Here is a 55194-nt window from a genome sequence, read left to right as displayed (position 1 = left end):
CCGAGCGGTGACCAGCCTGCTCGGCACCCGCACGGACCCGCCGCTGGGCGCCATGCCGCCGCCGGCGCCGCCCACCGATCCGCTGGCCTGGCAGCGCACCGTCGCGATCTGGGTCGCCGTCGTCGGCGGGCTGCTCGCCGGGGTCCTGCTGACGCTGCGGCCGATCCTGACCCGCGGCCGGCGACGCGGATGGCGCCCCGGCCGGCGGGACGTCCCGCAGGACGCCTGACCGGCCTCCTCGCGCCGCACGGCCGGGCCGGAAATACACGAGACAGGGCCGGAATACACGACGGCTCCGCCCGGCACGAGCCGGAGCGGAGCCGTCGTGGACCGGTCGGGGGTCAGCTGCCCCAGACCTTGGAGTTGCTCATCTCCGTGGTCATGTAGTTCTCCCGCGCGATGCCCACCGCGCCGCCGATCTCGTTCAGGACCTTGTTGATGTCCCGCACGGCGGCGTCCCACTGGGCCTGGTGCTGCTGGTAGGCGGCCCGGTCCTGGCCCTCCCACTCGAGCTTGGCCAGCATCGCCCGCAGCGTGTCCAGCTTCTCGTCGATGATCCGCGAGATGGCCTGCATCTGCTGGTTGCTGCTCTCCAGAACAGCGTAGTCAACCTTGATGCTCATCGATTCCTCCTCTGCCTGTCTTCGCGGATCACGGGTTGAGAGCAGCGTGGAACTTGTCCAGCATCTGCTGCTGCTCTTCGTCGTTGACCTGGTGCGTGGTGCCCGACTTGTCGAGCAGGTCCGCGATGTTGTCCATCGCGGTCAGCAGCTTGTTCGTGTCCTCGGTCCAGCGAGTCATCAGGCTCTGGAAGCCCGTGGACGCCTGGCCCTTCCAGGCCATCGCGAGGTCGTCGACCACGTTCCACAGCTTCTTGAGCTCACCGTCAACCTCGCTGCGCGTGGACCGCACGTCACTCGCGGCGGTGTGCAGAGTCGCTGCACTGACCTCGAACGCCATGCTTCACACCCTTCCGTCTTTTGTGGCGGCGGTTCCGCCGCGCCCTCCCCCGCGGCAAGGCGAACACACCCCACCGACGGACACTTCATCCGAACCGTAGCGGACGATGTCCAACCCGCGCAGCCCTGCCGGCCCATCGACGTACTCCGACAGCCCGGAATCGGCAAGGCGATCCGGCGCTGTCCGTACGAGTTGGACGGTCCGTCCCGAGGTCAGGGCCGCTCACGTGCGGCTTTGACGATCGTCGACACACCGAAGGCCAGCACCGCGACCAGCAGTACCACCACGATCCACAGCAGCGGCTTCTCGAACGCGCGCTCGAACGTCAGCACCAGCAGCGCCGCGCAGGCGCTCAGCGAGACCACCTCGGCGGCCCGCCGCAGCCGCGCCGAGCGGGTCAGCACGGCGAACAGCATCAGGAGCACGAAGACCGGGATGGTCAGCAGGACGTACAGGAACAGTACGAAGATCAGAGTGTCCATGCCCCGCTCCCGTCACCTGTAGAACGCGGAGTCCCGAACCCAGTCGATCTTGATGTCCTTGATGTCCGGGTCGGAGCCGGCGGGCGCCCAGCCGGGCCGGGAGTCCGCGGTGAACGTGAACCGGCTGTCCGTGTGGAACGCGGCCATCAGCGCGTGCAGCAACGCGCTGATCTCGCCGAAGACCAGGACCAGGATCGCGGCGGTGGCGGCCAGGCCGGCGATGCCGATGGCCTGGGCCAGCGCGGTGGTCGCGGGGAAGAACTGGAGCGCGATCGAGGCGATCACCGCGACCAGGATCGGCATGAGCGCCTGCGCCAGGCCGGACACCGCGTCGTTGTACGCGTCCCGGGCCGCGGTGAGCGTGTCGCGGTTGGCGGCGAACGCCTCGGCCAGCGAGTTGATCTCCGCGCCGAGCTTGCGCATGAACTGGTCGAACGCGTCCCGGTCGTCGAAGTCCCACTCCGACGCCTCCGGCGGGACCGCCGCCATCGCCGCGCCGAACTGGTCCGCGCCGAGCAGGCGGGCCGCCTCGTCCCACTTCTTGATGGACTCGTTCACCTGCTGGTTGTCGAAGGACTCCAGGTAGAGGATGGTGCCGATCAGCGCCGCCGAGGCGGCGATCCAGACCAGGTTGCCCCGGGCGATGGCCGCGGCCGACCGCACCGGCGCCGTGGTCTGGGCGACCGACACCGAGCCGGTCACCGTCCCCGAGGCGTTGGCGATGAGGATCTCCGGTGGCATCAGGCGTCCTTCCCCTGGCGGGCCCAGCCGGTCACTTGACCACCCAGGGCTGATCCGACTTCTCCCAGTTCTGCGCGCTCTGTTCGAGCTGCGCGGCGGCCTTGCGCAGATGCTCCGCGCCGGTGCGGACGTTGTCGAGGTGCCCGTCCACGGCCGCGTTGTGCCGCTCCACCGCCCCGGTGCCGAACCAGCTCAGCGCGCCGCCGGGCAGCTTGACCTCGGCCAGCAGCGCCTCGACGTTGCGCAGGTACTGGATCGGCCCGTCCGGGGCGTCGAGCATCCGGCTCGCCTTCCGGATCGCGTCGACGTCGACGGTGTTCGGCATCGTCGTCCCCTCTCGCTCAGCGCCGCAGATTGCGGGTCGGGTCGGACAGATCCACCCCGAACTGACGGAACCAGTCCTCCGGGGTCAGCGTGCCGTCCTGCGCCCGGCGGACCGTCTCGGAGTCGCCGAGCATCTCGCCCAGCATCTCCCGCTGCCGCTCCTCGAAGGCCGCGTACGCGGCGTCGATCGCGGCCTGCATCGACTCGGCCAGGGAGAAGCTGTCCAGCCGCATGGCCCGCGCGTTCAGCTCGATGCCGCCGACCTTCATGTCGCCGTCCACGGTCACCCGCACCAGCCCGTCCGGGCTCTCCCCGGTGACCCGCAGCTCCGCACGCTGCCGCTGGAGCTCGGCCAGCCGCCGCTGCTGCTCCTGCGCCTGCCGCAACAGGCCCTCCAGGGCTCCACCGATACCCGACGGGCTGCTCAACTCCGGCTCTCCCCGTAATCGCGACGATCGATCGGGCCGACGCTACCGGAAGTGACGCCCGCCGTCCGTCCCGTCAGACCGGTTCCGTCCAGGCGGTCTGGATCAGCTGCTGGCCGTCGCGGCGGCGCACCAGCGTGCCCCGGCCCGGCGGCTGCGGGGTCGGCCGCAGGTTGCCGAAGACCGCGCCCTCCTCCCGGCTGCCGGACATGAGCAGTCCCGGCGAGTCCAGCTCACGCAGACGCTGCAGCACCGGCTCGTACAGCGCCCGGGCCACACCACCGACCCGCCGCGTGACGATCAGGTGCAGGCCGATGTCCCGCGCCTGCGGCAGCAGCTCGTGCAGCGCGCTGAGCGGATTGCTGCCGCCGGAGGCGACCAGGTCGTAGTCGTCCACCAGGATGTAGAGGTCCGGCCCCTTCCACCAGCTCCGGTCGCGCAGCTGCGCGGTGGTCACGTCCGGGCCGGGCAGCCGGTTCTGCAACGCGCTGCGGATCGAGCCGAGACCCTGGCTGAACACCTGGTTCGACGGCGCGTAGTCGAGCAGGTGGTCCCCCTCGACCGCGCCGAGCAGGCCGCGCCGGTAGTCGGCGATGACCAGCCGCGCCTGGGCCGGGGTGTACCGCTCGGCGATCCCCCGGGCGATCAGCCGCAGCAGGTTCGTCTTGCCGCACTCGGCGTCGCCGAACACGGTCAGGTGCGGCTCGCTCGCCAGGTCCAGGTGGACCGGGGCGAGCGCCGACTCGTTGACGCCGATCGGGATGCCCGGGACGGACCGGTCGACCACCTTCGCCAGCTCGGTGACCGCCAGCTTGCGCGGCAGCAGCCGGACCTTCGGCGCCGGACGGCCCGGCCAGTTCGCCGCGACGTGCCCGGCCATCGCCACCGACGCCTCGGTCAGGTCCTCGATGTCGCGCTTGCCGTCGATCCGCGAGATCGCGGTCAGGAAGTGCAGCTTGTCCCGGGTCAGGCCGCGACCCGGCGCGCCGACCGGCACGTTCTGCGCGGCCCGCCGGTCGATCTCCGACTCTGACGGGTCACCGAGCCGCAGCTCCAGCTTGGTGCCGAGCAGGTCCCGCATGTTGATCCGGATCTCCGCCCAGCGCACCGCCGTGATCACCACGTGGACGCCGAAGCCGAGGCCCCGGTTGGCCAGGTTGGTGATGGTCTGCTCCAGCTCCTCGTACTCCTGGCGCAGCGTGTTCCAGCCGTCCACCACGAGGAAGACGTCACCGAACGGGTCGTCGGCGAACTCACCGGCCGCGCGGCGGCGCCGGTAGCTGGCCACCGAGTCGATGCCGTGCTGGGTGAACCGGTTCTCCCGCTCGTCGATCACCGCGACCACCTCGGCGACCGTCCGCCGGACCGCCTCGGTGTCCCGCCGCCCCGCCACGCCCGAGGTGTGCGGCAGCCCGTCCAGGCTGCGCAGCGCGCCACCACCGAAGTCGAGGCAGAAGAACTGCACCTCGCGCGGCGTGTGGGTGAGCGCCAGCGAGGCCAGCATCGAGCGCAACATCGTGCTCTTGCCGCTCAGCGACGCGCCGACGATCACCACGTTGCCGCCGGCCCCGGCCAGGTCGACCATCATCGGGTCGCGGCGCTGCTCGTACGGGCGGTCCACGATGCCGACCGGCACGGCGAGCCGGCCGCGGCCCGGCCAGTCGGCGGTGGTCAGGCCGTACGTCGGGTGCACGCTCAGCTTCGGCAGCAGCTCGGCCAGCCCGGACGGCTCGGCCAGCGGCGGCAGCCAGACCTGGTGTGCCGGCTTGCCGCGGCCCTTGAGCTGGTCGATCAGCACGTCCAGCATGGCCACCGCCTTGCCGTCACCCGACTGCTCCGGCTCCGGCGTGGCCTCCGCCGGACTCGGCAGCGCCGGCGCCGGTACGTAGTCGATGCCGTACGGGACGATCCGCCGCTGCACCTGCGCCCGGGTGGAGCGCTGCGCCTGCCCCGGCGCCTGGTACGGGCCGGACACGTACGCCGCACGGAACCGCAGCATCGTGGCGGTGTCGGTCTTCAGGTAACCGTGACCCGGCGCGCTGGGCAGCTCGTACGCGTCCGGCACGCCGAGCACGATCCGGCTCTCCACCGCCGAGAACGTGCGCAGACCGATCCGGTACGACAGGTGCGTGTCCAGGCCGCGCAGCTTGCCCTCCTCCAGCCGCTGCGAGGCGAGCAGCAGGTGCACGCCGAGCGACCGGCCGAGGCGGCCGATCATCACGAACAGGTCGATGAAGTCCGGCTTGGCGGCCAGCAGCTCGGAGAACTCGTCACAGATGATCAGCAGGCTCGGCATCGGCTCCAGCGGCTCACCGGCCGCCCGCGCCTTCTCGTAGTCGTAACGGGAGACGTAGTTGCCGGCCGCCCGCAGCACCTCCTGCCGGCGGTTCATCTCACCGGCCAGCGCGTCCCGCATGCGGTCCACCAGCGGCAGCTCGTCCGAGAGGTTGGTGATCACCGCGCTGGTGTGCGGCAGCGCGTCCAGCGAGGCGAACGTCGCACCGCCCTTGAAGTCGACCAGGACGAAGTTCAGCTCCTCCGAGGAGTGCGTCACGGCCAGCGCGGCGACCACCGTACGCAGCAGTTCGCTCTTGCCGGAGCCGGTCGCGCCGATCACCAGGCCGTGCGGGCCCATGCCCTCGTGCGCGGACTCCTTGAAGTCCAGCTCGACCACGTTGCCGTCCGGGCCCAGGCCGAGCGGGATGCGCAGCCGGTCGCGGTGGCTGCGCGGCCGCCAGGTCTGCCGGACGTCCACGGTGGCCGCGTCGCCGACACCGAGCAGGTCGGGCAGCTCCATGCTGCGGGCCAGCGGCTCCTCGGTGCTCGCGCCCTGCTGCTGGGAGAGCCGGAACGGGGCGATCTGCCGGGCCAGCCCCTCGGCGGCGGACAAGGACAGCCGGTCCGGGCTGCCGAGCCGGGACGTGGCGGTGCCGCGGACCAGGTCCAGGCCGGTGCCGTCGCCGGCGTCCAGGCAGAGCAGCCAGCGCCCGGCGTCGCGGGGCACCGTGCCGGACAGGTCGACCACTGTGGTGCCGAGCAGGCCCGGCCCGGTCAGCGCGCAGGTCGCCGAGACCTCGCCGCCGTCCAGCACCACCACCACGTGCGGCGCGGTGGTCAGCGGCTTCGCCTCCGGCGCGAACCGGGGCCGCCCGCCCAGTTCCTGGGCCAGCGCGGTCTCCGCCTCGTCCAGCGCGGCGAACACCATCCGGCGCGCGCCCGCCGCGTCGGTACGCCCCGGGTGCTGGGCGTGCGGCAGCCACTTCACCCAGTCCCAGACCGGCTGCCGGTCCGGCGCGGCCACGATGACGACCAGCAGGTCCTCCGGGGCGTGGAACGTGACGAGCTGCCCCAGCGCGGCCCGGGCCAGGTCGAGCACCGGCTCCCGGTCGCCGCGCAACGCGATCCGGCTGAACGCGCGCAGCGACAACGCGGTCGGCAGATCCGGCACGCTGGAGTGGGCCCGGACGAACCGGCGCAGCGCGATCGCGCTCATCGGCTCCAGGTCCTCCACCGGCTTGGTCTCCGGCGGCACGATCTCCACCGCCAGCCGCTGCGGGCCGAGCGCGATCCGCACCTCGCCGAAGTCGTCCTCGGTGATCCGCCGCTCCCACAGCCGGCGGGAGGCGGCGATCGACCAGAGCGCGTCCGGCTCCGGGTGCCGCCAGGTCATCGCGGCGCGCTGCTGCTCGGCGGCCCGGCGGGTGCGCTTGCGCATCTGCGCCAGGTAACGCATGTAGTCGCGCCGCTGCGCGTTCAGCTCGGCCTTGTCGTTGCCGCCGTTGCCGAGCGTGCCGATCGCCATGCCCAACATGGACACACCGAACAGGCCACCCGCGACGTACGTCATCATGCCGCCGCCGCGGCCGGCGTAGAGGAAGGCCATCGCGCCGACGCCGCAGAGCATCGGCAGGATCATCAGCACCTGCCCCATGCCCTTGGCCTTCGGCTCCGGCAGCTCGGGCGGGGACTCCAGCAGCACCTCGCCGCGCGGCAGCGCGGGCCCCGGTTGACGCGGAAGCCGGCGGAACACCACCGTACTCACGGCTCTCCCCTCCCCAGAAGCGGCCCTGATCGTGGTCTGCCACCGCCGGTGAGCGTCGGGTGGGCAACCTGTGCGACCGCCATCGTAGGTAATCTCCCGGAGGCGTCGTGGACCCGTGGGGGCGGCGCCGTGGGCCGAGCGGATCGTTTGCGAGCAACGAGGAGGCCACTGTGGCGACGAAGACGGCGACCGGTGGGCTGAGCCGGATCACCATCGTGGCGCCACGTACCAGGATGGATCTGGCGCTGCCGTCCGACGTGCCGCTCGCCGACCTGCTGCCCACGCTGCTGCGCTACGCGGGCGAGGACCTGGCCGACGAAGGTGTGCGGCACGGCGGCTGGGCCCTGTCCCGGCTCGGCGGCCAGCCGCTCGACGGTGGCCGTACCGCCGCGCAGCTCGGGGTCCGCGACGGCGAGGTGCTCTACTTCAACCCCCGTGCCGCGACCGCCCCGGAGATCGTCTTCGACGACGTGGTGGACGCGGTCGCCACCTCCACCACCCAGCGGGCGGGCGCCTGGCAGGTGGGCACCACGCGGGCGTTCGCGATCCTCCTGGCCGCCTCCGCGCTTGCCGGCGGCGCGGTGGCGGCGCTGTTCACCGGCCCGCCGCACCTGCCCGGCGCGGCGGCCGCCTTCGTGGTCGCGGTGGCGCTGCTGGTCGGCGCCGCGGTGCTGTCCCGGGCGGCCGGAGACAGTCGCACCGGCGCGGTGCTGGCCCTGGTCGGGATCGGCTACGCGGGCGTCGGCGGCCTGCTGGTGCTCGCCGGTGAGCGGACGCTCGGCGAGCTGGCCGCCCCGCACGTCCTGCTCGCCGGCACCGCCGTGGTGGTGTTCGGCGCGATCGCCGCGCTCGCCGTCGGCGACCGCCTGCCGCTGTTCCTCGGCGCGGTCGGCGTGGGGGCGGCGGTCGGGCTCGGCGCGGTGCTCAGCCTGGCCTTCGGCATCGGCGCGGCGGCGTCGGCGGCAGTGGTGGCGACAGTCGCCTTCGGCGCGCTGCCGGCGCTGCCGATGCTCGCCTACCGCCTCGCCCGGCTGCCGGTGCCGTCCATCCCCACCGGGCCGGACGACCTGAAGACCGACACCGAGTCGGTGGACGGGCCGTCGGTGCTGCGCAACAGCGAGCGCGCCGACGGTTTCCTCACCGGCCTGCTCTGGACCGTCTCGCTGCTGGTGCTCGGCGGCGAGGTGGTGCTGGCCGAGGACGGCCGCCTGCCGGCGGTCCTGCTCTGCCTGGTCCTGGCGCTGCTGTCGCTGCTGCGGGCGCGCCCGTTCCTCGGCCGCGGGCAGCGTACGCCGGTGCTGCTGTCCGGCAGCGTCGGCCTGGGACTGGTCGCCGCCGCCACGTTCGCCGCCGGCTCGCTGGCGGTCCGGCTCGGGCTGGTCCTCGGCGGCCTGGCCGTGGTGGCCGTGATCAGCCTGGTCTACGGCCTGACCGTGGCCGGCAAGCGGATCTCGCCGGTCTGGGGCCGGACCCTGGACATCGTCGAGATCCTGCTGATCATCGCGCTGGTGCCGCTCGCCGTGTGGGTGTGCGGGATGTACGGCTGGATCGTCAACCTTCGACCGTGACGGTCCCCATCGCGGTGCCGACCGGCGCGGTGGCGTAGACGCCGGGACCGTGCTGGCCGTCCAGCGGGCGGGCCGGCACACCCGCGCGCCCGGCCATGTCCCGGACCGCCTTCACCAGCGCCTCGGCGTGCCCGTCCATGGCCGCCACCCGCAGCAGCGGCGGAACCCGCCGGCCGCCCGGGAGCACCACAGCGGCGACCGTGTGCGACGGCGCCGAGGTGGCGGTGACCGCGTCCACGAGCGCGCCGAGCGAGCCGTTGGGGCGTACCCGCAGGGCCAGGCAGCGCTGCGTCCAGCCGCCCCCGCGCACGCTGGTCCACGTCTCCACCGGCGCCTCCGGCGCCAGGTCGAGCCCGGCGCCGGACACCACCGCCGCGTGCAGCTCGTCCCGCCCGAGCACGCGGTGGCCGAGACCGGCGGCGTTGAGCGCCTTGCCGAGCCGGCCCACCCCGGCCGCCACCGTCCGGTGCACGCCGCGCAGGCCGCCGCCCCGGCTCACCGTTTCGGCCCGCGCGTCGGCCACCGACAGTCGCAGCGCCACCCACACGGTCCGGTACGCCGACGGCGGCGCGCCGGGGGCCGGGTACCAGACCAGCGTGTGCGAGACGACCTGGGTCTGGGTGACCGGGCCGGAGAAGTCGGCGAGCACGGCGAGCGCGCGGTCCACCACGGCGGCCTCGATCGAGCCCGCGGGCGCGCCGGGCCGGCCGGTGAGCGCCAGCGCGGCGAACCAGCCCCGGTCGTCCTGCCCGATGCCGAGGCGGGTGCCGCGCTCGGTCAGCTCCACCACTGTCAGTTCCGGGGCGAGCGCGGCCAGCCGGGGGTCGCCGCCCGGCGTCGCGCCCCGGGCCCGGTCGCGGCGGCGGCGCAGCCGGCGGCGGAGCATCAGGTCCTCGTACCACCATCGGCCGCCCCGGCGCGCGAACGCGGCGACCACTGCCAGCAGCGCCAGCCCGCCCACCACCCCGAGCAGCCAGGGCGGGCCGGCGGTGGCGAACCAGACCGCCAGCGCGGCGCACTCCACCACGACGAGCTGCCCGACCACGACCGGGCCGAGCCGGCCCCGGCGGCGCTTGTCGGCCGGGGTGACCGGCCGGTCCACCGGTACGGCGGGGGCGGTGGCCGTACGACCGGGTGGCGCCTGCAGCTGCGTCATCGGTGAGCGTCCCTTCTGGACATCCTGGACATCCGCCGGCGGGGTGCGGCGTTCGGGCGGCGGACGGGGTCCGGCGCACCCCCGGTGGCCCCTTATCGTAGGGAAGCCCGCGACGCCGCTCGGCCCTGTCGTCGTTGGACCCACCCCGCCGGAGGTTAGTCATGCGGACCCGCCGCGATCAGGTCCAGGCGTACCGCTTCGTCACCCGCCGCATCGTCTCGGCGCTGCTGTCGGGCGACCCGGAGACCAACGACCTGCCGATGCGCCGCCTCGGCATGGCGGTGTTCGGCAGCGTGATCGCGGCCGCCGTGGTGCTCGGCGGGGTGGGCGCGTACGGGCAGCTCACCAGCAACTCGGCGCCGCTGGAGCCGAACACGCTGGTGATCGAGCGGGAGACCGGCGCGACGTACTACTTCGGCGAGGACCGGGTGCTGCGCCCGACGCTCAACTACGCCTCGGCGCGGCTGATCGTCAACGACGCGGCGGCGAAGCCCCGCACCATGTCCCAGGCGTCCATCAAGGACCGGCCGCGCGGCCGGCTGGTCGGCATCGTGGGCGCCCCCGACGACCTGCCGGACCGCAAGTCCCTGGTCGGGCTCCCCTGGTCGGTGTGCGACGTGCCCGACCCGAACGACACGCAGCGCTCCACCACGCACCTGGTGATCGACCGGACGCTGCCCGGCGGCACCGCGCTCACCGACCGGGCCGTCGTGGTGCGCACCGGCGACGCCCGCTACCTGCTCACCGGCGGCTCGCGGCTGCGTGTCGCCGGCGACGACCAGGCGCTGGTGGCGTTGAAGATGGCCGGCGTCACGAATCTCACCGTCGGGCAGCAGCTGCTGAACGCGGTGCCGGTGGGCCCGGTGCTGCGTAAGCCCACGATCGACGGGGACGGCGGCGCGAGCGGGCTCACGGTGGGCGGCCGGCCGGCCCGGATCGGCCAGGTCTACCAGGCGGCCGGCCAGTACTACGTGCTCACCCGGCAGGGCCTGGCCACGGTCCGGGAGGTGACCGCGCTGCTGCTGCTCGGCCGGGGTGGCGAGGTGGCGCAGATCACGCCGGACGAGGCGGGCCGGCTCCTCACCGACCAGCGGCTGGAGCCGGACGGCCTGCCCGCCCGGCTGCCGACGCCGCACGAGGTCCGCCCGGGGCGCACGGTGCTCTGCGCCACCTACCGGCCCGGCCCGCCCGGCCAGCCGCCGACCACCACGCTTGAGGTCTTCGACTCCCCGCCGGCCGAGCTGACCGAGGCGACCGCGATGCCGTCGCGGCAGGGCGGCCGGGACGCGGTACGCACCGCCGAGAACGTGCTGCTGCCCGGCGGCAAGGGCGTGCTGGCGCAGGCCACGGCCGGAGAGAGCGGCAAGCCGGCGGCCGGGTCGACGGTCTACCTGATCACCGCCCAGGGCATCCGCTTTCCGCTCGGCACCGCCGGGGGCGACGCGAAGAGCGCCCTCGGGTACGGCGACGTGACCCCGCTGGCCGTACCCGCCTCGCTGCTGGCGCTGGTGCCGACCGGCCCGACGCTGTCGCGCCAGGACGCGATGGCGTACTTCGATGCCTCGACCCCGGCGGCGCCCACCGCGACCCCCTCCACCGGCGGAGCCGCGGCCCAGGTCCAGGGCGGTTGACCGGCCCCGCCCGGGTCCGATGTGGATGGGGCCTGTCACGGGTCGCCCGGGTTGGCGCGTTTCGACTAACCTGAGTGCGGCGAAGGTTATCGACGATGACTACGGGGATGCAGCCATGACGGGGCGCACGACAGTAGACGTACTGTCCCTGGAGGACTTCCACCAGCGACTTGAGCGGCGCCTGGACGAGGCGGAGTCGGTGTTGCGCAAGCTGAACACCCAGATGCAGTGCCGCCCGCCCGCGCTCGGCACGTTCACCGACGCGACCGACAACGCACGTCGCTACTCCGAGACGCACCAGAGCTACGTCAACCACGTCGACCGGCTGCGCCGGGCGATCCTGGCCGCCCGCGAGGCGACCCACAAGATCATGACGAACTACAAGACCGCCGAGGCCCGCAACGCCGCCGCCGCGGCCGACATCGCCGCCGCCCTCTCGGGGCTGAACGAGGCGATGAAGCAGCCGAAGGAGGACCCGCGTGTCTGAGTACACCCGGCGCTACGAGCACGTCAGCCACGAGGAGCTCTACCAGGGCGTCAACGCCGGCGACCCGAAGCAGATCGAGGCGCTCAGCGCCCAGTGGACCTCCCTCAAGAGCACGCTCGACGACCTCGGCCGCGACCTCACCGCCGACCTGGAGGCGCTGTCCAAGAGCTGGACCGGCGACGCCGCGCGCGAGTTCACCAGGCGGCTGGACATGGTCGTGCGCTACTCCGGCAACCTCGCCGAGGGCATGACGGGCATCCGGCAGGGCCTCGACATGATGTCCAGCGAGCTGCGGGCCGCGCAGTCCAAGGCGGAGAGCCCGGAGAAGACCGACGACAACGACAAGCTGCTCTCCGGCGCCGGCAAGGGCTTCCTGCTCGGCGGCGCCCCCGGCGCGGTGATCGGCGGGATCGTCGGCCACCAGCAGGACAAGGCCGAGCAGGAGAAGGCGCACCAGCGGATGGTGCAGGTCGTGGCGAAGCTCGCCGAGGGCTACGACTTCTCGGCGTACGGCCGGATCGTCGTGCCGGACCCGCCCGAGGTCGAGCTGCCCGGCAACACCAGCAACGGCGACCCGACGCTGCAGAACGGCCCCTCGGTCAAGACGCCGTCGTCCGGCCCGAACCTGGGCAGTTTCGGCCCGGGAGCGAGCGCCACCGCCACCACGTCGGGCGTGCACCACACGGCGCCGACCAGCGGCACCCCCGGTGCGGGCGCCCCGGGCGCGGGCACACCGGGCGGCAACCCCGGCGCGGGCGCTCCGGGCTCGGTCACCACCGGCGGCACCGTCGACCCGGGCGGCACCTCGCTGGCCGGCGCCGGCCCGTTGACCGGCACCACCGGCGGCCCGACGATCGGCGGCGGCGCGGGCTTCGGCTCCGGCGGCGGCCCCGCCACGATGACGGCCGGCGGGGGCGGCGGCGGGCTCTACGGCGCCCCCGGCGTGCTCAGCACCGGGTCGCTCGCGGGCACCGGTCCCAACTCTGCGTCCTCGGCCCGGTTCGGCGGCGCGCCCGGCGCGGAGAACCGCGCGGCGGCCGGCACCGGCCGGCTCACCTCCGGTCGCGGCCTGGTGGTCGAGGCCGGGGGCAGGTCCGGCGAGCGGGCCGGCGGCACCGGGCGGCCCGCGATGGCCGGCCGTGGCGGCGTGCTCGGTGGTCGCGGCAGCCACGGCGACGACGAGTCCGACGGCCGGCTGACCTGGCTCACCGAGGACGAGATGGTCTGGGGCGACGGCGACGGCGCTCCGCCGCCGGTGCTCGGCGGCAACTGACAGCGGCATCGAGGCAGCGGTCCGTCCACAGCGACCCGTGGGACGGCTCACGTAACCAGCAAGATCTTTGAGCTGCGAAATCGTCCGCTGACCGATAGGTTGAATTGGTGCTGCCCGTAGCGTTCGCCCCGTCCACCTGGACGGCGACGCTGCGCCGGATCGCCCGCACGGCCGTGGCCGGCCTGGTGCTGATCGTCGGCCTCCAGGGCATCGCCGCCGCACCCGCCCATGCCGCCGTGACCGAGCAGTCCGTCGCGGTCACTGTCGCCTCCGCCGCCGCGCCGAGCGTGATCGCGTCTCCGGTTCCGGCCGAGGTCGGCCTGACGACGGTCGCGGCGGGCGGCACGACGGCCGACGGCGCGCCGCGGTCCACCTCCGGTCCCGCCGCCGACGCGGCCGGCACCGAATCCACAGCCGCCGGGCGGGTGCCCGGCGTCGAGGCCGTCGCCGTCGCCGACCCGGCTCGGGCAGCCATCGCCCGCCGCGGTCCGCCGCGCGCCTGACCGGGCCACCTTTCCGGTACGCCCCGGCGCGGCCACACCTGCCGCACCCGCGCGCCCTGCCGCGTCTCCGTAGCGAGACGCACCCCACCCGGATGACCGGGCCACAAACCGTTGTTCGTCAGTCGTTCCACCTTGAGGTGCTGGTGATGCAGACCGTCTTCTCCACCGTCCTGCCCGACGTCCCCGCTGCCGCCGTGATCTGGCTGGCTCTGCTCGCCGTGGCCGCCACAGTGGTCGCCGCCCTGATCGTCCGCCCGTCCCGGTTCCGCTCGGAGCTTGTCGACCGGATCAGTGACGCCGCCCGGCCGAGCAGCATCGATCAGGCCGAGCGGGCCCGCGTACAGGATCGGGAGCGGGACCGGTACGCCGACGAGGTGGCGGTGGCCGCCGCCCGCGCGGCGGCCACCGCCGAGCGGAGCCGGACGGAGTGGCTGACCGCCCAGGAGGAGGCCGAGGCGGCCTGGCAGGCGTACCAGGCGGCGGAGGACGACGTGCGGCGCCTGGCCGCCGCCGCGGCGCTGCCGCTGCCCCGGACCGCCCGGACCCCGGCCGAGTACGCGGACCGGGAGCGCTGGCTGCACCGGGCGGCGATGGACGCCCAGTGGCGCAACGAGATCACGGTGCGGCAGCTCAGCGACATCCTCGGCGGGAACGGCTGGGACCCGAGCCGGCACCCGGTGGAGCAGGAGCTGCTGCTGCGCCGGCTGGTTCGGGACAACCTCGCCGCCCGGCACCGGGCCGCCACGCAGCGGGAACAGGCCGCCTGGCAGGCCGCCGAGCGGGCCGCGGCGGCGGCGCAGAGCCTGCGCGACGAGGCGTTCGCGGCGCTGCACCCGGCCCCTGAGCCGCAGGCGGAGCTGTCCATCGTCGGGTTCGCCGGGCCGGAGACCACCCGGGAACTGCCGACCGGTTCGGCCGCCGTCGACATCACCCGCGAGCTGACCCCGGTTGCCCGGGGACGGGCGGCCGTGGCGGCCTGAGCGCCCCGGGCCACGACCCGGGGCGTCACGGCCACGACCCGCGGGCGGCATCGACCCGGCTCGGCTAGCGTGAGGGCGTGTCCCGTGAAGCCTGGGTGCTCGTCGTACTCGCCGCCGTCGTCGCGGCGGCCATGCTGGCCGGGGCGATCGTGCTCGCCGTCCGGCTGGTCCGCACCCGCCGCATGCTCGGCGCGCTCGGCGCCGGCGGCAAGGTCGCGTTCTACGGCGCGCTGATCTACACGATCCTGCCGGTGGACCTGCTGCCCGACCCGATCTACCTGGACGACATGGGCGTGCTGGCCGGCGCGCTGTTCTACCTGGGCCGGCTGGCCGTCAAGCATCGTGCCGCCCAGGTGGAACAGCGGGCCACCGGGAAGTCCCCGGCGCTGCCGCCCGGCGCGGCGCCCCGCCGATGAGACACGCGCACGAGGAGACGGCATGGCGGGACGGCACCGGTTGGATCCGCACGACGGGCGGGTGGCCCGCTTCTTCGCGGACCGGCATCTCGCCACGCTGACCACGCTGCGCGCCGACGGCACCCCGCACGTCGTACCGGTGGGGGTGACCTTCGACCCGGAGGCCGGCCTGGCCCGGGTGATCACCTCCGCGGGGTCGGCCAAGGCGCGGCACGTCGCCGCGGCCGGACCGGACGGCACTCCGGTGGCGGTCTGCCAGGTCGACGGCCGCTGGTGGCTGACCGTGGAGGGCCGGGCGGCGCTGCGCGGCGACCCGGCTTCGGTGGCCGAGGCCGAACGGCGGTACGCCGAGCGTTATCGCACCCCGCGTCCGAATCCGGAGCGGGTGGTCATCGAGATCGCGGTGACCCGGCTCCTGGGCAGCCTGCCCGACTGAGGCGCTCTGTCCGGTTTCGCGGTGGCCCCGGTCACGCCCGGAAATGAGGCCCGGAAGCAGGGCGGTTGAACTCTCCGTACGCCGAGCGCCACTCCTGGTGCCGCGTCTCCCGCACGGAGCCGTCGACCCCCGAATGGAGCCTCGACATGAACCCGATCATCCGCAAGTGCCTGCTCTCCGTCGCCGGTCTCGCCGCTGCCGGCGGTGCCGTCGCCGGCCCGGCCGCCGCCCACGCGGCCCCGGTCAAGGGCAAGGGTGACCGCACCGCCGACTACGAGTACCAGGCTCAGCCGAACTTCTTCTACTGTGGTCCCGCCTCGGCCCGCATCGCACTCTCGGCCGAGGGCAAGGACGTGAGCCAGGACGAGCTGGCCGCGAAGCTGGGCACCACCCAGAACGGCACCGACTCCGCCATCGACATCACCCGCGTGCTCAACGAGTACACCGGCGGCAAGTACCGGACCACCGAGATCCGCGACGACGTGGCCACCCCGGAGCAGGTGGCACGCCTGCGCGCGGACATCCGGACCGCCGTGGACGACGACCGGCCGGTGGTGGCGAACATCCTGGGCGGCGCCCGGGACATCGACGGGGTGGAGCACAGCTACCCCGGCCACTACCTGACCGTGGTGCGGTACGAGGGCGACGCCGACACCGTCCTCATCGCCGACCCCGCCCGGCCGGACACGCCGACGTACTGGATGGACGTGACCGAGCTGGCCAACTGGATCGCCGGACGCGGCTACAGCTCCTGACCCCGACGCCACGGCGGCCACGCTCCCTGAGGGGGCGTGGCCGCCGTCGTGTCCGGCGCCGGTGCGGGTGTACGGGGTCAGCGCCCGGTGTCACCCTCGCCGGTCCGCTGCTGCGCCATGTCGACGCCCTTGTCGATCTGGGCGTCGTACTTGCCGCCGGTGCGCTTGTCGGCCGCGTCACCCGCCTTCTCGATGCCCTGGTCGACCTGCTTGTCATGCTTGTCGGCGAAGTCCTTGGCCTTGTCCATGAAGTCGCTCATGTCGGATCTCCCTTCGATACGTTGGAAGCCTTCCCTGGGGCTGGGGGCACAAACACCGGGTGGGCGATTCCCGCCGGGGTGTCGGATCGACGTGCGTCGGGTACCAACGGCCACGATCGAGGAGGCGACGTGGACGCTGATGGATCCGAGCCGACGCGGCCGGCACCGACGACCGGCCCCCGGCAGACCTGGGCGGGGCTGCCCTGGCCGGTACGGACCGCTGTCACCTGGAGCGCCTGTCTCCTCGTGGTGACGGCCGGGTTGTGGCTGCTGGGGCAGATCGCGGTGCTGCTCGCGCCGCTGGCGGTGGCGCTGGCCGGCACGCTCTTCCTCACCGCGCTGCTCGATCCGGTCCTGGTACGCCTGCGCCGGCTGCGGGTGCCGGCCGGGCTCGCCGCGCTGCTCACCGTCCTGCTGTTGCTCGGCATCCTGGGTGGTGCCGGCGTCCTGGTCTGGAATCTCACCGCGAGCCAGTTCGGCGAGCTGAGCCAGCAACTCGACGAGGGGCTGCAACGCACCCGCGACTTCGTCACCTCCAGCCTGCCGGTCACCGATCAGCAGCTCGACCGGCTGGTGGAGCAGATCCGGCAGGGCCTGAGCAGCGGGACGCCCGATCCGGTGGCCGGGGCGCGCAAGGCAGCCGAGGTGGCCGGCGCGATCCTGCTCGCGCTGGTGCTGCTGTTCTTCCTGCTCAAGGACGGCCGTTCGATGTGGCACTGGGTGTTGCGCCGGCTGACCGGTCCGCGCCGGGAGCTGACCGCCGAGGCGGGCCGTGCCGGCTGGCGCACGCTCGGCGCGTACAGCCGGGGCACGATGATCATCGCGGCCATCGACGCCATCGGCATCGGACTGGCGCTTGTCGTGTTGCGGGTCCCGCTGGCCCTGCCGCTCGCCCTGATCACGTTCCTCGGCGGCTTCGTGCCGATCATCGGTGCCACGGTGGCCGGCGCGGTGGCGGTGCTTGTCGCGCTCGCCGCGAACGGTCCCACCACGGCTCTGCTCACGCTCGCCGCGGTGATCGCCGTGCAGCAGATCGAGGGCAACCTGCTGGAGCCACTGGTGATGCGGCGGCAGGTGCAACTGCATCCGGCGGTCATCCTGGTGGTGGTCACCGCCGGCACGCTGGTCGCCGGGGTGGCCGGCGCGTTCGTGTCGGTGCCGATCGCGGCGGTGCTCTGGCGGGTGCTGGACACCGTGCAGCGGCACCGCGCCGAAACCGGCCGCGCCGCCGGGCCGGACCCGGCCGTCGAAGCCGCGGGCTGACGGGCTGCCCGCTCAGGCGGGGTGCGGCTGGCGCAGGTGGGTGGTGAACCAGGTACCTGCCTGGTCGGCCACCTGCTCCAGCGTGCCGGGCTCCTCGAACAGGTGGGTGGCGCCGGGCACGATCCGCAGCTCCGCCACCTCGCCGAGCGCGTCCCGGGCCTGCTCGTTGAGCACGATCACCTGCTCGTCCAGGCCGCCGACGAGCAGCAGCGTCGGTGCGCGTACCGCGGTCAGTGAGCTTCCGGCCAGGTCGGGCCGGCCGCCCCGGGAGACCACCGCGGCCACCCGGTCCGGCCGGGCCGCCGCGGCGACCAGGGCGGCGGCGGCGCCGGTGCTGGCGCCGAACAGCCCGATCGGGAGCCGCCCCAGCTCCGGGTCGGCGCCCATCCAGTCGACGATTCCGGCCAGGCGCTCGGCCAGCATCCCGATGTCGAAGCGCAGTTCGGCGGTGACCTCGTCCCGCGCCTCCTCGTCGGCGGTCAGCAGGTCGACCAGCACGGTGGCCAGCCCACGGTCGTTGAGCGCGCGTCCGACGGCCGTGTTGCGCGGGCTGTGCCGCGAGCTGCCGCTCCCGTGCGCGAACAGCACCACCCCACCGGCCCCGCCGGGCACGCTGACATCCCCGGCGAGCCCTCCGTCGACAACAGGCACCGAAACCTCACGCATATCCCTCCACCCCCCGCCCACCCGATACCCCCCAACCGCACGATCATGAAGTCGACGGCCCAGAAAGCGCTTCCCCACGCCGTCAACTTCATGATCGACGGGGAGGCCGCGCGTGCGGGGTTGCGTTGACGTCGGCGGCAAGGTTTAGCGTCGATTCACAGGCAGGGACGGGGACGGGGGCGGCGGATGCGGATCGGGGAGTTGGCGCGGCGGGCCGGTACGAGCACCCGCACCCTGCGCTACTACGAGACCCACGGCCTGGTCCGGCCGGGCCGGTCCGCCAACGGGTACCGGGTCTACGACGAGGCGGAACTGCGCGTCGTCCGCGAGATCCGCTCCCTGCTGGCGATCGGTTTCGGCCTGGACGACATCCGCCCGTTCGTCGCCTGCCTGCGCGCCGGGAACGACTCCGGTGACGTCTGCCCCGATTCGGTGGCGGTGCTGCGGCGCAAGCTCGCCGAGGTGGACGACTACCTCGACCGGCTCGGCGACGTCCGCCGCCGCCTGCACGACCAGCTCGCCCACGCGATCGCCCAACGGGAGGAAACATGCCTCAGGACACGGGGACCGGCCGGCTGACCCCGGTCACCGACGACACCTTCGCGGCCACCGTGCTGGCCGCCGACCGGCCCGTGGTGGTCGACTTCTGGGCCGAGTGGTGCCCGCCGTGCCGGGTGGTGTCGAAGCACCTGGCCGAGCTGGCCGAGGAGTTCGGCGACGCGCTGCGCTTCGTCACCCTCAACACCGACGAGAACCCGGCCACCACCCGCGCCCACCGGATCATGTCCGCGCCGACCATGCTGGTGTTCCGGGACGGCGAGGTGGTCGGCTCGATCGTCGGCTCCCGCCCCAAGGACCACCTGCGGCGCAGCTTCGCCCGCCACCTGGACGGTTGAGCCGCCGCCGGGCGGGAACGCGCGGGGTGACCACGGACCCCGACGGATCGCGAGGATCGTCATGGCGAAACAGGACAGGTCCCGGGAACAGGATCTCACCGACCAGGAGCGCCGCAAGCGGGAGCTTGAGGGCTCGCCGGACTGGGCCGACCGCGCCTCGACGGCGCGGACATCCGACGATCCGCGGGCCACGGCGCCGCGCGACGCCGGCGGGCGCCCGTCCAACGGCCGCCAGTTCTGAGGGTACGCGTACCGAGCGGTCCCGCCTCTTTCGGGCGGGACCGCTACATGCGTTCCGGCAGGTGCATCAGCGGCGCGCGGCCCTGCGGCTGCTCCGGCTGCGGCTCGGTCGGGTGCTCGGGCGGGATCGGCACGGTGACCGGCTGCGCCGAGGTGACCCGCAGCGGCTCGCCGTGGTGCCGCAGCTCCACCACCGTGTCCGGGCCGCCGTTGCGCAGCGAGTACGTGGTCTGGTGCGGCCGCACGTCGACGCGCAGTCGCATCCCGCGCCACTGGAGCGAGAACTCCAGTCGGCTGAGGCGGCTGGAGAGCCGGGGCGCGAAGGAGAGCGTCCCGTCGTGGTCCCGCAGGCCGCCGAATCCGGCGACGAGCGCGATCCAGGCGCCGGCCAGGGACGCCATGTGCACGCCGTCGCGGGTGTTCTCGTTCAGGTCGTGCAAATCCATCAGCGCGGCCTCGCGCAGGTAGCGGTGGGCCAGTTCGAGGAAGCCGACCTCGGCCGCGAGCACCGCCTGGGTGCAGGCGCTCAACGACGAGTCGCGTACGGTGCGCCGCTCGTAGTAGACGAAGTTGCGCAGTTTCTCGGCGGCGCTGAACGCGTCGCCCCGCCAGTGCATGGCCAACACCAGGTCGGCCTGCTTGACGACCTGCTTGCGGTAGAGGTCGAAGTACGGGTAGTGCAGCAGCAGCGGGTACTTCTCCGGTGGCGTGTGCTCGAAGTCCCACTCCTGGAACCGGGTGAACCCCTCGACCTGCTCGTGCACCTCGGTCTCGGCGTCGTACGGGACGTGCATGTCGTTCGCGGCGTCCCGCCACGCGGCGGCTTCCTCCTCGGTGACGCCGAGGTCGAGGGCCTGGTCCCGGTAGCGCATCGCGCAGTCCGCGGCGGTACGCAGGTTCCGCTGCGCCATCAGGTTGGTGTAGACGTTGTCGTTCTTCACGGCTGTGTACTCGTCGGGGCCGGTCACGCCGTCGATGTGGAACTGCCCGGCCCGGTCGTGGTGGCCGAGGGATCGCCACAGCCGGGCGGTCTCGACAAGCAGTTCCAGTCCGATCTCGCGTTCCAGTGTCTCGTCGCCGGTGACCAGCACGTAGCGGCGCAGCGCGTCGGCGACGTCGGCGGCGATGTGGAACGCGGCGGTTCCGGCCGGCCAGTACGCCGACGACTCGGGTCCTTCGATGGTGCGCCACGGGAAGGCGGCGCCTTCGAGGTTCAGCGTGCGGGCCCGCTCCTGGGCCTGGGCGAGCGTGGCGTGCCGCCACTGCAGCGCGTCGCGAACCGCGCCGGGCTGGGTGTACGTGAGCACCGGCAGCACGAACATCTCGGTGTCCCAGAACGCGTGGCCGTCGTACCCGGGGCCGGTGAGGCCCTTGGCGGAGATCGGCCGCCGTTCCCCGCGGGCGCCGGCCTGGAGCACGTGGAAGAGGCCGAAGCGGACGGCCTGCTGGACCTCCGGGTCGCCTTCGACGCGCACGTCGGCGGCGTCCCAGAACGCGTCGAGGTATTCCCGCTGCGCCCGGCGCAGCCCGTCCCAGCCGTCGAGCCGGGCCGCGGCGAGCGCCGCGCCGACCTGGTCGCGCAGCGCCGGCAGCGACCGGCGGCTGGACCAGCCGTACGTGAGGTACTTGATCACGTGCAGCTTCTCGCCGGGCTTGAGCACGCAGCCGATGGTGGTGCGGACCCAGTCCTCGTACCCTTCGCTCTCGATCGTGGTGCGTTCGGGGCCGTGCACGTCGTGGCCCATGGCGGCGGCGACCCGCAGGCCGCTGACCTTGGTCCGGTGGATGAGCAGGCCGCCGTCGTCGGTGGTGAGTTCCTCCTCGGCCTGCAGCGGTGACTCCAGTACGGCGGCCACCCGGGGGTCGCGGCTCTGCGGCGGCAGCGTCTCGTTGGCGACCAGCTCGGACTGGAGGATCAGCCGCAGCGGCCCGTCGACCGGCTCCACCTCGTAGTGGATGGCGGCGACCGAGCGCTGGGTGAACGACACCAGCCGGGTGGTGCGGACCTTGACCTCGCGCCCGGCCGGGGAACGCCAGTGCAGGTCGCGTTGGAGCGTTCCGGCGCGCATGTCGAGGACCCGCTCGTGGGCGAGCACCTCGCCGTAGCGGACGTCGAGCGGTTCGTCGTCCACGAGCAGCCGGATCAGTTTGCCGTTGGTGACGTTGACGATGGTCTGCCCGGACTCGGGGAAGCCGAAGCCGGCTTCCGCGTACGGCAGCGGGCGCAGTTCGTAGAAGGAGTTCAGGTACGTGCCGGGCAGGCCGTGCGGCTCACCCTCGTCGAGGTTGCCGCGCAGCCCGATGTGCCCGTTGGAGAGCGCGAACACCGACTCGGACTGGGCCAGCACGTCCATGTCGAGGCGTACCTCCCGGACATGCCAGGGCTCGACCGGATACGCCCGTTCCCGGATCACGCGGCCGGCTCCGCCGCGAGCAGTTCGGCGAGGTCGGTGACCACCACGTCGGCGCCGTGCGCCAGCAGCTCGTCGGCCTGGCCGACCCGGTCGACGCCGATCACGTACCCGAATCCGCCGGCCCGTCCGGCGGCCACGCCGGCGAGGGCGTCCTCGAAGACGGCGGCCTGCGCCGGTTCGACGCCGAGCAGCCGCGCGCCTTCCAGGAACGTGTCCGGGGCCGGTTTGCCGCGCAGCCCGTTCGCGCGGGCGACCACGCCGTCGACCCGCGCCTCCAGCCAGTGGTCCAGCCCAGCGGCGTGCACCACGGCGGCGCAGTTGGCGCTGGCCGAGACGACCGCCCGCCGCAGCCCGGCCGCGGTGGCGGCCTCCAGGTAGCGAACCGAACCTTCGTACGCCTCGACGCCGTGCTGCTCGATCCGCTGGAGCAGGACGACGTTCTTGCGGTTGCCGAGGCCGTTGACCGTGTCCGCCTCGGGTGGGTCGTCGGGTGAGCCCTCGGGCAGGGTGATGCCGCGCGAGGCCAGGAATGTGCGCACCCCGTCGGCGCGCGGTCTGCCGTCCACGTAACGGTTGTAGTCCGGTCCGGGGTCGAACGGTTGGAACGGCTCGCCGGTTTCGACGGACCGTCGCCGCAGGTAGGCGTCGAACGTCTCCGCCCAGGCGGCGTTGTGCACCTTGGCGGTCTGCGTCAGCACACCGTCCAGATCGAAGAGACACGCGCTCACGTGCGCGGGGAGGCCCAGCATCGCTTGAATCTATCCGGCGCTCGCCCCGGGCAAACCCGTTCAGGGCTCAGCGGTTCGGGCGCAGCGTCCAGATCACGGTGAGCGAGGAGGTGAGCGTGCCGTCCTCGGTGCGGACCTCCACCTCGACCGGGAACTCGGGCCGTCGCCCGGCGTCCAGCTCGGCCAGCACCTCGGCGGGGACACCGCCGAGCCGCGCCGTCGCCAGCACCGGCCCCACCGCCACCTTGAGGTAGCGGATGGTCGCGGTCACGGCCAGGGGTACGGCCCGGTCGAGCACCTGCCCGAACGCGGCCAGGACAACCGCGCCCGAGGCGCTCTCCCCCAGCGTGAACATGGCTCCGGCGTGCGGGCCGCCCACGTGGTTGTGGTGCGCCGGGTCGTCGGGGAGCCGGACCACGGCCCGGACCCCGCCCTCGGCCTCGGGCGCCACCTCGACGAACTCGATCCCGAGCGTGCGGGCGAACGGCACGGCGTCGAGGAGACCGGCCGCGACCTGGCGAGAGTCGATGCTCATGCCCGAACGCTACTCGCCGGTAACTTCCCCGGCAAGACACCGGAACACGTTGGCCGAATGTCACTAAATAAGTGACATCCACGTCGCCTGACGCTAGCCTTGTCTCTTATTAAGAGACATTGGGACATGAGATGATCTACGCCACCCCAGAACTCAACGATCGCGACGAGACCGTCCTGGCCGAGGTGCATGACATGCGCCGCATGCTCGCCGATGTCCTGCGCACTCCTCGCCGGTGGACCGGCGGCCTCCGGCGCACGATGTTGGCCCGCGCGATTCTCGGCTCCAACAGCATCGAGGGCTACGTGGTCGCCGAGGACGACGCCGCCGCCGCGCTGGACGGCGAGGAGCCGCTGAGCGCCGACGACCGGACCTTCGCCGAGATCCGGGGCTATCGGCAGGCTCTGGGATACGTGCTGCAAACCGCCGGGGATCCGCACTTCCGGTTCGACACGTCGGTGATCCGCAGCATGCACTACATGATGCTCTCGCACGATCTGGGCAAGAGCCCGGGGCAATATCGCAAGGGCCCGATCTACGTCCACGATGAGCGAACCGATGAGCGGGTGTACGAGGGCGCGGACGCCGACCACGTGCCTCACCTCATGGAGGAGCTAACCGAAGATCTACGGTCGGATGTCACCGCCTCTCCGCTCGTCAAAGCAGCCATGGCGCATCTGAACCTGGTGATGATCCATCCGTTCCGTGATGGCAACGGGCGAATGGCACGCGCCCTTCAGACGTTGGTGCTCTCCCGACGCGCGATCGTCGAGCCTGCTTTCTCCAGCATCGAGGAATGGCTGGGCAGCAACACCGAGGACTACTACCGGGTGTTGGCGGTTACCGGACGTGGCCGCTGGAACCCCGAAGGTTCGGCGCACCTCTGGATGTCGTTCAACCTGCGCGCCCATCACATGCAGGCGCAGACCGTCGCTCGCCGCTTCGAGGAGGCGTCCGGCATCTGGTCGGAGTTGGACGCGATCGTTGCCGAGAACAGGCTCCCTGAGCGGGTGACCGATCTCCTCTACGAGGCAGTCCTGGGCTATCGCATCCGTCGCTCCGGGTACGTCAAACTTGCCGATGTCGAGGACAGGACCGCATCTCGGGATCTGGCCAGCCTTGTCGAGCAGGGCCTTCTGGAAGCACGAGGTGAGCGGCGGGGCAGGCATTACGTCGCCGGCCCCACGCTGGTGACGGTGCGGGAAAGAGTCCATGCTCAGCGCAAACCGATCAGCGACCCCTATCCGGCCATGCCGGTCGTTCTCGCAACCGAGGCTGCCAATACGACCGGCTCAGGTGAACGCTTGTAACCACGGCTTATTTCACGGCGCTGTCGCGGCGTTTCGGCGGCTGTCGACTCCGGGTAGCGAATGGCCCATGAACCGCGATCTCGCGCGCGGGCTGACGGTGGCGTGGGCGCTCCCGGAGTTCCGCGACGGGCTGCGTCACCTCGTCGACCTCGACGAGGTGACAGTGCTGCTGGCCGCACTGTCCCTTCCGGACCGCGACCGCGAGGTCGAGCGCAGCGCGCTGGGCCTGCTGCGGTCCGGGCTCGACAGCACCGAGGTCCGGGAGGCGGTGTTGCTGCTGCTGGAGCGGGACACCGTACGCCGGCCGCTCGTCGCCGCGGCGGTGGAGCCGCTCGCCGACCGTCCCGGCCTGGTCACCGCCGTCACGTCCGCGGCCGAGGACCCCCGGGTACGCCACGAGGTAAGGGCGATGCTGGACAGCCCCGGCGTCCGCGAGCTGATCTGGCGGGCGGCCGACGACCAGGTGAGCGACAACCGGTTCGGGCTGGTCCGCCGGGCGGCGGTGCTGTTCGTCCGGCACCCGAGCGCGCGGCGACTGGCGTGGGCGCTCCGCCGGCACGGCGTGCTCCGCGAACTGCGCCGCAAGGCGTGATCCGGAGCCGCATCACCTGATCGGGCCGGTCAGCTCCGCACAGCGGGGCCGGCCCTCGACAGCTCGGCCGTCACTCGTAGCCCATGGCGGGGATGATCTCGCCCAGTTCCCGCTCGACGTACGCGCGGGTGCCGGCGTCGAACTGGTCGTCGCGGTGCGCGAGCCTACCCGCCTGGAACGTCGACGCGGTGACGGCGTCCTCGACGCCGAGCCGTGCGAACAGGACGCGCCGCTGCCCGGCCCAGTCGGCCGCCAGGTCTTCCGCCTTCACCTCGACGTACCGCCGGGTCGTCAGGTCGGCGGCGTTCCTCCAGGCCAGCCATCGTTGATAGACCGGCACGAGGTAGGCCAGCGCCCCGTCGACGGTGGACGGCGCCCACGGCTGGGCCAGGTGGGAGGCGAGCACCGAGACCGGGTGCCGTGTGATGTGCACGATCGTCGCCTCGGGAAACAGCTCCCAGAGGAAGTCCATGGCGAAGAGGTTGAACGGCGTCTTCTCGCACCACGTCGGCTTGCCCGCGTCGGCCGCCGCGCCGCCGAACAGCGTCTCGACCAGGCCGCGCAGGACGGCGATCAGCTCGGCCCGGTCGCGGAAGTACCTCGGCACGACCCGTCGTCGGCCCGTCGGCCCGAACGGCCCGGTGGGCCGGTCGCCGTCGCCGAAGCCCGCCGCGGGCGCGGGCTCCTCGAAGGCGTCCGCGATCAACAGCGGCCAGAGCTGGTGTACGGCGTCCCGGTAGCGCCGTTCGCCGACCAGCTCGGGCACGGTCTTGCCACGATCGTCACGCCGTCCGGGGACCCGTACGGTCAGGAAGTCGCTGAGCCGCTGCAGGGCGTCCTCGCCGACGATGGGGTCGTACCGTTCGGTGAGCGCGTCGGCCAGGTCCCGCAGGCCGCCGGGTTCGACGATGAACTTGGTTTCCATCGGGATCCGGTGGATCAGCGGGTGCTGGCCGATGACGTCGGCGATCCGCGAGGTGCCCGAACGACCTGTGCCCGCGACGAAGACCGGTGAGGGGGACGGCATGGGCGGCAGTGAAACTCCCGGCCGGGCGCAGGGGCAATCCATTTATCCCCGCCGCGAGCTGATCGGCCTCCTGGCCGACGCGGTCGGGTCCGTCACCGTGCCGCACCCGACCCGGGTCGCGGTCGACGGGCCGCCCGCCGCCGGCAAGACCACGATCGCCGACGAGCTGGCCGCCGTCCTGCGCGCCCGGGGCCGGTACGTCATCCGCGCGACGGTGGACGACTTCCTCTTCCCCCGCGCCCGGCGTTACCGGCGAGGCGAGTTCTCGGCCGAGGGCTGCTACATCGACACCCACGATCACGGGTCGCTGAACCGGGTGCTGCTCGATCCGCTCGGCCCGGGCGGAGATCGACGCTTCCGGCCGACGGTCTACGACCACGCCACCGACGCGGTTCTGTCCCCGCCGCCCACGACCGCTCCCGCCGACGCCGTGCTGGTCTTCGACGGCGTCTTCCTGCTGCGCCCGGAACTGGTCGACCGGTGGGAGCTGCGCGTCTTCGTGTCCACCGCGCTCGACAAGACGGTGGACCGTGCCGTGATCCGCGAGAGCCGCGTGTCGACGAGAGCCGACGTCGAGCGGCGCTGGCACGAGCGTTACCTTCCCGCCCAGCGGCTCTACTTCGCCACTGCCCGCCCGGCCGAACACGCCGACGTCGTCGTGCACAACGACGACCCCGGGCGGCCGATGTGGGAGATCCGGGCGGGCGGGGATGGCAGGCTGGCAGCCATGGACAGGAATCGGGTGGCCGCCTGGATCGCGGCGTACGAGCAGGCGTGGCGTACACCGGGCACTGCGGCGCTCGGCACGATGTTCACGCCCGACGCGACCTACCAGCAGGGGCCGTACCGGGATCCGGTGGTTGGCCTGCCCGCCATCGTCCGCATGTGGGACAGCGAACGCGACGGACCCGACGAGGTCTTCCAGATGACCTCGGAGGTCGTCGCGGTCGACGGCGACACCGCTGTGGCCCGGGTGCAGGTCCGGTACGGCGACCCCGTCCACCAGGAGTGGCGCGACCTCTGGATCATGCGGTTCGCCGAGGACGGCCGCTGCCAGTCGTTCGAGGAGTGGCCGTTCGCGCCGGAACGGCGGACCACCGCCGCCGGGTGACGACGGCGGTCGCTGCCTAACCCCGCTTCGTGTACGCGACGAACGCCGCCCAGCTCGACGGCGTGAACGTCAGCGCCGGCCCCTGCCGGTCCTTGCTGTCCCGCACCCCCACCACGCCGGGCAGATTGTCCGCCACCTCGACACAATCGCCGGAATTGCCGCTGCTGCGGGTGCTCTTGCGCCAGATCGCGCCGGTCAACTCCATCGCTTCGCCGCCTCCGAGATCGCCGCCAGAGTCGCCCCGTGCGGCATCGCCTCCGCACGGCACGACGTCCAGCTCTGCCACTCATTGATGAGCCGAGCACGAACGCTGATCGTCGGACCAGCGTTCGCGACCCGGCTGCCGGTTGACCGCTACGGGTCAGGCGCGCTTGGCGTACGCGACGAACGCCGCCCAGCTCGACGGCGTGAACGTCAGCGCCGGCCCCTGCCGGTCCTTGCTGTCCCGCACCCCCACCACGCCGGGCAGATTGTCCGCCACCTCCACGCAGTCGCCGCCGTTACCGCTGCTGCGGGTGCTCTTGCGCCAGATCGCGCCGGTCAACTCCATCGCTTCGCCGCCTCCGAAATCGCCGCCAGGGTCGCCCCGTGCGGCATCGCCTCCGCGCGGATGGACTCCCACGTCTGCCGAAGTGAGTTCACGTCCACCGTGCGCTCCACGATTGTGCCGTGCAACTGGTTGTCCAGGTAGCCCACGTCGTCACCGTCGGCCGGGGTCGCGAGCACGAAGGCACCGTTGAGCCCCGGATATGCCCCGGCCGTCTCCGGCACCAGGTGCAGGTGGACCCGGGGTCGCCGTGCCATCTCGATCAGGTGCTCCAACTGCTCCCGCATCACCTTCGGCCCGCCGACCGGTCGAGCCAGCACCGAGTGGTCGAGCACCACCACGAACTGCGGCGGCGTCGGGCCGTCCAGCACCGCCTGCCGGGCCAGCCGGGCGGCCACCTGCTGTTCGACAGCCTCGCCGACGAACTGCGCGGCCCCTTCGTAGAGCGCACGGGCGTACTCCTCGGTCTGCAACAGACCAGGGACCACCAGCGGTTGAAAGCTACGCAGTGAGGCAGCTTCCTGCTCGATGCTCACCCACTCGCGGAACCACGGCATCAGCGCCTCCTGCATCAGCGCGTCCCGGATCCGCACCAGCAGGCCGCCGCCGTTCAGCACCTCGTCGCACCGCTCGGTGAACTCGGCGCGCGGCGCGCGGCGGCACTGCTCGACGGCCGCCACCAGCGACGCCGAATAGCTCACCCGCTCGCCCAGCGCCTCCTGGGTAAGCCCCGCATCGGTACGTAACCGACGTAGCTCACCGGCGAACAGTTCCCACAACGGCACACGGATCATCTGCACACCTCTGCACACGGCTGCACACGGAAATCGGCCGGTCGGACGGCCGGGAAGGTGGGGGTGGAACGCCTTCCGACCCTAGCGGCGCGGTGACGAGACTGTCACGCAGTGGAATCGAATTCGTCCGATTCCCGCTACCGAGAGGAGTTGCGCCGTGCGACTGCGCTGGTTCCGCTGCCGGGGTGCGTCGGCACCGACACTGCCCCAGCGGGTACGGGGCGACAATCTGCCGGACTGGATGCGGCAGCCCACCCGTCCACTCCCGACGATGGGTCCCGGCCGGGTCGGCAACCTCACCCCGGCCCAGCAGTGGCGGGCGAACGGCGGTCGCTGGCCGGTCCCGGAGCAGCGCGGCGGCGACGCCGGCAACCGGCGCGACGGCCACGAGGAGCCTCGGTGATCAGCCACCAGCTCGGGCAGCCGCCGGACGGACCCAAGCCGGATCGACCCCGGCCGTACCCGTTGCACGCCACCCCGCACACGCCGCTGCGTCCGATGTGGTGCTGCCGGGCCTGCGGCCAGCCGTGGCCGTGCCCGACGGCCCGTCTGCTGCTGCGCAGCGAGTACGAGGACAACCGGATCGGGCTGTCCATCTACCTGTGCGGGCTGCTGTACGAGGCGACGCGCGACCTCTACCGGCTCAACCCGAACGACGCGCCCGCCCCGGCCGACATGTTCGCCCGCTTCGTCGGCTGGGGCCCGTACCGCCGTCACCCGCCCGTCCCTCCGGGCGGCGGCTGTTAATAAGGGGCCCTTCCTCTACCGGAGGCGTTAACAGGGTGCCCTTCCTTTCACCGCCAGCCGACGTCGATGCGGTCGCCTCGCTCGTCGAAGAAGTGCAGCGCGTCCATCCGCACCTGCACGGCGAGCGGGTGCCCGGGCGACACCTGCGGGTACGGCGCGAGCCGTACCGCCAGTTCCGCCGGACGACGGTGGTGGCGGCCCGGGTCGGGCAGCACGCTCGTGCGGTTGCCGCCACCCCCGCCGGCCTCCGGCGCCGGGGCTGACGCCTCCGTCGCGCGGCCGGTGAGCCGCTGCATCACCTGGTTGAACCGGCGCAGGCCGCGCTGGCCCGGTGCGGCCTGCTCCACCTGGGTGCCCATCTCGTCGACCACGATCGCGGTGGCGCCGATGTCGAGGAACGCGAGCGACTCGTGGCCGTGGTGCTCCAGGTAGCGGATGCGCCCGTGCAGCACGTCACCGGCGGTGTCCGGGGCGACCGGGGTGAGCGCCTCGGCACGCATGCCGACCACGATCCGCTCGCCGTGGTAGTGCGCCACCGCCCGGCTGCGGATGTCGTCCCAGGGCAGGTAGAGCGACTGCTCGCCGAGGTTCAGCGCGACGTACCGGTCGAGGTGCACGTAGACCGACGCCTCCAGCAGGTTCATCCGGGGGCTGCCCAGGAACGCGGCGACGTAGAGCGTGGCCGGCCGCCCGTACACCTGGGTGGGGGTGCCCACGTCCTGGAGCACGCCCTTGCGCATGATCGCGACGCGGTCGGCCATGGTCAGCGCCTCGGCCTGGTCGTGGGTGACGTAGATGGTGGTGACGCCGAGTTCGCGGGTGAGGCCGGAGATCTCCGCCCGCAGTTCGGCGCGCAGCCCGCTGTCCAGGTTCGACAGCGGCTCGTCCATGAGGAACAGGCCGGGCCGGCGCACTATCGCCCGCCCCATGGCGACCCGCTGCCGCTGGCCGCCGGAGAGCTGGCTGGGCTTGCGCGCGAGTACGTCGCCGATGCCGAGCGCGCTCGCCACGTCCTGGATCCGCTCGCCGCGCGGGCCGGGCTCGATGCCGGAGAGCCGCAGCGGGAAGCCGATGTTGTCGCCCACAGTCATGTGCGGATAGAGCGCGAAGTCCTGGAAGACCATGGCGATCTTCCGGTCGCGTGGCGGCAGGTCGTTGGCCAGCTCACCGCCGAGCAGGATCGCGCCGGAGGACGGGTCCTCCAGCCCGGCGACCATGCGCAGCACCGTCGACTTCCCGCAGCCCGACGGGCCGAGCAGCACCATGAACTCGCCGTCGTTGACGTCCAGATTGATGGTGTCGACCGCGACTGTTCCATCCGGGAACACCTTGGTGACATCCTTGAGCGCGACGGTCGCCACCGCCACCTCCCCAGTTTTCTCTCCCCAAACCCGGGAATGACTGTGACCAGGATCATCTGATTCGCACATCGGGTAAACGTGCCATGTTCGGCTCGTGACAGTCCTATTAAGCGGTATTCGCCGGGCTCCGCAGTTAAGTGACCTGCCGGTAACCACTTTTACGGCATTTCGCCGAGGAACACGCGGCGTACCACGCGCTCGGCGGCGTGCCCGTCGTCCAGCGCGCAGAACCGCGCCCGGAACGCCGCCCGGGCCCGCTCGGCCGCCTCGTCGTCGACCGCGCCGGACCGGAACACGTCGAGCAGCCCGGGGAAGTCCAGCGCGACGGTGCCCGGCGGCTCGGCCAGCAGGTCGAAGTAGACGCCCCGGGCCACCCGGTAGGCGTCCCAGTCCGGCGCGTAGACCACTACCGGCCGGTCCAGCACCGCGTAGTCGAACATCGCCGAGGAATAGTCGGTGATCAGTACGTCCGCCGCCAGGTAGAGGTCCTCCACCCGGTCGTACGCGCTCACGTCCAGCACGCCGTCCGCCGCCGGTCCCCGGGGATGCCGCTCCCGGTCGTGGAAGTAGTGGCTGCGCATCAGCAGCCGGCCCCGGGGCCCGAGCACGTCGAGCATCCGGTCCGGGTCGAACGGTGGCCGCCACCCGGGCAGGTGCTCGCGGTGCGTCGGCGCGTAGAGCACCACGTACTCGTCGGGTGCGATGCCCAGCGCGGCGCGGACCTGGCCGCGGTCCTCGGCGGTGGCCAGCGCCAGCCGGTCGTTGCGCGGGTAGCCGACCTCGAGCGTGGTGTAGTCCGCCGGGTACGCCCGCTCCCACATCTGCGTGGAGAAGCTGTTCGACGTGATGCTGTAGTCCCAGCGGTCGACCCGGCGCAGCAGGCCGGCGAAGTCCATCCCCATCGCGCCCACCGGGTAGCGCTGCTGGTCCAGCCCCATCACCTTGACCGGCGTGCCGTGGTGGGTCTGCACGTGCACCGAGCCCGGCCGCTTGCGGACGAAGTCCGGGAAGTTGACGTTGTTGACCAGCCAGCGGGCACGCGCCAGCACGCGGTGGTACTCGCGGGTGCCGGCCACCACGTACTCGACACCGGGCGGCAGCGCGGCCACCCGGTCGCGGCGGACGATCCAGACGCCGCGCACCTGCGGCGCGAGCCGGCGGGCCGCCTCGTAGATCGCCGCCGGGTTGCACGAGTAGCCCCGGTACCAGTAGGCCGCGTACACGGCGAGCGTCGGGTCGACCGGCCGGTGCAGCTCGGCCCGGTAGTACTCGCCCAGCGCCAGGTCACGGGCCCGCCGGGCGGCACGCCGCACCACCGGCGTGACCCGTCGCCGGGCCCGCCGCGCGGTCCGCCGGGCCGTCTCCGTCGCCTGGTGCGCCTCGCGCAACGCGCTGAACGTCCGCCATCGGCCGGCCGCCACCAGCCGGTGCTTGAGCCCTTCCGGGCCGGGCGGGACCGGGTAGCCCTCGGGCGGCAGGAACCGCACGTAGTCGGCGTGCATCTGGGCGAAGAACGGCGCGCGCAGCTCGGGGGCGATCCGGTCGCCGTTGCCGAGCACCGTCAGGTAGTGCCAGATCATCCGCTCGAAGACCGCCGGTCGCAGCCCGGTCACCCGCCAGCGGTCCATCAGCCCGAACACCCGGTGCCACTGGGCGAAGACCTCGAAGTGCCGGTCCCCCCGGGTCTTCGTGATCGCGCCGGTGCGGCGCTGCCGGTAGTTCAGGCAGATCCGGTCGAGTACGCCGATCCGCCCGGCGGCCATCAGCGCCGGATAGCTGAACGAGACGTCCTCGTACCAGCCCGGCTCGAAGCGCAGGCCGCGCTCGATCAGGAACTCCCGCCGTACCACCCGGTTCCACGCGGTGTGCAGCAGCTTCAGCGTCTCCGGCCGGTCCCGCAGCGTGAACGTCGTCGCGCCGGGCGGCACCGGGAACACCTCGCGCATCGCGCTGCGGGTGCCGATGTTGTTCCAGTGCGCCCGGACGTGGTCCACGATCAGCACGTCCGGCGCGGTGTCGCGGAGCCGGTCCGCGACGTGCGGCAGGCAGCCGGGCACCAGCCAGTCGTCCCCGTCGACGAACCACACGTACTCGCCGACGGCCCGGTCCAGCCCGATGTTGCGGGCCGGACCGAGCCCCACGTTCTCGGCGAGGCGCACCGGGCGGACCCGGGGGTCGCGCAGCGCGTACTCGGCCAGGATCTCGCCGCTGTCGTCGGGGGAGGCGTCGTCGACGCCGATCACCTCGATGTCGGCGAACGGCTGGTCGAGGATCGAGTCGAGACATTCCCGCAGGTAGCCCTGCACCTTGAAGGCCGGCACGACGAAGCTGATCAAGGTCACCCCGGCCCGCCCTCCGTCAGCCCGGCGAGCGCACACCCCCACGGGCGCGGGCCGGCAGGACCACCCAGGCGAGGACCACGCTCGCGACAAAAACCACGAGAAGGTACGCACCGAGTGTAGCCAGAGCGATACTCGCATATCCGGCGATCAGCCCGATTGCCAGCAGCAGGGAACGCCCTGGCCAGCCCAGCGTGGCGGCGTGCAGCGGCGGAGCCGACTGCCGCTTCTCCAGCCGGGCGGTCAGGTCGTAGTGGTGCAGCGTCAGCACCAGGACGTACCCGAAGATCAGCCAGGCCGGTGCCCGGCCCGCCACCCCGACCGCGATGGCGAACAGATACTCGGCGGCCCGCAACGCGGCCGGCACCAGCCAGTCCAGCGACCCCTCGTGCGGCGCCCGCGAAGCCTGCGCGGCGCCCAGCAGCAGCACCAGCGCGAGCACCGGCACCCAGACCGGCAGGTCGCCGCCGCCGTGCACCGCGAGCAGCGCCCACACCAGCGTCCCCGCCGAGCCGAGCGCGCCGAGCACCGCCAGCAGCAGCGGCCGCCGCGTGGTCGGCAGCGTCCGCGCCAGCACGCCGTCGTCACGGTGCAGACCCGCGTCCACAGTGGCCATCACCGGCACCCGCATCCACCGCGCCCGCAAGGTCCGCAACCCCCCGGTGTACGCGAACGCCAGCGCACCCCAGACCAGCACCGCGACCAGCGCCACCAGCGGCCCGAACAGCGCGGCGGCGATCGCGATCAGCGCCCACCGCTCCCCGATCGGGAACACCACAGTGCGCTTCAGCCAGTACGACACCGAGCCGGTGTCCGCCTGCACCCGCGTCGACGCGGCGTTCAGCTTCCCGCCGATGCCGCCCGCGTCGGCGGTCACCACCTTCGGCCGCCGGGCCGCCTCGTCGTGCAACGCCCCGTACCAGGTGTCGGTCATGTGCCGCACCGTCTGCAACGTCATCGCGGCCAGCGCCAGCGCCCAGCCGTACCGGAACCCGGCATGCGTGGCCCCGAAGCCGAGCCCGGCGTAGACCACGTACTCCTTGAACCGGTCGGCCATCGTGTCCAGCCAGCCGCCCCAGGCGCTGAAGTGCCGGGTGTAGCGGGCGAGCTGCCCGTCCACGCAGTCGAGCACGAACCCCAGGTAGAGCAGGACCGCCCCGGCCACCAGCGCGGGCCGTCCACCGACGCCGAACAGCACCGCCGCGGCCACCGCGAACGCCACCGAGACCATGGTGACCCCGGTCGGGCCGATCCCGATGCGCGCCGCCGCCTTCGTGACGTACGGCGACCAGGTGCTGACGAAGAACGTGGTGAAGAAGTCGTCCCGCTCCTTCACCGACAGCTTCAACTCGGCCCGGTCCTCGTCGACAGCGGCCACCGCCGCCTCCGCCGCCGCCCGCTGCGCCTCGTCGCCGACCCGGTGCGCCACGAGCAGACGTACCCGCTGGGCGAAGATCAGCGTGCCCCGGGCGGCGAGGTCGGCCACGAGCCGGTCCACCGCGTTCCGCGGCCCGCCGTCCGTTGCGCCGACGCCCGGCGCGGACGCCGGGTCGGTCAGGCGCGCGTCCGGCGCATCCGGCGCGGCGCCTGCGGCGCGGCGGGCGGCGTCGGCGAGCGCCGGCAGGTCGGCCGCGCCCACCCGCAGCGCGCCGCCGAACACGCCGGTCGCGTCGGCGGCGTCGACCTCGACCACCTGGCCGCGCTCCTCGCGCACGGTGGCCTGCCCGGGAGCGGGCGGATCGGTGAGCACCAGCGCCACCGTCGGCCCCACCGGACTGGTCGCGAGATGCTTGAGTACGGCGGTGTGCGCCACCAGGTCCGCGCCGCTCACCAGCACCGGGCCGGTCGCGGCGGCCACCAGGTCGGCCAGCTCGGTCAGGTCGGCGGCGATACGCACGTCGTCCGCTCCGGCCCGCCGCCACTGCGCGGCCAGGCGTTCGGTGAGGTGGCCCGCCGCCGGGTCGGCGGCGAGCACGATCGCGAGCGTCACCGCTTCGCCGCGTCGGCGTAGGCCGCCAGCGCCTCGTCGATCGTCCCGTCGACGATCAGCCGTCCGGCGTCGAGGTAGAGCCCCCGACGGCAGAACCGGGTGAGGTCCTTGTCGTTGTGTGACACCAGCACCAGCGTGCGCCCTTCCGCGAGAAGTCGCTCGATGGTCGCATAGCACTTCGCGCGGAACTCCGCGTCCCCGACCGCTGTCACCTCGTCCACAAGCAGCACCGGGTGCGGCAGGTGCGCGATCACCGCGAAGCCCAGCCGCACCTTCATCCCCGACGAGTAGTGCCGCACCGACGTGTCGATGGCGCGTTCCACCTGCTCACCGGCGAACGAGACGATCTCGTCGAAGTGTTCCCGCAGGTACGCCGACGACAGTCCGTGCAGCCCGCCCACCAGGTACAGGTTCTCCCGGCCGGTCAGGTCCCCGGAGAACCCGGCGGACAGTTCGAGCAGCGGCGCCACCCGGCCGTGCACCCGGATCGAACCCTCGTCCGGGATGAGCACACCGGCGATCAGCCGCAGCAGCGTGCTCTTGCCGGTGCCGTTGCGCCCCACCACGCCCACCGTCTCGCCCGGTTCGATCCGGAACGACAGGTCACGCAGCGGCCAGAACCGGCCCGCGTCCGGGTCGCGGGCGCCCCGGTGCACGATCAGCTCCCGCAGCCGCAGCTGGCGGCGCCGGTTGCGGACGAACCGGATGCCGAGCCCGTCCGCCTCGATGATCGGGGCCATTCAGAGTTCCTTCAGCACTGCCGGTTCGAGGCGGTGGAACGCCCACCAGCCGAGCGCCAGCACCAACACGCTGCCGGTCACCGTGATGATGAGCAGCCGGGCGTCCGGGAACTCGTCCGGGTACCAGACCGCGTGGTGCAGCTGGAAAATCCCGACCAGCGGGTTCAGCTCGTACCCGATCTTGAGCCAGCCCGGCATGCCCGACTCCCGCACCAGGTCGAGCGGATAGATGATCGGCGTCGCGTAGAACAGCAGCCGGATGATCAGCCGCATGGTGCGTTCGATGTCGCGCATCAGCACGTTGCCCGCCGACAGCAGCAGCGCCAGGCCCACCAGCAGCACGAACTGCACCGCCACCGCCAGCGGCAGGGCGAGCAGGCTCCAGCCGGGGCGGATCTTCCCCTGGCTCGCGTAGATCGCCGCGACGGCGACCAGGATCGGCAGCCCGGCCAGGTACTCGGCGAAGCGCCCGGTGACCCGCCCGATCGGGAAGATCGGCCGGGGCAGGTTCATCGTGGTGATCAGCCGGGCCTGCCCGGTGAGCGCGTTCGCGGCCTCGGTCAGCGCCGAACTCGCCCACATCCAGGCGAAGATCCCGGTGATCAGGAACAGCGGGTACGACCCGGCCGCCTCGCCCAGGTGCCGCCGGGTCGCGCCGGAGTAGAGCACGCCGAAGACGAACCAGTAGATCAGGCCCATGCCGAGCGGTTCGATCAGCGACCAGAAGTAGCCCAGCACCGACTGCTGGTACTTCACCGCGAGGTCCCGGCGGACCAGGATGCGCAGCGAGGTGCGGGCGGACCAGAGCGCCGCGACGCCTGACGTCACCGCATGATGGTCGCTTTGTCAGTAGCGCTCCCGGGCCGGGTGCGGGCCGGGGTCACCCCAACGGGGTCAGCATTCGATGACGTTGACGGCGAGCCCGCCCCGCGCGGTCTCCTTGTACTTGACCTTCATGTCCGCGCCGGTCTCCCGCATGGTCTTGATGACCTTGTCCAGCGACACGTGGTGCACCCCGTCCCCGCGCAACGCCAGCCGGGCCGCGGTGATCGCCTTGATGCTCGCCACCGCGTTGCGCTCGATGCACGGAATCTGCACCAGGCCACCCACCGGGTCGCAGGTCAGCCCCAGGTTGTGCTCCATGCCGATCTCGGCGGCGTTCTCCACCTGCTCCGGCGTACCGCCGAGCGCCTCGGCCAGCCCGGCCGCCGCCATCGAGCACGCCGAACCCACCTCACCCTGGCAGCCCACCTCGGCACCGGAGATCGAGGCGTTCTCCTTGAACAACACACCGATCGCGCCCGCCGCCAGCAGGAACCGCACCACGCCCTCCTCGGACGCGCCCGGCACGAACCGGGTGTAGTAGTGCAGCACCGCCGGGATGATCCCGGCAGCGCCGTTCGTCGGCGCGGTGACCACCCGCCCGCCCGCCGCGTTCTCCTCGTTGACAGCCAGCGCGAACAACGTCACCCAGTCCATCGCGCGCAGCGGGTCCTGGGCGCCGGTCTCCGCCTCCAGGCTGCGCCGCATCTCCGCCGCGCGCCGCCGGACCTTCAACCCACCCGGGAGTACGCCGTCACGGGTGCAGCCGTTCTCCACGCACTCGCGCATCACCCGCCAGATCTCCAGCAACCCCGCCCGCACGTCCGCCTCGCTACGCCAGGACAGCTCGTTGGCGAGCATCACCTCACTGATCGACAGCCCGGTGCCGGTGGTGACGGTCAGCAGTTCCGCGCCGGTGAGGAAGGGGTGCTTCACGCGGGTGCTGTCCGCCTTGATCCGGTCCGCCCCGGCGGCCGCCTCGTCCACCACGAAGCCGCCACCGACCGAGTAGTACGTGCGCGTCCGCACCTCGTTCCCGGCCGCGTCGTACGCCGCGAACGTCATCCCGTTCGGGTGGTACGGCAACGAGCGCCGGCGGTGCAGCACCAGATCCGTGTCCGGGTCGAAGTCGACCCCCTGACTGCCGAACAGGTCGAGCCGCCGCTGGGTGCGGATCCGCTCGACGCGCGGCCCCACCGAGTCGGTGTCGACGGTCTCCGGAACCTCGCCCTCCAGCCCCAGCAGCACCGCCCGGTCACTGCCGTGCCCGTGACCGGTCGCGCCGAGCGAGCCGAACAGCTCCGCCCGTACCCGCGCCACGTCAGCGAGCTGCCCGTCAGCCTTCAGGCCCGCCACGAACGTACGAGCCGCCCGCATCGGCCCGACCGTGTGCGAGCTGGACGGCCCGATACCGACACTGAAAAGATCGAAAACACTGATCATTTGCTGCTTTCCTCGCCGTCGTCCCCGTTGTGCGGATCCGAGCCGGTGCGTGGGGTTGCCGCCCCCGCCAGGCGGGACGGCCGGCGCCCAGGGTGGGGGCGCCCGACCCGCGAGCCTACCCCGCCCTCGTGATACCCGCCCCCACTCCGCCCCATGCCCGCCCGCGAGGAAGCGCTGTCCCCTCCGGCCCCCACTCCCCCCCGTCGATCTTGGAGTTGTGGCGCCCGGATGGCGGCATTTACGACCTTCGTGAACCGCCACAACTCCAAGATCGCCGCACAGCGCGGCGGGAGGCCGGCTCCCGGCTCCCGGCTCCCGGCTCCCGGCTCCCGGCTCCCGGCTCCCGGCTCCCGGCTCCCGGCTCCCGGCTCCCGGCTCCCGGCTCCCGGCTCCCGGCTCCCGGCTCCCGGCTCCCGGCAGATCTTGGAACCAAACGGCCCCCATAGGGACCCTTTCCTTCCAAGATCTCCACGAATCCCACTCGACGGAACGCCGGTCCCGCACCACGGAACGCACTCGCCGCAACACGCGACCGAGCGCGGCTCCCACCGCACGCCACCCCGTCAACTGCCGCGATCTTGCACTTCCCGCCCCGTCAATCCAGAGCAAATAGGGCACGTCGAGGGCCTCAAGTGCAAGATCGCGGGAGGCAGAGGGCGGGAGGCGGGAGGCGGGAGCGGGAGGGAGAGCGGGAGGGGGCGGGAGGTAGGGCTGACGGTGTGGCCAGCAGTGCGGACGCGCTGAGCAGGAACCGCAGTTCCCCGGCCCGTGACTGCGGGACCACCTCGGACCGGAAACCGCGGCGGCGACCCGGGAGTCTCCGCGGTGAGTCGGTGGGGACGGTCCGGGGTATGCACCTACGGGTGCCCGGGTCGCCGATCATCCTCGGGGCCGAGGGCGCGGCGCGCACCCCTCTCTACCGTGGAATCAGCGCGGCGGATCGCCGCAGAAGTGGGAGACGACGATGAGTCGCAAACTGGTCCGGCCCCGCCAGGGGCGCATGATCGCCGGTGTCTGCGCCGGCCTGGGGCAGCGGTTCGGCATGTCGGCCGGCCTGGTCCGGCTGCTGTTCCTGCTGTCGCTGCTGCTGCCCGGCACGCAGGTGATCATCTACCTGATCCTGTGGGTTCTGATGCCGAACGAGGACCGCTACCTCGCCACCCGCTGACGCGACACGAAGCCGGGACACCGGCACACACGCGACGCGCCCGCCCCGGACCATCGGGGCGGGCGCGCGGCGTCAGCGCACGAAGATCAGGGCGCGGTGTAGGTGACAGTCACCTTCTCGTAGCCGAGCGAGCGCAGCAGCCCTTCCAGCATCTTGCGGGTGTTCTCCTCGGCGCGGGCGGCGAGCCCACTGTCGCGGGCCGCCGCGGTGATCCGGTCCTCGGCGAGCTTGTAGATCTGCTGCTGCCGGTTGGGGTCGCCGGCCACCAGGTCGTTGAGCCGGTTGATCAGTCCCCGCTGCTGGGCGAACACGTAGCTCTTGTCCATGTCCAGGTCGGTCTCGCCGAGCTGCGGCGCGGGCAGCTTGATCTCGGCGGACTTGCCGTCCTCGGAGACCGTCACCGCGCCGTCGGCGATCTTCGCGAAGTCGACGTACGCCTCGACGCGGCCCGCCCCGACGAACAGCGTGCGCTCGTTGAGCAGGAAGTCGGGCACGTTGCGCCGGTCGTTCTGCACGTCGACCACGACCTGGAAGTTGCCCTCGGCGGCGACGTAGCGGCTCAGGTCGCGGATCGACTTGAGCAGCGGCGGCTGGCTGCGGTCGGTCTGCTCCTTGGCGAACGGGTTGCGGAAGTCGGGCAGCAGACCGGTGGCCTGCACGCCGAGCAGCACCACCACCGCCAGCGCCGCCGCGCCGAGCACCCAGAGCAGGCCACGAGCCGCGCCGCCGCCCGACGCCGGGGCGCCCGGACCGGGCTCGCGATCGGGATCGCGGCCCGGGTCGGGCGAGCCTTCCGCCCGGTCGCGAAGGGACTCGCTGGTGGGGTAGTCCGGGAACTCCCGGGTGGGCTCGTTGATGTCACCGTCGCGGGCCATCGCCCTCACCGTCCTCGTCCGACACATCGACTGACAAAGACGGTACGGCCACCGTGCGACAGTCGCTCGTCGAGCGTCCCGATCGGGTGAAACCGCAGGTCAGGCGAACGCGGACAGGCCCGTCAGCCGCTGGCCGATGACGAGCTGGTGGATCTCGGAGGTGCCCTCGTAGGTGAGCACGCTCTCCAGGTTGTTGGCGTGCCGCATCACCGGGTACTCGCCGGAGACGCCGTTCGCGCCGAGGATCGTGCGGCACTGCCGCGCGATGGCGAGCGCCTCCCGGACGTTGTTCAGCTTGCCCACGCTCACCTGGTGGGGCCGCAGCGAGCCGGCGTCGGCGAGACGGCCCAGGTGCAGCGCGAGCAGCATCCCCTTGTTCCACTCCACCGCCATGTCGGCGAGCTTGGCCTGGGTGAGCTGGAAGCCGGCGAGCGGGCGGCCGAACTGGGTGCGCGTGGTCGCGTACTCCAATGCGGTTTCCAGGCAGTCGCGGGCCGCGCCGAGCGCGCCCCAGACGATGCCGTGCCGGGCCTCGGTCAGGCACCCCAGCGGCGCCTTCAGCCCGATCGCCTCGGGCAGTCGCGCGTCGGCCGGCAGCCGGACGTCGTCGAGCGCGATCTCGCCGGTCAGTGACGCGCGCAGCGACATCTTGTGCCGGATCTCGCGCGCCGTCACCCCCGGCGTGTCCATGGGTACGGCGAAGCCGCGCACGCCTTCGTCGGTGCGCGCCCAGATCACGCCCACGTCGGCGATCGGCGCGTTGGTGATCCACAGTTTGCTGCCGTTGAGGATCCAGTCGTCGCCGTCGCGGCGGGCCCGGGTGGCCATCGAGCCGGGGTCGGAGCCGTGGTCGGGCTCGGTGAGCCCGAAACAGCCGATCGCCTCGCCGGCCGCCATGGCGGGCAGCCAGCGCTGCTTCTGCTCCTCGCTGCCGAAGCGCCAGATGGCGTACATGGCCAGCGATCCCTGCACCGACACCAGCGAGCGGACGCCGGAGTCGCCGGCCTCCAGTTCCAGGCAGGCCAGCCCGTACGCGACGGCGGACGCGCCGGCGCAGCCGTACCCGGTCAGGTGCATGCCGAGCAGGCCGAGCTTGCCGAACTCGCGGGCCAGCTCACGGGCCGGCACCTGGCCGTCCTCGTACCAGCCGGCGACGTGCGGGCGTACCCGGTCGGTCACGAGCTGGCGCATGACGGCGCGGATCTGCCGCTCCTCCTCGCTGAGCGACGCATCGATGTCGAGCAGGTCCAGAGGAGTCATGGCGTCACCTTAACCAAGGCTCAGCCGGGCGTCACTCGCCCTGGTCGCCGAGGACCAGCACGCGCGCGTGGATCTGGTTGCGCTGCTGCAGCGCCGCGCGCAGCGCCCGGTGCAGGCCGTCCTCCAGGTAGAGGCCGCCGTTCCACTGGACCACGTGCGGGAAGAGGTCGCCGTAGAAGGTGGAGTCCTCCGCGAGCAGCTTGTCCAGCGCCAGTTCGCGCTTGGTGGTGATGAGCTGGTCCAGCCGCAGCGGGCGCGGCGGGATCTCGGCCCACTGCTTCAGCGTGAGGTTGTGCTCCGGGTAGGGACGCCCGTCCCGGACCGCCCTGAAGATCACGGCGTGCTCTCCTCCCCCAGGCCCGGCTGACGATGTGGATGTCAGCCTAACCGCTCAGGTCCACCGTCCCCGCCGCACCACATCCTGCACCGGACGCCGCCCTCTACGCAGCGACGGTGACCGATGGTCGACGGTCCGATAACCCACTGTGATGGCTCCGACGGGGCTGAGTTCCGGCGGTACCCCGAACGCCTCCCGGTACGCCTCGATCCGCTGCGGCGGAATGCCGAAGAAGCAGGCGCCCAGCCCTTCGTCCACGGCGGTGAGCAGCATCAGCAGCGCCGCGAAGCCGGTGTCCACGTACCAGTAGGGCACCGGCCAGCGGTCCTCGGCGCGGTCCGCCCAGCCCTTGTCCGGCTCGGCGTAGCGGTCCAGGTAGGCGTCACGGTTGGCGTGCGGCACCACGATCAGCGGCGCCCGGCGCATCCCGGCCAGCCAGCGTTCCCGGCCGCCGCCACCGGGCGTGGTCGCCGCCCAGAACCGTTCCCGGTCCTCGGGTTCCTCCAGCACCAGGAAGCCCCAGCCCTGGGCGAACCCGGCCGACGGCGCGCGGACCGCATGGTCCAGCAGGCGGTCCACCACCTCCGGCGGTACCGGGCGGTCGGGGTCGTAGTTGCGCACCATCCGGCGGCGGCGGACTACCTCGGCGAACTCCACGCTCAGACCTCCGGCCGGACGCCCCAGGCGCCCCGCCAGGTCTGCCCCGGCTCCAGCGTGATGACGTCCCTGCCGGAGCGGAACGCATCCGGCGGGCAGGTCATCGGCTCGACCGCCACCGACCGGCGGTGCCGTTCCCCGCCGAGCGTGTCGCCGGTGAACACCTGCCACCAGCCGAACTCGCGGTCCGCCCAGATCCGCAGCCCGGACGAGCCGTCCGGCGAGCCGAGCGTCACCGCCGAGCCGCCGTCGGCGTCCCGCTCGACGTCACCGAAGGCGGTGTCGAGGACCAGGTCGCCGATCGGGCGCGGGCTGGTGAAGTCGAACTCGGAGCCGGTCACCTCGGTCGCACCGACCGGAAGCAGGCGGCCGTCCACCAGCACCCGCCGCCGGGCCGGCAGGTGCAGCCGAATCCCGTCCACGCCGGCCTTCGGCAGTTGCAGGTAGGGGTGCACGGAGAAGCCGAACGGCGCCGGCTCGCCGGACAGGTTCGTCGCCTCGTGCTCGGCCCGCAGCCCGTCCGGGCCGACGCTCCACCGGGCCCGCAGCCGCAGCGCCCACGGGTAGCCGGGGCTGGGCGGCAGGTCGTAGCCGATCGTCACACTCTGGGCCGACTGCTCGATCAGCTGCCACCGGGCCCAGTTCACCAGGCCGTGCAGCGCGTTGTGCCGCTCCGGCTCGGTGAGGTCGAGCTGGAACGACCGCTCCCCGAACGAGTAGACGCCGTCCCGGATCCGGTTCGGCCAGGGCGCGAGCACCTGACCGGCCGAGCCGGGGCAGACCTCGTCCTCGGCGTACCCGTCGAGGTAGTCCACGCCGTCGTGCCGGTAGGCCCGCAGCCCGCCGCCCACCTCGACCACGACGGCCTCGTGGCCGTCGGCGGAAATGGTCCACTGTGTACCGGACGGTGGCTGCACGTCGATCCCCATGTCGGCGACCCTACCGTCAGTGGCGCTCCTCGGCGGGGGTGGTCGAGCGATAGCGCAGCAGCGCCGGGAACGCCACCACCAGCAACACCGCGAGTACGGCGGCGGCCAGGCCACCACCGACCATGGCGACGCCGGTGCCGAACCCGGCGGCCGTCGCGCCGGCCCGCAGATCGCCCAGACGCGGGCCACCGGCCACCACGACGGTGTTCACGCCCTGGAGGCGGCCCCGCATCCGGTCCGGCGCGTAGACCAGCAGCATCGACTGGCGCAGCGTGGCGCTGACCAGGTCCGCCGCCCCGGCGACGCCGAGCAGCACCACCGCCACCCACAACTGCCCGGCCAGCCCGGCGAGCGCGATCGCGACGCCCCAGCCGACCACCGCCACGGTGAGCGCGAGGCCCTGCCGGCGTACCCGGCCGATCCACCCGGAGGTCAGGCCGCCCAGCATCGCGCCGATGGCGATCGAGCTGTAGAGCCAGCCCACCGCCGAGGCGCCGCCGAAGCGTTCCTGCGCCAGCTCGGGGAAGAGCGCCCGCGGCATGGCCAGGATCATCGCGATCAGGTCGATGGCGAAGGACAGCAGCAGCACCCGCGTGGTGGCCAGGTAGCGGAAACCGTCGACGATGCTGGCCAGCCCGGCCTTGCGGACGCCGCCGTCCGGGTCCGGCGCGGGCGGCATCGCCGGCAGCCGCAGCGTGGCCCAGAGCGCCGCCGTGTACAGCAGCGCGTCCGCCGCGTACGCGATGGGCAGCGCCGTCCCCACCTCCCACCCGGCGAAGATCAGGCCGGCGGCGAGCGGGCCGAAGACGGCGGCGGCGGTGAACGTGGTGAAGTTCAGCGTGGTCGCGGCCGGGACCAGCTCGGCCGGCACGAGCCGGGGCAGGATCGCGCTGCGGGCCGGTGAGGTGATCGCGAAAGCCGTCGACTGGAGGCCGACGAGCAGCAGGAGCAGCAGCGGGCTGCGCACGCCGGCCAGCGACTGCACCAGCAGCCCCAGCGTCGACGCCCAGAGCACGCAACCGCCGACGAGCAGCACCCGGCGGCGGTCCCGGGCGTCGGCGATCGCGCCGCCCCACAACCCGAACAGCAGCAGCGGCACGAAACCGGCGATGCCCAGCAGGCCGACCCAGAGCGAGCCGCCGGTCAGGTCGAACATCTCCACCGGCACCGCCACGGCGGTGAACTGGAAGCCGAACATCGCGATCGCGTTGCCGGTCCAGACCCGCCGGTACGCGGGCACGCGCAGCGGGCGCAGGTCGATCGCCCAGCGGCGCGCACCCCGCCGCCGGGCCTGCGTGACGTCGGTCACGGCGCGAGCCGCTCGACGACGAAAACCCCGTTCCCGGTACGCCGGAAGCGCAGCCGGTCGTGCAGCCGGCTGGCCCGGCCCTGCCAGAACTCGACCGTCTCGGGCCGGACCCGGAACCCGCCCCAGTGCGGCGGCGCGGGGATCGGGTCCACGTCGGCGAACCGTTCCGCCGCCGCCCGGTACGCCTCGTCGAGCGCGGCGCGGTCCGGCACCACCGTCGACTGGGCGCTGGCCCACGCCCCGAGCTGCGAGCCGCGCGGCCGGCTGGCGAAGTACGCCTCGGTCTCGGCCCGGTCCACCGGCTCGACCCGGCCGGTCACCGTCACCTGCCGCTGCATCGGGAACCAGGGGAACACCAGGCTGGCCCACGGGTTCCCGGTCACCTCGGCACCCTTGCGCGAGCCGTGGTTGGTGTAGAAGACGAAGCCCTCCGGGTCGTACCCCTTGAGCAGCACGGTGCGCCCGCTGGGCCGGCCCCGGGCGTCGGCGGTGCCGAGCACCATCGCGTTCGGCTCGGGCAGCGGATGTGCCACCGCGTCGGCGAACCAGCGGGCGAACTGGGTGTGCCAGTCCGGCGCCAGGTCCGCCTCGGTCAGGCCCAGGTCGGCGGCGTACTCGTTACGCATACCGGCCGGTGCGGGTGTGTCGCCTGTCACTGTGCTCGTCCCTCTCCCGGGCGTGCCGGCGTCCCCCGACGCTGGCCAGGCCCCGGTACCCAGTCTTCTCCCTCTCTCACCGACGGCCAGCGGCGGGGATGTCGTGTGGCGCACAGTGGCTGTGGGTCGCGCAGCCGGTTACCCACCGGGCAAGATGTTCCGAACCACATCCCTGAAGGGTCGCCTGAGCTGCGGGGCTCGATCAGCCCGCCCGGGCGCGCCGAGCCGAAGCCAGGAGACGACATGTCCGATTTCAAACCGGGCCTGGAGGGCGTCGTAGCCTTCGAGACCGAGATCGCCGAACCCGACCGCGCGGGGGGTTCACTGCGCTACCGGGGCGTGGACATCGAGGACCTGATCGGCCAGGTCTCGTTCGGCAACGTCTGGGCGCTGCTGGTGGACGGCCGGTTCGGCCCCGGCCTGCCGCCGGCCGAGCCGTTCCCGGTGCCGGTGCACTCCGGTGACATCCGCGTCGACGTGCAGTCCGCGGTCGCCATGCTGGCGCCGTACTGGGGGCTCAGCCAGCTTCTCGACATCTCCGACGAGCAGGCCCGCGAGGACCTGGCCCGGGTGTCGGTCACCGCGCTGTCCTTCGTCGCCCAGTCGGCGCGCGGCCTGGGCCTGCCGGCCGTGCCGCAGAAGGAGATCGACAAGGCGGAGACCATCGTCGAGCGGTTCATGAAGCGCTGGCGGGGTGAGCCCGACCCGCGGCACGTCAAGGCCGTCGACGCGTACTTCATCTCGGCCGCCGAGCACGGCCTGAACGCCTCCACCTTCACCGCCCGGATCGTCGCCTCCACCGGCGCGGACGCCGCGGCCTGCATCTCCTCCGGCATCGGCGCGCTCTCCGGCCCGCTGCACGGCGGCGCCCCGTCCCGGGTGCTCAGCATGCTGGAGGCGGTCGAGCGCAGCGGCGACGCCGACGGGTACGTCAAGGGCGTGCTCGACCGGGGCGAGCGGCTGATGGGCTTCGGCCACCGGGTCTACCGGGCCGAGGACCCCCGCGCCCGCGTGCTGCGGCGTACCGCCAAGGAGCTGGGCGCGCCGCGCTTCGAGGTCGCCGAGGCGCTGGAGAAGGCCGCGCTGGCCGAGCTGCAGGCCCGCCGCCCGGACCGCGTCCTCGCCACCAACGTCGAGTTCTGGTCGGCGGTGGTGCTGGACTTCGCCGAGGTGCCGGCGCACATGTTCACCTCGATGTTCACCTGCGCGCGGATGGGCGGCTGGTCGGCGCACATCCTGGAGCAGAAGAAGCTCCAGCGGCTGGTGCGCCCGTCGGCGACGTACGTCGGCCACGGCTCGCGCAAGCCGCAGGAGGTCGAGGGCTGGGACGCCATCCCGCACGGCGTCTGACGTCTCGCCCGGAGCCCCGTTCCCCTGCCGGTGGAGCGGGGCCCCGGCATTTCCGGGACCGGCTCGCGGCCCGTGTGGCGGACGCCTCACCGACCGGCGTGGGACTGGCCGCCGGACGGCCCGGAGCAGGTGCGAGGATTGCCGTGGCAGTGTCGCCGGAACGGGCTCGGACGCCCGCCACCACGCGGCAGCACCTCGTCCGCGCCCTGCCAGCTCACCTCTCGCCCATGCGGAAGGATCTTCAAGACCGTGGCTGACGCACCGACCATCCGGATTCCCGACGAGATCAGGCCCGCCGACGGACGATTCGGCTGCGGCCCGTCCAAGGTCCGTCCGGCCGCGGTCTCCGCCCTCGCCGACGTCGCCACCAGTTACCTGGGCACGTCGCACCGGCAGAAGACGGTCCGCGACCAGGTCGCCCGGCTGCGCCGCGGCCTGGCCGAGTTCTACTCCCTGCCCGAGGGGTACGAGGTGGTGCTCGGCAACGGCGGCACCACCGCGTTCTGGGAGGTCGCCACGTTCGGCCTGATCCGTGACCGGGCCCAGTTCGCCAGCTTCGGCGAGTTCGGCGCCAAGTTCGCCAAGTCGGTCAAGGACGCGCCGTTCCTCGGTGAGCCGACGGTGCGCAAGTCCGACGCGGGCAGCGCCCCGACGCTGGTCGCCGAGGCCGGCGTGGACGTCTACGCCACCCCGCACAACGAGACCTCCACCGGTGTCGCGGTGCCGATCAGCCGGGTGGCGGGCGCCGACGAGGGCTCGCTGCTGCTGGTCGACGCCACCTCCGGCGCGGGCGGGCTGGACGTGGACGTCGCCCAGACCGACGTCTACTACTTCGCCCCGCAGAAGTGCTTCGGCTCCGACGGCGGCCTCTGGCTGGCCCTGATGTCGCCGGCCGCGCTGGCCCGGGCCACCGAGATCAAGGAGTCGGGCCGCTACATCCCGGCCTTCCTCGACCTGGTCACCGCGATCGACAACTCGCGGCTGGAGCAGACCTACAACACCCCGGCGCTGGCGACCATCTTCCTGGCCGCCGAGCAGACCGACTGGATGAACTCCCAGGGCGGGCTGGCCTGGGCGGCCAAGCGCACCGCCGAGAGCGCCGGCATCGTGTACGGCTGGGCCGAGCGCTCGTCGTTCGCCACCCCGTTCGTGGCGGACCCGGCGCTGCGGTCCAACGTGGTCGCCACCGTCGACTTCGCCGACGGGGTGGACGCCACGGCGATCGCCAAGGTGCTGCGCGCGAACGGCATCGTCGACACCGAGCCGTACCGCAAGCTGGGCCGCAACCAGCTGCGGGTGGCGCTGTTCCCGGCCGTCGAGCCGGCCGACGTCGAGGCGCTCACCGCGTCCATCGACTACGTGGTCGAGCGACTCTGATCACGCCGTCACGGTGCGTGGCCGTCAGGGCTCCGGCGGCCACCCACCGTGATCATTACCGCAGCTCAGTCACGACATGCCGGGGTGTCGCAGTCCCCATCGGCGGGTAGATGAGCGTACGGTGGTGCGAGACGCCCGGGTGGCCGGCTCCCGTGGCGTGACGGCCAGCGAAGCGGGACGGAGGCAAGCCCATGCGCCCAGTACGCTTCGTCGCCCTCTCCGAGGACGGCCAGGCCCTGGTGCTCGCCGACGAGGTGGGGCGCCTGCTGGCGCTGCCCATCGACGAGCGGATCGCGTCGGCGCTGCACGCCGAGCCGGGCGCCCCGCCGCTCGCTGTGGTGCCGAGCGCCACCGACCCGACGCCGTCGCTGTCCCCACGGGACATCCAGGCCCGCATCCGCTCCGGTGAGTCCGCGGAGGACGTCGCCCGCATCGCCGGCGTGCCGGTCGACCGGGTGCTGCGCTACGCCGGGCCGGTGCTCCAGGAGCGGGCCATGCTCGCCCAGCACGCCCGCCGCACCCGGCTGAAGGGCGCGGAGAAGCCGACCCCGCTGGCCGAGGTCGTCAACGGCCGGCTGGCCCAGCACGGCATCGACACCGAGAAGATCTCGTGGGACGCCTACCGCCGCGACGACGGCACCTGGCGGATCATCGCGACCTGGCCGTCCGGCAAGGCCACCGCGCAGGCGGTGTGGGACCTGGACAAGACCCGGCAGAACGTCGCCCCGCACGACGACATGGCGCAATACCTCTGCGCCGAGCGGCCCACGCCGATCCTCGGCCAGGAGCCGGCGCCGGAGCGGGGCGGTCACGCGCTGCCCGGTCCGTCGCGTGGCGAGCCGAGCCGGGGCGGGCACGGCCTGCCAGCCGCCTCCGAGCACGCCCGTCCGGGGCGTGACCCGATCCGCGCCGGCCGGGACGCGCTGCTCGCCTCGCTGGACCGGCCGCTCGGCGGCACGTCCGGGCGCGGCCTCGACACCCGCTCCCCGGCCGCGCAGGAGGCGCCCCGCCAGCGGGCCGTCGCCGGTGGCGCCGCCGCGCTGCTCGGGGGCGGGCAGGGCTCGGCCTTCGACGACGACTCGGACGCGCCGAAGGAGATCCCGGCCGTACCCTCGCTGGCAGTGCTGCGGCCGCGGCGCACCGGTGCCGCGGCGGCGACCGGCGGCGCGGGCGGCGAGTCCACCGAGGCCGGTGGCAAGCCACGCAAGCGGCTGCCGAGCTGGGACGACGTGCTCTTCGGCACCGGCCCGGCGGCCCGCGAATCCTCCTGATCCGCAAGCTCCACCCTGGCTCGTTGAGAGGGCACTCCAAGTGCCGGCGTGCCAGGGTGGAGTCATGGAGTACACGAACCTGGGACGCACCGGCCTGTCCGTGAGCCGACTCTGCCTCGGCACGATGAACTTCGGTCCGCAGACCGACGAGCCGGACAGCTTCGCCATCATGGACCGGGCGCTCGAACACGGGATCAACTTCTTCGACACCGCGAACGTCTACGGCTGGAAGCTCGGTGAGGGCGTCACCGAGCACATCGTCGGCCGCTGGTTCGCGCAGGGCGGCGGGCGCCGCGACAAGGTCGTCCTCGCCACCAAGGTGTACGGCAAGATGGGCGAGTGGCCCAACGAGCAGGGCCTGAGCGCCCGGCACATCATCCGGGCCTGCGAGGACTCGCTGCGCCGCCTCCAGACCGACACGATCGACCTCTACCAGATGCACCACATCTCCCGGACCACGCCGTGGGAGGAGATCTGGCAGGCGATGGAGACGCTCGTCGCGCAGGGCAAGGTGCTCTACGTCGGCTCGTCCAACTTCGCCGGCTGGCACATCGCGCAGGCGCAGGCCGCAGCCGGTAAGCGCAACTTCCTCGGCCTCGTCTCCGAGCAGTGCATCTACAACCTGCTGACCCGGTACGTCGAGCTGGAGGTCGTGCCGGCCGCCCAGCACTACGGGCTGGGCATCATCCCGTGGTCGCCGCTGCACGGCGGGCTGCTCTCCGGCATCATCCGCAAGATGGCCGAGGGCAGTGCGGCGCGCGGCACCACCGGCCGCGCTGGCCGAGCACCGCAGCACGATCGAGGCGTACGAGAAGCTCTGCGCCGACCTGGGCCACGACCCGGCGGATGTGGCGCTGGCGTGGCTGCTGTCCCGTCCGGGCGTGACCGCCCCGATCGTCGGCCCGCGCACCATGGACCAGCTCGACCGCAACCTCGGCGCGCTCGACGTCCACCTGGACGAGCCCACGCTGACCCGCCTGGACGAGCTGTTCCCGCCCGTAGGCAACGGCGGCCCCGGCCCCGAGGCCTGGGCCTGGTGAAAGGAAGGGCCCCTTCTTAACGCCTCAGGTAGAGAAGGGGCCCCTTCTTAACACGCCGCCGAATTAGCACGCCGCCCGCATCAACGCGCCGGCGCGAGCGCCCACGCGGCGATGCGCGTGTGGCGGGGCGTACGGCCCGGGTGGCTGCGGGTCAGCATCACCTCACCGGCCGACCACTGTGGGCCGGCGTACCCGTTGAGGGTGTCCCGGTCGGCGTGGAGGTCGGCCTCGGGCACCCGGTCACCGGGGCGGGCGATGGTCAGGTGCGCCCGGAACGGCTTGTCGTCGCAGGGCAGCCCGGCCTCGCGCAGCCCGCCGCGAATCGAGCGGGCCAGCGCGTCGAGCGCCTCGACGTCGCCGCGTACGTCGACCCAGAGCACTGTGGACCGGCCCTGACCGAAGCTGCCGCCGCCCGCGAGGCGCAGCAGTGGGGTACGAGCTGTCCGGGCGGCCGAGGCGAGCGCGTGCTTCACGTCGGGGAGCCGGACGTCCGGCACCTCGCCGAGGAAGGCCAGCGTGAGGTGCAGGTCCGCCGGATCGGCCAGCCGGGCGTGGCGGGCGGCCGCGACCCGCAGGCCCTTGACCCGGGCGGTGAGGTCGGCGACCGCCACGGCAGGTGGGTAGATCGCCGCGAAGAGACGCACCAGGTCAGCGGTGCCGCTGGTGGTGCGCGGCGCGGGCGGCCGGCAACGTCAGCCCGGCGGCGTGCAGCAGCCCTTCGACGCGTACCCGTTCGATCTCCCGGTCGACGCCGTCCAGTTCGGCCAGGTGCTCGTCGATGCCGAGCGCCCGGCAGGCGGCGCGCAGCCGTTCGTCGTACGCCTCGATGACCGCGCCGTGCCACACCACGCTGCGGTCGGCGGCGGCGAGCCGGTGGCCGCCGAGGCGGCGCAGGTCGGTGGCGAGCTGGTCCAGCGGCCGTCGGCCGTCCCGGTCGAACTCGGTGAGGTCGATGTCGCGGGTCAGCGCCTCGGCCTCGATGGCCCGGTCGAGCCGCGCGATGGTACGGCGTTCCCGGCGCTGCTCCCGCCACTCGGCCCACCCGCACGCGACCCGGTCGATGATCTCGTCAGCGCAGAACAGCAGCGCGAACAGGGCGGGTAGGCAGCAGACGGCGAGGATCGCCAGCGCCAGCAGCAGTCCCTGCCCCACTTCCACACATCGACGCTAAGCCCTGCCGCACCGGCCCGCCACCCGTTTGGGTAATCGGGCCGGTACGACCGGCTATCGGGGCTACTTGGCTCCGGGCGACACGACGTAGAAGCGGGGCATCGGGAGCACCCGCATCCGCAGCCGGGCGCCGGAGCGGCGCAGCTGCCAGGTGAGCGCCAGCAGCGCGGCGGTCAGCGAGATCAGGCCGCCGGCCCAGATGCTCGCGCCCGCGCCGTAGTGCTCGGCGACCCAGCCGATCAGGGGCGCGCCGACCGGGTTGGTGCCCAGGAACACCAGCACCCACAGCGCCATCACCCGTCCCCGGAAGGAGGCGTCGACACCGAGCTGGACGCGCTGGTTGGCGGCCTGGGCGAAGTAGATCATGAAGAACCCGGCGGGCAGCAGCAGCGCCACGACCAGCCAGTACGCCGGGGCGAGCCCGACGAGCGTGCCGAAGACCGCGCAGCCGATCGCGGCGCCGAGCACGAGCCAGACCGAGGGCCGGCTGCGCCGTCCGGTGCCGGCCAGCGCCCCGACCAGCGCACCGGCCGCGAGCGCGGTGCTGAACAGGCCGAACGAGGCGGCGCCGGTGTTGAACACGGTCTTCGCGAGCGCGGCGAGGGTGAGCTGGAAGTTGAACAGGCTCATCCCGATCACCGACATGAGGACCATCGGCAGCAGGATGTCGGGGCGGCGTGCCACGTACCGGAGGCCGTCGACCACCCGGGCCTGGTCCCGCTCGCCGACCGGCGGCAGGTCCTTGCGGTGCAGTTCCTCGGTACGCATCCGGACCACGTTGACCAGCGGGGCGATCGAGCTGAGCGCGGTGACCAGGAAGACCGGGCCGACGTCGACGGCGGCGATGGCCAGGCCGGCGACGGCGGGGCCGACGATCCGGGCGGAGTTGAACACTGCCGCGTTGAGCGAGAGCGCGTTCGGCAGCAGCGGCATGCCTACCAGCTCGGAGACGAACGCCTGGCGGACCGGTGTCTCGACCGCGTTGGAGACGCCGAGCAGGGCGGCGAACGTGAAGACGTGCCAGAGCTGCACCAGGCCGGTGAGGACCAGGACGCTCATGGCCAGCGCGAGCACGGTCCAGAACGCGTTGGCGACGAAGAGCAGCATCCGCTTGTCGTAGCGGTCGGCGAGCCGTCCGGAGAGCAGCGTGAGCAGGAGTACGGGCGTGAACTGCAACGCGGTGACCACGCCGAGCGCGGTCGCCGAGTTGTCGCTGAGCTCGAGCACGAGCCAGTCCTGGGCGATGAACATCATCCAGACGCCGATCAGTTTGATCAGCTGCCCGGTGGCGAAGAGTCGGTAGTTACGGACCCGTAGGGACTGGAACATCGTGCTCAATTTGGCCTGCACTCTAGGTGCGCCTCCTTGCGTCGGTACGCTTCATCCACAGCTGACGAAGCGAACCGCGGGCGGCGGTGTCAGGCGCGAGCGATGCCCTGGAGGATGTCCGCGGCGCGCCGTAGCGTTTCGCGTTCGTCCTCGGTGAGCTCGGCCAGCCGGGTGGCCAGCCACTCGTTGCGGGCCCGCTCGAACTGGTCGAGTACGGCCCGTCCCCCTTCGGTAGCCGCCAGGATGACCTGCCGTCCGTCGGTCGGGTGGGGGGTGCGTTGCACGAGGCCCCGCTCCTCCAGCTTCGCGACGATCTTCGTCATCGTGGGCGGCTGCACCCGTTCGACATCAGCGAGTTCCCGTGGTGTGAGGGCGCCCGCCAGGTTGAGGCTGGTGAGCGCCGACAGCTGGGTGACTGTGAGGTCGCCGACCGGCCGGGCCTGTCGGACCCGCCGGTTGAGCCGGGTGATCGCATCTCGCAGCTGAGGGGCCAGCTGCGCCGGTGGCACGCGTTTCGCCGTCACCGTCCGCTCCGTCACGGTAGTTAGCTTAACTAATGAGCCTGGCTAACGACACGCGTTATGACCAGGCTCACCAGCGTCAGAGCAACACGGACTCGACCGGCCCGCGCAGGAAGTACACGATGAACAGCGCGGCGACCCCGTACAGGAGCGGGTGGACCTCCCGGGCCTTACCCTTCGCCACCTTCAGCAGCACGAAGCTGATCACGCCGGCCCCGATGCCGTTGGAGATCGAATAGGTGAACGGCATCAGCGCGATGGTGAGGAACGCCGGGATGGCGATCTCGTAGTCGGTCCAGTCGATCGTGCGGACCGCCGTCATCATCAGGAAGCCGACCACCACCAGGGCCGTCGACGCGGCCTCGAACGGCACGATCAACGACAGCGGCGCGAGGAACATGGCCAGCAGGAACAGGCTGCCGGTGACCAGGTTGGCCACGCCGGTCCGGGCGCCCTCCGCGACACCTGCGGCGCTCTCGATGTACGACGTGTTGCTGGACACCGAGGCGGCGCCACCGGCCGCGGCGGCGATCGAGTCGACGAGCAGGATCTCCTTGGCCTTCGGCGGGGTGCCCGTCTCGTCGAGCATGTCCCCTTCCTGGCCGATCGCGACCATCGTGCCCATGGTGTCGAAGAAGTCCGTGATCAGCAGCGTGAAGATGAACATCAGCGGCACCAGCCAGCCGACCCGGCTCCACGAGTTCAGCACGTTGAACTGGCCCAGCAACGACAGGTCGGGCACGTCCACGATCTGCTTCGGCAGCTCGGGCACGTTCAGCGCCCAGCCCTTCGGGTTCGGCTTGCCGTCGACGAAGGACGGGCCGACGTTGGCGATCGCCTCGACCACGATGGCCAGCACGGTGGAGGCGAGGATGCCGATCAGGATCGCGCCCCGGACCCGGCGTACCACCAGGACCAGCGTGATCAGCAGGCCGACCACGAAGACCAGCATCGGCCAGCTGACGATCTTGCCGTTGATGCCCAGCCCGACCGGCACTGTGGAGTTCGCCGCGTCCGGCACACGCCGGACGAACCCGGCGTCGACCAGGCCGATGATGGTCAGGAACAGACCGATGCCGACGCCGATCGCGGTCTTGAGCTGCGTCGGCACCGACCGGAACACCGCGGTACGCAGTCCGGTGAGCACCAGGATGCCGATCAGCACACCCTCGATGACCACCAGGCCCATCGCGTCCGCCCAGGTCATCTGGGGCGCGATCTCGTACGCGACGAGCGCGTTCACACCCAGGCCGGCCGCGAGCGCGATCGGGAACCGGGCCACCACGCCCATCAGGATGGTCATCAGGCCGGCGACCAGCGCGGTCGCCGCGGCGAGCGCCGGAATGGCCAGCGAACGGCCGTCGCCGTCCTTCCCGCTGCCGAGGATCAGCGGGTTCAACACCACGATGTACGCCATCGTGAAGAACGTGGCGAAACCGCCCCGAAGCTCCCGGCTCAGCGTGGACCCGCGTGCCGAGATCAGGAAGAAGCGGTCGAAGGCGTTACGTGGATGCGCGGGATCGGGCGGAGTGCCGTGATCCGGCGGTGGAGCAATGGACATGGTTCCTCATCTGGTCATCGGCCGGGTTTTGTCGCGCGCATCGTCCCAGATCACCTGGCGGGCAGGGAAGAACGATCACGTAGGCTGGGCCGGTGTCACAGGAGCAACAGCCGCGGCCGGAGCCGCTCGACCCGCCGATGGTGCCGTTCGCCGTCGCCGGGCTGATCGCCTGGGCGGTGGCCGGTCTGGTGCTACTGATCTTCTTCCGGGACTGGCTCACCGAGTCCGGGCGTCAGAACTGGCTCTGGACCTGCCTGGCCGGTTTTCTGTGGGGCTTTCCCGGCCTGGCGGTGATGATGCGGCACGACGCCAACCGGCGTCGCCGACGCGCGGCCGCCGCGCAGCGGCCGCGCTGACCGGTCAGGGGTGGCCGTACGGCT

At 72.5% G+C, this 55194-nt stretch carries 60 protein-coding genes and 2 pseudogenes (2 of these 62 only partly in view); 26 read left to right on the top strand and 36 right to left on the bottom strand.

The features are described 5' to 3' along the window. A protein-coding gene (gene mycP / locus HA073_RS04540) for a type VII secretion-associated serine protease mycosin (protein WP_233607771.1) crosses the window boundary here: on the top strand, positions 1-229 show its final stretch. It extends 1010 nt beyond the left edge of the window; the window shows 229 of its 1239 coding nt (coding positions 1011-1239); its start codon lies off the left edge, out of view; its stop codon occupies positions 227-229. Positions 230-341: 112 nt separating this feature from the next. Here the strand turns inward: mycP and HA073_RS04535 are convergent, their stop codons facing one another. The 7 genes from HA073_RS04535 to eccCa form a co-directional block, all read right to left on the bottom strand. Then, positions 342-623 carry a WXG100 family type VII secretion target gene (locus HA073_RS04535; RefSeq protein WP_166455753.1) on the bottom strand — a complete coding sequence of 94 codons (282 nt, stop codon included), beginning with the start codon at positions 621-623 and terminating at the stop codon, positions 342-344. Between the two features lie 28 nt (positions 624-651). Then, complete coding sequence (locus tag HA073_RS04530; protein WP_043327078.1) at positions 652-960, bottom strand: WXG100 family type VII secretion target; 309 nt, start codon at positions 958-960, stop codon at positions 652-654. A 212-nt stretch (positions 961-1172) separates the two neighbouring features. Beyond that, positions 1173-1442, bottom strand: coding sequence for a hypothetical protein (locus tag HA073_RS04525; RefSeq protein WP_043327079.1), 270 nt, complete (start codon positions 1440-1442; stop codon positions 1173-1175). 12 nt (positions 1443-1454) lie between these two features. Continuing rightward, complete coding sequence (locus tag HA073_RS04520; RefSeq protein ID WP_043327081.1) at positions 1455-2183, bottom strand: hypothetical protein; 729 nt, start codon at positions 2181-2183, stop codon at positions 1455-1457. A gap of 31 nt (positions 2184-2214) precedes the next feature. After that, positions 2215-2508 (bottom strand): hypothetical protein, encoded by a 294-nt coding sequence (locus HA073_RS04515; RefSeq protein ID WP_043327083.1) that lies wholly within the window; start codon positions 2506-2508, stop codon positions 2215-2217. Positions 2509-2524: 16 nt separating this feature from the next. Beyond that, entirely contained in the window at positions 2525-2935 is a 411-nt protein-coding gene (locus HA073_RS04510; protein WP_069087834.1) for a YbaB/EbfC family nucleoid-associated protein, read from the bottom strand. 73 nt (positions 2936-3008) lie between these two features. Next, complete coding sequence (eccCa, locus tag HA073_RS04505; RefSeq protein ID WP_166455752.1) at positions 3009-6974, bottom strand: type VII secretion protein EccCa; 3966 nt, start codon at positions 6972-6974, stop codon at positions 3009-3011. A gap of 170 nt (positions 6975-7144) precedes the next feature. On the opposite strand from eccCa, the gene eccD reads away from it, so the two are divergent. Next, positions 7145-8542 (top strand): type VII secretion integral membrane protein EccD, encoded by a 1398-nt coding sequence (gene eccD, locus HA073_RS04500; protein ID WP_166455751.1) that lies wholly within the window; start codon positions 7145-7147, stop codon positions 8540-8542. Here eccD and HA073_RS04495 read toward each other — a convergent pair. Then, entirely contained in the window at positions 8526-9698 is a 1173-nt protein-coding gene (locus HA073_RS04495) for a type VII secretion protein EccE (RefSeq protein WP_064448609.1), read from the bottom strand. The genes eccD and HA073_RS04495 overlap by 17 nt on opposite strands. Positions 9699-9859: 161 nt before the next feature. Between HA073_RS04495 and eccB the strand changes: the two genes are divergently transcribed. The 8 genes from eccB (at position 9860) to HA073_RS04455 (ending at position 16179) form a co-directional block, all read left to right on the top strand. Then, positions 9860-11329 carry a type VII secretion protein EccB gene (gene eccB / locus HA073_RS04490; RefSeq protein WP_166455750.1) on the top strand — a complete coding sequence of 490 codons (1470 nt, stop codon included), beginning with the start codon at positions 9860-9862 and terminating at the stop codon, positions 11327-11329. A gap of 115 nt (positions 11330-11444) precedes the next feature. Next, a complete protein-coding gene (locus HA073_RS04485; RefSeq protein WP_030503518.1) occupies positions 11445-11816 on the top strand; it encodes a hypothetical protein in 372 nt (123 codons plus the stop codon). Then, on the top strand, positions 11809-13089 hold the full coding sequence (locus tag HA073_RS04480; RefSeq protein WP_166455749.1) for a WXG100 family type VII secretion target: 1281 nt from the start codon (positions 11809-11811) through the stop codon (positions 13087-13089). Before HA073_RS04485 ends, HA073_RS04480 begins: the two co-directional genes overlap by 8 nt. 107 nt (positions 13090-13196) lie before the next feature. Next, the gene (locus HA073_RS04475) at positions 13197-13592 is read left to right on the top strand and encodes a hypothetical protein (protein WP_064448612.1); all 396 of its coding nucleotides are present in this window, start codon (positions 13197-13199) and stop codon (positions 13590-13592) included. A 146-nt stretch (positions 13593-13738) separates the two neighbouring features. Beyond that, the gene (locus HA073_RS04470; RefSeq protein ID WP_064448627.1) at positions 13739-14572 is read left to right on the top strand and encodes a hypothetical protein; all 834 of its coding nucleotides are present in this window, start codon (positions 13739-13741) and stop codon (positions 14570-14572) included. Between the two features lie 77 nt (positions 14573-14649). After that, positions 14650-14988 carry a YkvA family protein gene (locus HA073_RS04465; RefSeq protein WP_166455748.1) on the top strand — a complete coding sequence of 113 codons (339 nt, stop codon included), beginning with the start codon at positions 14650-14652 and terminating at the stop codon, positions 14986-14988. A gap of 22 nt (positions 14989-15010) precedes the next feature. Next, the gene (locus HA073_RS04460; protein WP_104115880.1) at positions 15011-15424 is read left to right on the top strand and encodes a pyridoxamine 5'-phosphate oxidase family protein; all 414 of its coding nucleotides are present in this window, start codon (positions 15011-15013) and stop codon (positions 15422-15424) included. A gap of 146 nt (positions 15425-15570) precedes the next feature. Then, on the top strand, positions 15571-16179 hold the full coding sequence (locus HA073_RS04455; RefSeq protein ID WP_064448614.1) for a C39 family peptidase: 609 nt from the start codon (positions 15571-15573) through the stop codon (positions 16177-16179). Positions 16180-16256: 77 nt separating this feature from the next. Here the strand turns inward: HA073_RS04455 and HA073_RS04450 are convergent, their stop codons facing one another. After that, positions 16257-16439 (bottom strand): antitoxin, encoded by a 183-nt coding sequence (locus tag HA073_RS04450; RefSeq protein WP_043327099.1) that lies wholly within the window; start codon positions 16437-16439, stop codon positions 16257-16259. Positions 16440-16568: 129 nt separating this feature from the next. On the opposite strand from HA073_RS04450, the gene HA073_RS04445 reads away from it, so the two are divergent. Continuing rightward, positions 16569-17702 (top strand): AI-2E family transporter, encoded by a 1134-nt coding sequence (locus HA073_RS04445; RefSeq protein ID WP_064448615.1) that lies wholly within the window; start codon positions 16569-16571, stop codon positions 17700-17702. A 12-nt stretch (positions 17703-17714) separates the two neighbouring features. Here the strand turns inward: HA073_RS04445 and HA073_RS04440 are convergent, their stop codons facing one another. Continuing rightward, a complete protein-coding gene (locus HA073_RS04440; protein ID WP_166455747.1) occupies positions 17715-18368 on the bottom strand; it encodes a dienelactone hydrolase family protein in 654 nt (217 codons plus the stop codon). 186 nt (positions 18369-18554) lie between these two features. On the opposite strand from HA073_RS04440, the gene HA073_RS04435 reads away from it, so the two are divergent. The 3 genes from HA073_RS04435 (at position 18555) to HA073_RS04425 (ending at position 19505) form a co-directional block, all read left to right on the top strand. Continuing rightward, a complete protein-coding gene (locus HA073_RS04435; protein WP_030503529.1) occupies positions 18555-18947 on the top strand; it encodes a MerR family transcriptional regulator in 393 nt (130 codons plus the stop codon). Next, complete coding sequence (locus HA073_RS04430; protein WP_043327107.1) at positions 18917-19264, top strand: co-chaperone YbbN; 348 nt, start codon at positions 18917-18919, stop codon at positions 19262-19264. The genes HA073_RS04435 and HA073_RS04430 overlap by 31 nt, the downstream gene beginning before the upstream one ends. 61 nt (positions 19265-19325) lie before the next feature. Further along, on the top strand, positions 19326-19505 hold the full coding sequence (locus tag HA073_RS04425) for a hypothetical protein (protein ID WP_166455746.1): 180 nt from the start codon (positions 19326-19328) through the stop codon (positions 19503-19505). A gap of 43 nt (positions 19506-19548) precedes the next feature. Here the strand turns inward: HA073_RS04425 and HA073_RS04420 are convergent, their stop codons facing one another. From HA073_RS04420 to HA073_RS04410, 3 genes are read right to left on the bottom strand one after another with little or no spacing between them, the layout of a single operon-like run. Next, positions 19549-21918, bottom strand: coding sequence for a glycoside hydrolase family 65 protein (locus tag HA073_RS04420; protein WP_043327109.1), 2370 nt, complete (start codon positions 21916-21918; stop codon positions 19549-19551). Next, on the bottom strand, positions 21915-22667 hold the full coding sequence (locus HA073_RS04415) for an HAD family phosphatase (protein WP_104115972.1): 753 nt from the start codon (positions 22665-22667) through the stop codon (positions 21915-21917). The genes HA073_RS04420 and HA073_RS04415 overlap by 4 nt, the downstream gene beginning before the upstream one ends. A gap of 46 nt (positions 22668-22713) precedes the next feature. Further along, complete coding sequence (locus HA073_RS04410) at positions 22714-23181, bottom strand: DUF4442 domain-containing protein (RefSeq protein WP_030503534.1); 468 nt, start codon at positions 23179-23181, stop codon at positions 22714-22716. Between the two features lie 131 nt (positions 23182-23312). On the opposite strand from HA073_RS04410, the gene HA073_RS04405 reads away from it, so the two are divergent. Further along, a complete protein-coding gene (locus HA073_RS04405; protein WP_240925513.1) occupies positions 23313-24491 on the top strand; it encodes a Fic family protein in 1179 nt (392 codons plus the stop codon). 67 nt (positions 24492-24558) lie between these two features. After that, on the top strand, positions 24559-25083 hold the full coding sequence (locus tag HA073_RS04400) for a hypothetical protein (protein WP_069087827.1): 525 nt from the start codon (positions 24559-24561) through the stop codon (positions 25081-25083). Positions 25084-25153: 70 nt separating this feature from the next. Here the strand turns inward: HA073_RS04400 and HA073_RS04395 are convergent, their stop codons facing one another. Next, the gene (locus tag HA073_RS04395) at positions 25154-26110 is read right to left on the bottom strand and encodes a sulfotransferase (protein WP_240925512.1); all 957 of its coding nucleotides are present in this window, start codon (positions 26108-26110) and stop codon (positions 25154-25156) included. Here HA073_RS04395 and HA073_RS30480 point away from each other — a divergent pair. Together HA073_RS30480 and HA073_RS30475 are read left to right on the top strand one after the other, a co-directional pair. Beyond that, positions 26109-26813 (top strand): annotated as a pseudogene (locus HA073_RS30480) (hypothetical protein); the annotation flags it as partial. The gene HA073_RS04395 and the pseudogene HA073_RS30480 overlap by 2 nt on opposite strands. After that, positions 26796-27221, top strand: a complete 426-nt coding sequence (locus tag HA073_RS30475; protein WP_307849668.1) for a nuclear transport factor 2 family protein — start codon at positions 26796-26798, stop codon at positions 27219-27221. The pseudogene HA073_RS30480 and the gene HA073_RS30475, both read left to right, overlap by 18 nt. A 16-nt stretch (positions 27222-27237) precedes the next feature. Here HA073_RS30475 and HA073_RS04380 read toward each other — a convergent pair whose 3' ends face one another. From HA073_RS04380 to HA073_RS04365, 3 genes are all read right to left on the bottom strand, one after another. Then, complete coding sequence (locus tag HA073_RS04380; protein ID WP_166455865.1) at positions 27238-27426, bottom strand: DUF397 domain-containing protein; 189 nt, start codon at positions 27424-27426, stop codon at positions 27238-27240. A 156-nt stretch (positions 27427-27582) separates the two neighbouring features. Beyond that, positions 27583-27771, bottom strand: a complete 189-nt coding sequence (locus HA073_RS04370) for a DUF397 domain-containing protein (protein WP_043327121.1) — start codon at positions 27769-27771, stop codon at positions 27583-27585. Further along, positions 27762-28562 carry a helix-turn-helix transcriptional regulator gene (locus tag HA073_RS04365; RefSeq protein ID WP_069089588.1) on the bottom strand — a complete coding sequence of 267 codons (801 nt, stop codon included), beginning with the start codon at positions 28560-28562 and terminating at the stop codon, positions 27762-27764. Before HA073_RS04365 ends, HA073_RS04370 begins: the two co-directional genes overlap by 10 nt. A gap of 157 nt (positions 28563-28719) precedes the next feature. Here HA073_RS04365 and HA073_RS04360 point away from each other — a divergent pair, with 157 nt between their 5' ends. Together HA073_RS04360 and HA073_RS04355 are read left to right on the top strand one after the other, a co-directional pair. Next, complete coding sequence (locus HA073_RS04360) at positions 28720-28965, top strand: hypothetical protein (protein WP_043327123.1); 246 nt, start codon at positions 28720-28722, stop codon at positions 28963-28965. Beyond that, a complete protein-coding gene (locus HA073_RS04355; RefSeq protein ID WP_043327125.1) occupies positions 28962-29309 on the top strand; it encodes a hypothetical protein in 348 nt (115 codons plus the stop codon). Before HA073_RS04360 ends, HA073_RS04355 begins: the two co-directional genes overlap by 4 nt. Before the next feature lie 47 nt (positions 29310-29356). Here the strand turns inward: HA073_RS04355 and HA073_RS04350 are convergent, their stop codons facing one another. The 6 genes from HA073_RS04350 to HA073_RS04325 form a co-directional block, all read right to left on the bottom strand. Then, complete coding sequence (locus tag HA073_RS04350) at positions 29357-30670, bottom strand: ABC transporter ATP-binding protein (RefSeq protein ID WP_043330711.1); 1314 nt, start codon at positions 30668-30670, stop codon at positions 29357-29359. A gap of 158 nt (positions 30671-30828) precedes the next feature. Next, the gene (locus HA073_RS04345; protein ID WP_166455744.1) at positions 30829-33012 is read right to left on the bottom strand and encodes a bifunctional glycosyltransferase family 2 protein/CDP-glycerol:glycerophosphate glycerophosphotransferase; all 2184 of its coding nucleotides are present in this window, start codon (positions 33010-33012) and stop codon (positions 30829-30831) included. A gap of 16 nt (positions 33013-33028) precedes the next feature. Beyond that, positions 33029-34999 (bottom strand): DUF5941 domain-containing protein, encoded by a 1971-nt coding sequence (locus HA073_RS04340; protein ID WP_166455743.1) that lies wholly within the window; start codon positions 34997-34999, stop codon positions 33029-33031. Then, a complete protein-coding gene (locus HA073_RS04335) occupies positions 34996-35739 on the bottom strand; it encodes an ABC transporter ATP-binding protein (RefSeq protein WP_030503547.1) in 744 nt (247 codons plus the stop codon). Before HA073_RS04335 ends, HA073_RS04340 begins: the two co-directional genes overlap by 4 nt. Continuing rightward, positions 35740-36567 (bottom strand): ABC transporter permease, encoded by an 828-nt coding sequence (locus tag HA073_RS04330; protein ID WP_166455742.1) that lies wholly within the window; start codon positions 36565-36567, stop codon positions 35740-35742. A 66-nt stretch (positions 36568-36633) separates the two neighbouring features. After that, positions 36634-38004, bottom strand: a complete 1371-nt coding sequence (locus HA073_RS04325; RefSeq protein WP_166455864.1) for an L-serine ammonia-lyase — start codon at positions 38002-38004, stop codon at positions 36634-36636. A gap of 964 nt (positions 38005-38968) precedes the next feature. Here HA073_RS04325 and HA073_RS04320 point away from each other — a divergent pair. After that, positions 38969-39172, top strand: coding sequence for a PspC domain-containing protein (locus HA073_RS04320; protein WP_043327136.1), 204 nt, complete (start codon positions 38969-38971; stop codon positions 39170-39172). A gap of 86 nt (positions 39173-39258) precedes the next feature. On the opposite strand, the gene HA073_RS04315 is transcribed toward HA073_RS04320, so the two are convergent. The 7 genes from HA073_RS04315 to pdxH all read right to left on the bottom strand — a co-directional run bounded on the left by HA073_RS04315 (position 39259) and on the right by pdxH (position 45165). Then, positions 39259-40047: a DUF4230 domain-containing protein gene (locus HA073_RS04315; RefSeq protein WP_043327138.1), complete on the bottom strand. Its 789-nt coding sequence runs from the start codon at positions 40045-40047 to the stop codon at positions 39259-39261. Between the two features lie 99 nt (positions 40048-40146). Then, positions 40147-41307, bottom strand: coding sequence for an acyl-CoA dehydrogenase family protein (locus HA073_RS04310; protein ID WP_166455741.1), 1161 nt, complete (start codon positions 41305-41307; stop codon positions 40147-40149). Positions 41308-41338: 31 nt separating this feature from the next. Beyond that, positions 41339-41644, bottom strand: coding sequence for a type II toxin-antitoxin system VapB family antitoxin (locus HA073_RS04305; protein WP_013283726.1), 306 nt, complete (start codon positions 41642-41644; stop codon positions 41339-41341). Between the two features lie 54 nt (positions 41645-41698). After that, positions 41699-42301 carry a nitroreductase family protein gene (locus HA073_RS04300; protein ID WP_166455740.1) on the bottom strand — a complete coding sequence of 201 codons (603 nt, stop codon included), beginning with the start codon at positions 42299-42301 and terminating at the stop codon, positions 41699-41701. 2 nt (positions 42302-42303) lie between these two features. Further along, the gene (locus tag HA073_RS04295; RefSeq protein WP_043327144.1) at positions 42304-43230 is read right to left on the bottom strand and encodes an aldose 1-epimerase family protein; all 927 of its coding nucleotides are present in this window, start codon (positions 43228-43230) and stop codon (positions 42304-42306) included. Positions 43231-43246: 16 nt separating this feature from the next. Further along, positions 43247-44539 carry an MFS transporter gene (locus HA073_RS04290; RefSeq protein WP_069089567.1) on the bottom strand — a complete coding sequence of 431 codons (1293 nt, stop codon included), beginning with the start codon at positions 44537-44539 and terminating at the stop codon, positions 43247-43249. Then, positions 44536-45165 carry a pyridoxamine 5'-phosphate oxidase gene (gene pdxH, locus HA073_RS04285; protein WP_051611271.1) on the bottom strand — a complete coding sequence of 210 codons (630 nt, stop codon included), beginning with the start codon at positions 45163-45165 and terminating at the stop codon, positions 44536-44538. Before pdxH ends, HA073_RS04290 begins: the two co-directional genes overlap by 4 nt. Before the next feature lie 273 nt (positions 45166-45438). Here pdxH and HA073_RS04280 point away from each other — a divergent pair, with 273 nt between their 5' ends. From HA073_RS04280 to HA073_RS31080, 4 genes and pseudogenes are all read left to right on the top strand, one after another. Next, the gene (locus HA073_RS04280; RefSeq protein ID WP_043327149.1) at positions 45439-46545 is read left to right on the top strand and encodes a citrate synthase 2; all 1107 of its coding nucleotides are present in this window, start codon (positions 45439-45441) and stop codon (positions 46543-46545) included. 249 nt (positions 46546-46794) lie between these two features. Continuing rightward, positions 46795-47922 (top strand): phosphoserine transaminase, encoded by a 1128-nt coding sequence (serC, locus tag HA073_RS04275; RefSeq protein WP_043327151.1) that lies wholly within the window; start codon positions 46795-46797, stop codon positions 47920-47922. A 191-nt stretch (positions 47923-48113) separates the two neighbouring features. Next, on the top strand, positions 48114-49193 hold the full coding sequence (gene sepH, locus HA073_RS04270) for a septation protein SepH (RefSeq protein ID WP_043327153.1): 1080 nt from the start codon (positions 48114-48116) through the stop codon (positions 49191-49193). 64 nt (positions 49194-49257) lie between these two features. Continuing rightward, a pseudogene (locus tag HA073_RS31080) lies at positions 49258-50233 on the top strand (aldo/keto reductase). Positions 50234-50313: 80 nt separating this feature from the next. Here the strand turns inward: HA073_RS31080 and thpR are convergent. From thpR to HA073_RS04240, 5 genes are all read right to left on the bottom strand, one after another. Beyond that, entirely contained in the window at positions 50314-50877 is a 564-nt protein-coding gene (thpR, locus tag HA073_RS04260) for an RNA 2',3'-cyclic phosphodiesterase (RefSeq protein WP_104115477.1), read from the bottom strand. Positions 50878-50881: 4 nt separating this feature from the next. Next, positions 50882-51391, bottom strand: coding sequence for a hypothetical protein (locus HA073_RS04255; protein WP_069089571.1), 510 nt, complete (start codon positions 51389-51391; stop codon positions 50882-50884). A gap of 75 nt (positions 51392-51466) precedes the next feature. Continuing rightward, entirely contained in the window at positions 51467-52753 is a 1287-nt protein-coding gene (locus HA073_RS04250; protein ID WP_064448807.1) for an MFS transporter, read from the bottom strand. Between the two features lie 68 nt (positions 52754-52821). Beyond that, entirely contained in the window at positions 52822-53271 is a 450-nt protein-coding gene (locus HA073_RS04245) for a MarR family winged helix-turn-helix transcriptional regulator (protein WP_030503565.1), read from the bottom strand. 61 nt (positions 53272-53332) lie between these two features. Beyond that, entirely contained in the window at positions 53333-54814 is a 1482-nt protein-coding gene (locus HA073_RS04240; RefSeq protein ID WP_069088095.1) for an NCS2 family permease, read from the bottom strand. Between the two features lie 92 nt (positions 54815-54906). On the opposite strand from HA073_RS04240, the gene HA073_RS04235 reads away from it, so the two are divergent. Then, positions 54907-55170, top strand: a complete 264-nt coding sequence (locus tag HA073_RS04235) for a DUF2530 domain-containing protein (protein WP_030503567.1) — start codon at positions 54907-54909, stop codon at positions 55168-55170. A 4-nt stretch (positions 55171-55174) separates the two neighbouring features. Here HA073_RS04235 and HA073_RS04230 read toward each other — a convergent pair whose 3' ends face one another. After that, positions 55175-55194: the 3' portion of a DUF3027 domain-containing protein gene (locus HA073_RS04230; protein ID WP_043327164.1), read on the bottom strand. Its footprint extends 820 nt past the window's final position; only the last 20 of its 840 coding nucleotides appear in the window; the start codon falls outside the window, past its right edge; it ends in the stop codon at positions 55175-55177.

This window comes from Micromonospora sp. CMU55-4 (assembly GCF_011602315.1).
Taxonomy (GTDB): domain Bacteria; phylum Actinomycetota; class Actinomycetes; order Mycobacteriales; family Micromonosporaceae; genus Micromonospora; species Micromonospora chalcea.
Note: the sequence above shows the minus strand (reverse complement) of the source record. Positions and strands in the feature narration are given on the sequence as shown.

Excerpts from the sequence above, each read along its gene's own strand:
- HA073_RS04370 (WP_043327121.1), bottom strand. The coding sequence starts at position 27,771 with ATGGAGTTGACCGGCGCGATCTGGCGCAAGAGCACCCGCAGCAGCGGT.
- HA073_RS04410 (WP_030503534.1), bottom strand. The coding sequence starts at position 23,181 with ATGAGCATCGACTCTCGCCAGGTCGCGGCCGGTCTCCTCGACGCCGTG.
- HA073_RS04325 (WP_166455864.1), bottom strand. The coding sequence starts at position 38,004 with ATGATCAGTGTTTTCGATCTTTTCAGTGTCGGTATCGGGCCGTCCAGC.
- HA073_RS04425 (WP_166455746.1), top strand. The coding sequence starts at position 19,326 with ATGGCGAAACAGGACAGGTCCCGGGAACAGGATCTCACCGACCAGGAG.
- HA073_RS04380 (WP_166455865.1), bottom strand. The coding sequence starts at position 27,426 with ATGGAGTTGACCGGCGCGATCTGGCGCAAGAGCACCCGCAGCAGCGGC.
- HA073_RS04495 (WP_064448609.1), bottom strand. The coding sequence starts at position 9,698 with ATGACGCAGCTGCAGGCGCCACCCGGTCGTACGGCCACCGCCCCCGCC.
- HA073_RS04485 (WP_030503518.1), top strand. The coding sequence starts at position 11,445 with ATGACGGGGCGCACGACAGTAGACGTACTGTCCCTGGAGGACTTCCAC.
- HA073_RS04240 (WP_069088095.1), bottom strand. The coding sequence starts at position 54,814 with ATGTCCATTGCTCCACCGCCGGATCACGGCACTCCGCCCGATCCCGCG.
- HA073_RS30475 (WP_307849668.1), top strand. The coding sequence starts at position 26,796 with ATGTGGGAGATCCGGGCGGGCGGGGATGGCAGGCTGGCAGCCATGGAC.
- HA073_RS04455 (WP_064448614.1), top strand. The coding sequence starts at position 15,571 with ATGAACCCGATCATCCGCAAGTGCCTGCTCTCCGTCGCCGGTCTCGCC.
- HA073_RS04295 (WP_043327144.1), bottom strand. The coding sequence starts at position 43,230 with ATGGGGATCGACGTGCAGCCACCGTCCGGTACACAGTGGACCATTTCC.
- HA073_RS04440 (WP_166455747.1), bottom strand. The coding sequence starts at position 18,368 with ATGCGTGAGGTTTCGGTGCCTGTTGTCGACGGAGGGCTCGCCGGGGAT.
- HA073_RS04470 (WP_064448627.1), top strand. The coding sequence starts at position 13,739 with ATGCAGACCGTCTTCTCCACCGTCCTGCCCGACGTCCCCGCTGCCGCC.
- HA073_RS04430 (WP_043327107.1), top strand. The coding sequence starts at position 18,917 with ATGCCTCAGGACACGGGGACCGGCCGGCTGACCCCGGTCACCGACGAC.
- HA073_RS04315 (WP_043327138.1), bottom strand. The coding sequence starts at position 40,047 with ATGGCCCGCGACGGTGACATCAACGAGCCCACCCGGGAGTTCCCGGAC.
- HA073_RS04530 (WP_043327078.1), bottom strand. The coding sequence starts at position 960 with ATGGCGTTCGAGGTCAGTGCAGCGACTCTGCACACCGCCGCGAGTGAC.
- HA073_RS04415 (WP_104115972.1), bottom strand. The coding sequence starts at position 22,667 with ATGCTGGGCCTCCCCGCGCACGTGAGCGCGTGTCTCTTCGATCTGGAC.
- HA073_RS04515 (WP_043327083.1), bottom strand. The coding sequence starts at position 2,508 with ATGCCGAACACCGTCGACGTCGACGCGATCCGGAAGGCGAGCCGGATG.
- sepH (WP_043327153.1), top strand. The coding sequence starts at position 48,114 with ATGCGCCCAGTACGCTTCGTCGCCCTCTCCGAGGACGGCCAGGCCCTG.
- eccB (WP_166455750.1), top strand. The coding sequence starts at position 9,860 with ATGCGGACCCGCCGCGATCAGGTCCAGGCGTACCGCTTCGTCACCCGC.
- HA073_RS04435 (WP_030503529.1), top strand. The coding sequence starts at position 18,555 with ATGCGGATCGGGGAGTTGGCGCGGCGGGCCGGTACGAGCACCCGCACC.
- HA073_RS04405 (WP_240925513.1), top strand. The coding sequence starts at position 23,313 with ATGATCTACGCCACCCCAGAACTCAACGATCGCGACGAGACCGTCCTG.
- HA073_RS04525 (WP_043327079.1), bottom strand. The coding sequence starts at position 1,442 with ATGGACACTCTGATCTTCGTACTGTTCCTGTACGTCCTGCTGACCATC.
- pdxH (WP_051611271.1), bottom strand. The coding sequence starts at position 45,165 with ATGCGTAACGAGTACGCCGCCGACCTGGGCCTGACCGAGGCGGACCTG.
- HA073_RS04365 (WP_069089588.1), bottom strand. The coding sequence starts at position 28,562 with ATGATCCGTGTGCCGTTGTGGGAACTGTTCGCCGGTGAGCTACGTCGG.
- HA073_RS04460 (WP_104115880.1), top strand. The coding sequence starts at position 15,011 with ATGGCGGGACGGCACCGGTTGGATCCGCACGACGGGCGGGTGGCCCGC.
- HA073_RS04395 (WP_240925512.1), bottom strand. The coding sequence starts at position 26,110 with ATGCCGTCCCCCTCACCGGTCTTCGTCGCGGGCACAGGTCGTTCGGGC.
- HA073_RS04520 (WP_043327081.1), bottom strand. The coding sequence starts at position 2,183 with ATGCCACCGGAGATCCTCATCGCCAACGCCTCGGGGACGGTGACCGGC.
- HA073_RS04310 (WP_166455741.1), bottom strand. The coding sequence starts at position 41,307 with ATGACTCCTCTGGACCTGCTCGACATCGATGCGTCGCTCAGCGAGGAG.
- HA073_RS04280 (WP_043327149.1), top strand. The coding sequence starts at position 45,439 with ATGTCCGATTTCAAACCGGGCCTGGAGGGCGTCGTAGCCTTCGAGACC.
- HA073_RS04400 (WP_069087827.1), top strand. The coding sequence starts at position 24,559 with ATGAACCGCGATCTCGCGCGCGGGCTGACGGTGGCGTGGGCGCTCCCG.
- HA073_RS04535 (WP_166455753.1), bottom strand. The coding sequence starts at position 623 with ATGAGCATCAAGGTTGACTACGCTGTTCTGGAGAGCAGCAACCAGCAG.
- HA073_RS04450 (WP_043327099.1), bottom strand. The coding sequence starts at position 16,439 with ATGAGCGACTTCATGGACAAGGCCAAGGACTTCGCCGACAAGCATGAC.
- HA073_RS04335 (WP_030503547.1), bottom strand. The coding sequence starts at position 35,739 with ATGGCCCCGATCATCGAGGCGGACGGGCTCGGCATCCGGTTCGTCCGC.
- HA073_RS04320 (WP_043327136.1), top strand. The coding sequence starts at position 38,969 with ATGAGTCGCAAACTGGTCCGGCCCCGCCAGGGGCGCATGATCGCCGGT.